Origin of the sequence: Pandoraea communis, assembly GCF_902459745.1 — a bacterium.
Taxonomy (GTDB): domain Bacteria; phylum Pseudomonadota; class Gammaproteobacteria; order Burkholderiales; family Burkholderiaceae; genus Pandoraea; species Pandoraea communis.
Map to the genome: position 1 here is coordinate 1,028,621 of NZ_CABPSJ010000001.1, position 57,671 is coordinate 1,086,291.

A 57,671-nucleotide genomic window follows, 5' to 3' on the forward strand; every position below is an offset into this window, starting at 1 on the left:
CATCGTGGCGCACATGCGCGACGGGGTCGCGGCCTTCGATGAGAACGGGCAACTCGAAGCCGTGAATCCTGCGATGTTCTCGCTGCTGGACGTGGATGCCGGGCGAGTCGAGACGCTGGGTGCGCGGCAATTCGAGTTGACGCGAAAGCTCGGACCGATGTTGCGGGAGTTGTCGGACGGCGGCGTGGCCATCGAGGAGCGTCTCGTGCATATCGACGCCCGCGCCTTCATCGTGAGTTGCGTGCCCATCTATGAGCACGGCATGCGCTCAGGCGCGGTCGTGACGGTGCAGGACGCCCAGATGGCACAGCGCATCGACCGCTCGTTGCGCACGACGCAACGGCCCAGGCACCTTGTCGCGAAGCATGAACTGACCGAGTTGGTCGGCGATTCGCGACAGATCGAGAAGGTGAGACGGTTGGCACGCGCAGGCGCCTCGCACGACGCGACGGTGCTGCTGACCGGCGAGAGCGGGACGGGCAAGGAGCTGGTCGCGCAGGGTATTCACAACGCGAGTGCGCGGCGCGGCAACCCGTTCGTCGCCTTCAACTGTGCGGCACTGCCGGAGGGGCTCATCGAGAGCGAGTTGTTCGGTCACGACGAGGGCGCCTTCACCGGCGCGCGGCGTGGCGGCAAGGCGGGCCTGTTCGAAATCGCGCACACGGGCACTATCTTCCTCGACGAGATCGGTGAGATGCCCGCAGCCTTGCAGAGCCGGTTGCTGCGCGTGTTGCAGGAGCGCGAGGTGATGCGCCTGGGATCGGGGCGTCCCGTGCCGATCGACGTTCGCGTGATTGCCGCGACGCATCGCGATCTCAACGCGCTGGTTGCGCAAGGGCGATTCCGTGCGGATCTGTATTTCCGCCTGAACCTGTTGCAGGTGACGCTTCCCGCGTTGCGCGAGCGCCGCGAGGATATTCGTCTGCTCGCACAGACGTTGTTGTCGAGAAACGCTGCACAGTACGGGCTGGATGCCCGCACCTCGAAGCCGATTCTCAAAGTGCTCTCGCCGTTGTTCGATCATTACGACTGGCCGGGCAACGTGCGCGAGCTGGAGAACCTGTTGACGCGCGCAGCGATTTATCTCGATAACGATGTGGCACGCCATGCGCAAACGTTGCACGAGGTATTTCCGGAATTGCTGCGGTTATCACCCAGTAAGCGGCATCTCCCGACCGGCCACGCCGACGAGATCGCGGCACCCGCGCCAGTCACTCGCGCGGCCGCGCTCGCCGCGCTGCAAGCTTCAGGCGGCAATCGCGCGGCGGCCAGCCGTGCGCTGGGCATCAGCCGCACGACGTTCTGGCGATTGATGAGGTCTGTCGACTGACGGTGCGCCATCGCGGTATCGCGATATCGTCGCGACGGCGCTCTATGTCGTGGACACCGAAGTTCCTCACATCGACACCACGAATCGGCAAATGCGTCGTGAACCGCCGATCCTCATAGGGAATGGATCAAACGTCCACGCCTCGGGACCCAATTCACCAGCCCTTCATCTCAGATCCACAAATCCTTCATATGGACGTGCTGCGGGCACGCACCGGCTACAGCGCGGCTGCAACCCGTCGGCATGACAACCCGATACCTGAAAGGAGCAATGTGTCCGAGAAGTTTCAAGGCCAGATTCTGCGTGAGTTTGGGGAGTTGATTGGTATTCCTTCGCTGACATTCGACGAGCATGGCGCCTGTTGCTTTGTGGTCGACGAAGATTTCGAGCTAGCCATCTTGCGCACTGACGACCAGTTGTCGCTGACGCTGCCGATAGACTTTCCCGAGGCCGCCATGCAAATACCGGCGCGGCATCTGCTCTCACTTTTCCCTCCCATGACGGTCGACACGTTGCGCGGCGAGAGCCCCGTGATCGCATGGCATCCGCAGGCTTCGCGTGCGGTGGCGATCGTCACGTTATCGCGGCATCTGGCGAGCGCCGAGCAACTGGCCGCCTACACGGTCGAATTCCTCGAATGGTGCACTCACTGGCGCAACGTGATCCGGCGTGACGTGCCGGCCTTCCTTCACGCGAACCCCGGCGTTCAGCGCAACGACCCTGTGCACTGGCTCGCACTGCGCTGAACCACCAGAGAAACCGGAGAATAACGACGCGCCGCGTCGACGGCGTCGCCTATCAGGGTGGACGACAGCAACCCGGGCACGATGGTCGACGTCCTGTCTGGAACATTCAACATAAGCGATCTACAGAGAATCTATGCCTTTTGGAAATAGCATTTCGCAACAGACTCCCCACGCAATGTCGCCGGATACCGCGATGAACGCGTCAGATCAGGCGGGCGCCGCGACAGGCACGCTCAGCCGCCGGGGAAATTCGCATGCGCTGAAGAAGGCGTCGGCCGAGAGGTTTCTCGATTTCAACAATCGGCCCACCACCGGCCCCGACATGAACGTGCTACGAAGCAAACTCGGCAACGCGCAAGTCATGTCCGCGCTGAGCGCGCGCTCATTCGTGGGACCGAGTTCCTACTTCCTGAACACCGCGCAGGTCAGTGCGATTCCTCGCTCGGAAATTCCCGCTCCGGAGCGGAAGCTTTACGTCGGATACAACCGGGTCTCGCAACAACTTTCCCATATCGCGACCACGCTCTATCACGTGATGACCCACGAGACATTCCTGGACAAGTGGAGCGAAGGCGAGCGCGGCGCGATCAACCCCATCGAAATTCAGTTGGCGGTGATCGGCGACAAGCTGCACGTCTCATCGAACTTCCACAGCGATAAACTCGCCAGGGCATTGCACATCGCCCTCAGCGCGGGAGCGCCCAACCATTCCAAGACACTTGAGCGCACGGCGAACGTGGACAAGCATGCCGTTCGCGCTGCCACCTGCCTGCGTCATTTCCGAAAATTCCACGCCCTCGCCGGAGCGAGCGCCAATCAGTTGAAAGACGCCCAGACGCGGCTCAAGACGGAGATCGATCGGGGCATGGGGGTACCGTCGCGGACCGAAGGCGTCTCGCCGGAAATCATCGGCAAGCAGGGCGTTAAAGCGCTCGAGACGATTTCTCGGGTGTTGACCGAAGAAGCGGGCAAGGGTTTCCCCAGCCTCGTCGTGCACGCGCCCCCGACGTTCGAGCGAGGTCCGGAAAACGCGCTGCCGCCGGGCGTGACGGAAACGCGTCACGCCGAGCAGAACATCGAAGATGACCTGGCGCGCAACGCCGAAGCACATTTCGCACAGGCAATCGCCGAGTTGGGATTGTCGAATTCCGACGCCGTCATCGTGCCGATGGCGGGCAAGTTCGTCGCTTGTGCGGTGTGCGCCGAGGCCGAAAAGGCCATGCAGGCAGAAGGCGAGGGCGGCGTGTTTGCGCAGGACAGCGAGGCCTATCGTTTCAACCTGCATCGCTCGGGGGATCGCATCGGCCATGCATACGCGAACGAAGTCCAACAGTTGGCGACCCACGCGCTGCACCCAGACCAGAAGCGTGGCATCGAAAAGGCAACGACGATTCGCGACAACTTCGTGTCGGCGCCGAACAAGACCATGGCGTGGAAGGCACCCGTCGCCGCTGCCATGATCCCCAACCGGACCGACAGCGAAAGCGAAGCGCTCACCGACCCTCAGTAAGTCCGATCGCGGTCACCGCCATCCGGTAGCCTGCGACGGCGTCGGCGGCAAGCTCCGCCGACGCGGAAATTCTTGCATTCTCCTAATCCGGCCCTCCCGATATCCAGATTGCGCCGATCCGGACATACGATGGCGGTCTTCGCCATCGCGGCCCGGCCGGCATTGCCGACTGCGGCATGCCAATCGCGGCAGGTTGATTCAGCCGGACGATGCCTGCCATCCCATTGTCGAGATCTCCCGAGGAATCCAACGTGTACCTAGCTGGCAAATCCGGTTCTGCCGATTCGTCGAACTTCCATTGGGCGAACAGCCCTCGACGTCCACAGCGCCCCCCCTCGGGGGACTTCTCAAAACCCGGCGTCAGTGCGATGGTGGCAATCGCGCACCTGGAAGTCTCGGCAGTCGCGCGAATCGGGGCCATCGGCTTTGCGTATGCGTGCGCGGGTCAAGAGGCGCTCAAGCAATGCGGGGACATCCGCCTGGTGTTCTTTCGGGACAACCGGCGACGTGACGTACTCGCGGCGCGCTTGTGGCAGGAACTCGAAGCGAGTTCGCAAATCAGGGCCGACATGATTCCGGCCTATGTGGAGCAATTGGTCACCTCTTTCGACAGCGCGTCCGCAGACGCCTGGCAGGCGTTGGGATTTTCGATGGACAACGTCAGCGAGTTCGCTCAGTTGCCGCGGTCATTGCAGCGCAACCTGCTGACATTCACCGACACGAGCGTTTCCGACCTCCGTGCTCTCGATCTGAGAGACATCGATCTCCGGCACATCGCCTTTCGTTCCGGAGACCTCAGCGGCGCGAACTGGTGCGAAGTCGACGCCAGCGAAGCGGATTTCGCCCGCGTCAATCTCTCACGCGCCTGCTTGCAAGGTGTCGCTTTCGTGAACACGTCGCTGAGGGGCGCTCAGTTCGAAGCCCTGCGCCGCCTGAATGCCGACTTCAGCGGTGCGGATCTCACCGATGTCATCCTGACACTGGATACCGATTGGCTGATCGGCACGCCACAGACTGCCGATCAGGCGATGGCGCGTGTCGACAGCCTGCTGAGCGAAGACAACGGTTGGGAATTCCTCGCCACCATCGCGTCGATCGACAATCGGCATGGCGATCTGAAGCGCGCACTGATGTGTCAGTTGATCGAGTCGCTGGAGACGCTTTCGGTTTCAGAGACGGTCGTATGGAATTTCATCTCGTCGTGGGTATCGGTACTCTCCGACCCGGTGTTTTGGGAGAGTCCGCTGATCTCTGCATTCATCCGGGCGTATCTGCCCGTGGGCATTCAGGCGACGTGGAACCGCGAACCGGTGCCGCAGGATCTTTCCGTCGACCGGTTACGTTTTCACATCGAGTACCTGCTTGAGATGTCGGCGCATCCGCAGTGGCCGATTCTTCATCAGGGCGCGATCCACCAGTTGGTGCTCCGAGCCCGCGCAACGTCGCAACTCGACACATTGGCCGATGATTTGCTCGATCACTTTCATCGTCACCCCATCATCGCGTCGGCGGCACGTGCCCTGGAGAACGTGCTGCCGGATACGTCGCGCGACACATGCATCTTCCTGTCCGAAGACTCGCTGAGCGCCGTTGCGTGCACGCCCGATCTGCTGGAAGCAGTCATCGACAATGAGGCCGATATCCCCTGGCATTCGTTTTATGTCCTCGGAAGGGCGACGCCTGAGGCCAGCTACGTCATCGAGCCAGCCGTTTCGCCTGAGATCGCACTCCGCCCGATTCCGCTCCTGCACGCGCGATACCAAACCGCATCGGGCGTCGAAAATCGCCGTTTCGCCAAGCTGCTGAATGCCTATTGGGAGACCGATGCGACGGGCATCGCTTCGGCGACACCTGGCGTGTCCGGTACTTCCACGGCAGGTGGCGCGAACGACACGTTGCAACTATCGGATCGCGAGGCCTACCGGCGGCTCGCGCTCGATATGACGACCCGAATCTCGTCCAGTCATCCGTCACATAAGCTGACGACGATCTCGTGGCAGATGCTTCTGCAGCGTGTATTTGCGCACACCATCGTTACCCCCGGTTCGCTTCACGAGCGGCCGGACGATGACCACGCAACGATGCGCTTGCAGCCCGAAGCGAAAGCCGCGCTCTGGCGTGCTTGCCTTTCCGAGGTGCCGGGCCTTGAAGACACCCCGAAGAATCGCGCGGCGTTCGAAGTGATCGAAGCGATCAAGCAGACGAGACTGGCGTCGAGTCTGCTGCTCGGCACGGAGACGGAATCTCCGGTCGTGCTTCGTTACCTTGCATGCGCCTTGCTCAACGAGGTGTCCGCCGACGATCCGGACAGGGTTCCGCGCGAAACGCTGGCGGATTGGTGCGCACGTCTTGTCGGGGACAGCAAGGAAATGGCGACGTGTACCGCGACGCTCTCCGACGAAATGATGGCCTTCGTGTCGGCGACGCCGTCAAACTCGCGGTTACGTGAGATTTACGACGCCGTTCTGCCTCACGCCTGGCGCCGATAGATGGTGGTTGCGATGAGGCAAGCGCCGTTGGTAGGACGTCAGGGTTTCACGGCATACGTTGCAAGAAACGTCGGCAGAAAGCGATCGATCACGAATCTTGGATTCGGTTGTTCTTCCTCATCGAAACCCTTGAGCACGAACCCTGCATCGAGTTGCCCGCCAATCTGTTCGCCAAGACTATGGCCGAAAACCAACGCCTCGCCGCTCGACTGCTTCCTGGCGAGTTCGACGGACGTCAGATCGCGCACGTCCGAGTAGGGCACCTTGAAGCGAGGACGGATGATGCCCTGTGTCGCGTACGCCGGGTCGCGATCTTCCACAAAGACCACCGGATTGTAGAAGCTGCTGAGCAGTCTTCCGCCGGCACGCAGTACCCGAAAGCACGCTTTCCATACGGGACGAACATCCGGCACATACAGATTGGAAATCGGGTGGAAGATGCAGTCGAACGAGGCGTCGGCGAATGTCGAGAGATCGCGCATATCGCCCTGGACCGTCGTTAGCGTCAGTCCGTCGCGACGCGCGACCATTTCATCCTGCGCCAATTGTGCGGCAGAGACATCCAGCACAGTGACGTGCGCGCCTGCGGCGCTCAGCACCGGTGCCTGCTGACCGCCTCCCGAGGCGAGACAAAGGATGCGTTGACCTCGAACGTCGGGCAACCACCCCTCGGGCAGCGCGGACGGCGTGAGATGTACCGCCCAGTCGCCACGACGTGCCGCCGCAATCACTTCCGCGCTGACAGGACGTGACCACTCGCACTTCGTTGCGGCTTGACGATCCCACGCGGCGCGGTTGTGTTCGAGAACGTCGGGGTGAGAAATTTGGGAATCTGACATGGTGTTTTCCGGGTGCGAATGGGGAAAACTGCCCGTAGAGACACGAAACGCATATCGAGGCAGACACGCGAAAGCCCGTGGTGCCGGGTCGTCGGGTTATCGGTTAAGGCTCGATCATCAAAACGAAAAGCAATGCGCTCGCGCAGCAGGCAGCGAGGGGACGAGATGCGGAAGCATCCGGCATTACTTGTTCATTCCGATGGGCTCCAGTGGAAGGGGGAGAGACGTGCGATATGGTACGCCACCTTCCGTTGAACGCAAAAGGCGCTGCCCCGAAGGACAGCGCCTTTTGCACGGTTTCGGCGCGTAATCTGTATCCAATCGCGGCAGGCGCCAGCCTTTAGATCACGCCCTGTGCGAGCATGGCGTCGGCGACCTTCACGAAACCACCGACGTTAGCACCGTTCACGTAGCTGACCGAGCCGTCGGCACGGCGGCCGTGTTGCAGACAAACCTCGTGGATACTGCGCATGATGTCGTGCAGACGCGCATCGACTTCCTCGCGCGGCCACGAGATGCGCATCGCGTTCTGACTCATTTCCAACCCTGAGGTTGCAACGCCGCCGGCGTTGCTCGCCTTGCCTGGCGCGTACAGAATGCCGTGGCTTTCGAAGCGCTTTGCGGCCTCGTTGGTCGATGGCATGTTGGCCCCTTCCGCGACGCAAATCACACCGTTCCCGATAAGCGTTGAGGCATCGTCGGCATTCAGTTCGTTCTGTGTAGCGCACGGCAGCGCGACGTCGACGGGGATATGCCAGGGGCGCTTGCCCGGCAGAAATTCGAGACCGGTGCGTTTCGCGTAATCGCTCACGCGGCCGTAGTGATGGTTCTTGACGTCCATCAACTCGGCGAGCTTTTCGGTAGTGAAGCCCGCCTCATCGACAACCGTACCGCTGGAGTCGGACACGGTGACGACCTTGGCACCGAGCGCCATCGCCTTTTCCACCGCGTATTGCGCGACGTTGCCCGAGCCCGACACGCTCACACGCAAGCCGTCGAAGCTGCGTCCCGTCTGCTTGAGCATTTCCTCGGCGAAGTACACCGTGCCATAGCCGGTGGCTTCCGGACGAATCAGCGATCCGCCAAACGACAGCCCCTTGCCGGTGAACACGCAGTCGGCACGGTTCGAGAGCTTCTTCATCATGCCGGCCATGAAGCCGACTTCGCGTCCGCCCACGCCGATGTCGCCGGCGGGCACATCCGTGTCGCTGCCGACATGGCGAAACAGTTCGCTCACGAACGCCTGACAGAACCGCATGACTTCCCCAGGGCTCTTGCCCTTCGGATCGAAGTCGGAGCCGCCTTTGCCACCGCCCATGGGCAACGTCGTCAGGGCGTTCTTGAACGTCTGCTCGAAGGCGAGGAACTTGAGGATCGAAAGATCGACCGACGGATGAAAACGCAGACCGCCCTTGTAGGGGCCGATGGCGGAACTATGTTGGATGCGATAGCCGCGATTGACCTGAACGTCGCCGTGATCGTTGACCCACGACACCCGGAACATCACGATGCGCTCGGGCTCGACCAGACGGTCGAGCAAACCATGCTCGGCATATTTCTGATGCTGCGATATGAATGGCCACAGGCTTTCCATCACCTCCGTGACAGCTTGCAGGAATTCCGGTTGGCCGGGGTTGCGCTCGGCGGTGGAGCGCAGGAAATCGTCAAGTGATTGATATTTCATCTCGAATGCCCATCAATGGTGCTTATTTTTGTGAAGAAAAGGCATTTTGCACCATTTAGGATCACGAGATAATCGAAAAAAGAAAAGCGAGCCGCAAGTCCGGCATTCCCTTGCCGATCAACATGTTGTGGAACGCCCCCCTCGTCAGGCCGCAAGCCCTCCAGTTTCGAATCCGGCGCAACGGTCGCCAGCAGACAGCGCACACCGCAGCGCATGGGTCCCGTGCCGTCGCCTTGACGCCTGATTTCAAAATAATTTCAATCAGAAAGAAAATTTCATCGAAATTCACGCAAAAATTTCACATAGGTGAAATCTCTAATATCGACACGCAATTCGGCTGCTCAGAATGCAGGCTCAGGTCAATGTGACGTCTCGCACTGGAAGGTCGTATATGGACACCACCAAAATCGGCAGTTTCCCGGCATCGAAGGCTCGTAAGGGCAGCCGGACCCGCGACGTGATCGCGGCAAACTTCGGCACGTTTTTCGAGTGGTTCGATCTTCTGGTGTACGCGATGTTCGCGATCACCATCTCCAAACTGTTCTTCCCACAAGGCGATCCTCAGTCGGCTTTGCTGTTCAGCCTGATGACTTTCGCGAGTTCGTTCCTGATCCGGCCGGTCGGGGCTGTGGTGCTGGGCATCATGGCCGACAAGGTGGGGCGTCGCGCCACGCTGAGCTTCGCGGCGATGCTGATGCTGGCCGGCACGGTTCTGATTGCCGTGTCGCCAACCTACGATTCGATCGGCGTCTGGGCGCCGGTGATCCTCGTCACGGGCCGTCTGCTGCAAGGTTTCTCGGTGGGCGGGGAGTTCGGCACGGCGAACTCGTACCTTACCGAGCAGAGCGCGTCGCGAAAGGCATTTTTCGCAAGCTTGCAGTTCTCGGCGTCGGGCCTCGCGGTGCTGGCGGCGTCGCTGTTCGCGTACTTTTGCAACCATTCGCTCACACAAGATCAGATCAACGCGTGGGGGTGGCGTCTGCCGTTCCTGTTCGGTTGCCTGATCGGGCCGGTCGGTCTGTATATCCGCTCGAAGATCGACGAGACGGCCGACTTCGAGAAGGTCAAGCATGCGGGGGCAACGGTGCAGAACCCGCTCGCCGAGACGTTCCGGTCGCACAAGCGCTTCGTGCTGATCGGCGCTGTGATAGCGGCCGCCGGTGTCGTGGCCAGCTTCCTGAACCTCTATATGCCGACGTTTGCGATCAATAATCTCGGCCTGACCAAGGACGACGCGTTCATCGCGTCGATCTGCAGCGGTGTGGTATGCACGCTGGTGCCGGTGCTCGGCGGCATCACAGCCGACCGTCTCGGCACCATCAAGGTCATGCGCACGGCATTGATCATCGGCGTGATTCTGGTCTTCCCGCTGTTCCAGATGCTCACGCGCTCGCCCTCGCTGCTGACGCTGGCGATCTTCCAGTGCACGTTGTCGTTCATGTTCTACAGCTTCTATTTCTCGCCGATCGGTTCGCTGCTCTCGCAACTGTTTCCGACGTCGTGCCGCACGACAGGCGTGTCGATCGCCTACGTGATCGCGCAAACGTTCTTTGGCGGCATCACGCCGCTGGTGGTCGGCTTCATGGTCAAGACCACGGGTAGCGTGATGGCGCCGGCTTACTACATCGTGATCATCGCCGTGTTCGCGTTGATCGGGCTGCACGCCAGCCGCAAACATGTGAAGTGACGGGCCTTGGCGGGCGTCCCCGAATTGACGCTATATCGAAATCACTCTAGACTTTTTGAAGTGATATTGAAATTCATCGAGCGTACGTTTCACGCGTCCCGCCCCCGTTGCGTCCCCGATTCCTTTTCGCCATGCCATCGAAGCCGAAAGCCGTCACCGTCCAGACCCCGCTCCCAGAACAGAAACCCGGTGCCGTAGATTTGGCCGACGATCCTGCCGCGCAGGCTAGCGACAAGGAGCTGGGCATGCGCCTGCGCGCCATGCGCACCGAGCGCAAGTTCACGCTGAAGGATTTGGCGGCGCGCACGAACATGTCGATCGGCATGTTGAGCCAGATCGAGCGCGGCGTAAGTTCGCCGTCGATGCGCTCGCTGCGTCAGTTGTGTCATGCGCTGGGGGTGGATGGCGCGGCATTGTTCACGTCGGCTCCGGTGCCGGCGGAAAACGTGCCAAGCACCACCGAACCCAGTGAATTCGTGGTGTGGGCAAACCAGCGAAAACCGCTGCGGCTCGCCGGTTCGGGAGTTACCAAGTCGCGCATCACGCCGTCGAACTGTGCCTCGCTCGAGGCGTTCATGATGGAGCTTGAGCCGGGCGCCGCGTCCGACTCGAATCTGCTGGTGCAGTCCGGCGACAAGGTGGGGTATGTGCTCACCGGTAAATTGCGCGTGTTCATCGACGACACCACGCTGGTGCTCGGTCCGGGCGACACCTATGGCTTCACGGGCAACCGGCCATACCGCTGGGAGAACGCGTGGGACGAGCCCACCGTGTTCATGGTCGTGAACAGCAACCACTTCTACGTGTGAATGCGGCCACGGCCGCACGCCTTCCCCCGCTTACGTTTTCCTATTGTCGATTGGTAATTTATGGCTAGCGTTCTCCCCAGGCAGGTCGATGTCGCGATCATCGGCGCAGGCATCATCGGAATGAGTACCGCATGGGCGTTGGCGAAAGCCGGTTTGCGCGTGGCGGTGTTCGAGAAGGGCGTGATCGGCGGTGAGCAATCGTCGCGCAACTGGGGCTGGATTCGCACGGTCGGGCGCGATCACAAGGAACTGCCGCTGGCCATGCAGGCGATCGACCTGTGGAAAGAGATTCAGGCGCAGCATGATGTCGGCTACCGCCAGACTGGCATAGCGTATCTGGCCGAATCCGAGGCCGACATGGCGGGCTATCGCAAGTGGCTCGACAAAGCCTTGCCGCTGGGGGTGCCGGCACAATTGCTGAGCCGCGAGCAACTACCGGACTTATTCAACACGCAGTCGGCGCGCCCCTGGATCGGCGCCCTTCATTGTCCGGTGGATGGTGTGGCCGAGCCCGAGCGAGCCACCCGAGCGATTGCGATGCTGGCCGTTGCAGCGGGTGCGCAAGTGTTCGAGCAGACCGCCGTGCGTTGTCTCGATCGGCAGGGTGGGCTGGCGAAGGGCATCGTGACCGAGCGGGGTCGAGTGGCGGCCGACGCCGTCGTGCTGGCCGGCGGCGCGTGGTCACGCCTGTTTTGTGGCAACACGGGCGTGAACTTCCCGCAGTTGAAGGTGCATGCTTCGGTGCTGCGAACCACGCCGATGGACGCCGGACTGGATCTCGCGGTCAACGGCAGAGATTTCACGTGCCGCAAACGAGCGGACGGCGGTTATTCGGTGTCGCAACTGGGCGCGTCGGTGGCCGATCTCACGCCCGACAGCATTCGTCTATGCCGCCAGTTCTTCCCTGCCTGGCTTTCGGAAAAGAAGTATCTGAAGCTGCGCGTCGGCAAGCGTTTTCTCGACGAACTGATGATGCCCACGCGCTTTGGTGCGGAAGGTCCGACACCGTTCGAAGCGCATCGCACGCTCGATCCAGCGCCGGAGATGAAATCGATTGGCGTCGCCCTCGATAAGCTCAAGCAAGCGTTCCCGGCGTTTGCGCCGGCGCAGATCGCACACGCGTGGGCCGGTTTCATCGACGTAACGCCCGATGCTATTCCGGTGATTTCAGGAGTCGACGATGTGCCCGGCTTTTTCCTTGCGTCCGGCTTCTCGGGCCATGGCTTCGGCATCGGCCCGGCTGCGGGTGCGCTGATGGCAGATCTCGTGCAGGGCAACACGCCGAAGGTGGACCCCCACGCTTTCCGGCTCTCGAAGTACGCCGGGCATTGAATCCGGCGCGCTACAGGGTGGGACCGGTCGGCTCGCATGTGCCACTGCCCGCTCGTATCGCGCCTTCTTTTTGCAATCCGTTCTAACCGATATAGAGGTAAGTTGTGGCCGACAGTCATTCGCGTCTGGTGCGCTTTAGCGCGGGACCTTTGCAGAACCCTGAGATCGGCAAGCCGCGCCGTCCGATGGAAGGGGATACGGTGTTTCGCAGCATGACGGGGTTCGAGGGCAACGGCGGCCGCGCGTCGTCGGGCATTTGGGAAAGCACGGCAGGCAAGTTCCGTGCAGACACCACCGGGTACATCGAGTTCGGATACATCCTGGAAGGGGATTGCCGCATAGTCGACCCGGACGGCACCGTGCACACCCTGCAAGCCGGCGATCCGTTTGTGATGCCCGAAGGTTACAAGGGGCACTGGGAGGTCGACGCCTTTGTGAAGAAGGTCTGGTTCGTCTCGCTGACGGGCAATCAATGATCTGACAGAAGAAAAAAAAAGGCCTTACCTCAAGGCCTTTTTGCACTTTCCGTCCCGCTTCGGTGTTGCGGATTCGATTCAACGGCAGGCCGGTCGCACTGGCACCGGTGCTTACCGAAAAGTGCCGCACGGTTTAGCCGCATCCTCAAAAAATCAACGACTTGCGTAAAGGCGCGCCATGGCGGTTCATCGCTTGCGGTCGAGTGAATGCTGCGCCCCGCGGCCCGAAAAGATCGCGTCTTCGCGTTCCGGCACAAACAGATCAACGAGTGCGGAGTTTCCCGGCTACCTGAATGCGCGCGAAACCGATAAGCTTTTGTCCTTCCCGGTCCACTCCGCGAAAGCCCTCCAGCAAGCAAAAAGGAAACCGATGGACAGCCCCCGTACGCCAAATGCCAGCCCCGCTGCGCCGGAGCCGGTCGTCTACATCGTTGACGACGACGAGGCGGTGCGGGTCTCCATGCGCTGGCTGCTTGAATCGGTCGGGCACAAAGTGCAGACGTTCGCCAATGGCCGTGAGTTCCTCGCGGGCGCCGATCCACGAGGCCCCGGCTGCGTGCTGCTGGATATCCGAATGCCTTACATGGGCGGCTTCGAGCTTCAGGACAGCCTGCATGCTGCGGGCTTCCGCCTGCCGGTTATCTTTCTCACGGCCCACGGCGACATTCCAATGACCGTCCGAGCGATGAAGGGCGGGGCCTACGATTTCCTGGAAAAGCCTTTCAACGACCAGGAACTGCTCGACAAGGTTGGCGGTGCGCTACAGGTTGGCCTGCGCGAACACGCCCAGGCACAGGCAAGCAGTCAGCGGCGCGACTTGCTGAAGCTGTTATCGGCACGCGAGCGCGAAGTCTTCGACCTGCTCATCGAAGGCAAGGCATCGAAGGTCATCGCGGCAGAGCTGAACATCAGCTACAAAACCGTGGAGGTGCACCGCGCTCACATCCGCGATAAGCTCGGCGCCACGTCCGTCGCAGAACTCGTGCGACTCGGCATGAGCGAAAACGGAAAACGCCCCGACTGACGTCCGTCCCCCCCAAAAAAAACGCCCCTGGGGCGGGGCGTAAGGAGATACTCGGGAATGCAGCGATGCCGGGCTAGCTACGCGCGGTCTTTATCTTTACGCGGCGCAGTGCACCGAGTCGCAGCACCGGATACAGCACGAAAGACACCACCAGCGACGTGAAGAATTCGATCGGTACCAGTCGATTGAGTACGTAGTGTGCGAGAACGAACCCCGTCACTACCGTTACCACGCCCGCCCAATTCACATCCTCTTCGCCACCGAGTGAACCACCGGCACTGCGCTTGACGACGAAGTAGTCCGCGATGATGATCCCCGCGAAGCAAGTGGTCAGAATGCCGAGTACGGTGATGAACGAATTGAACCATTCGAGAATCGAGCCGATCAGCATCAGACAGGCGATGACGTTAGCCAGCACCACGAACACGAAACGCCCCGGCCGCCATCCGAACACGGCATCCGCCAGGTTGGTCAGCGACAGCGACGCGCTGTAGGTGTTGAGCACCTGAGCCTTCGACTGGGCGAACACCATCAATAGCGTGCCCAGCACCCCGCCGAACACGATGAACGCCGCCGCCACGCTGTCCGGGCTTTGCAGCGCCAAAGCACGCGCCGCCGCTTCCGTCATGCCACCGACCTTCACATGATGAGCCACCAGTTGATCCATGCCGGCATACATCACGATGCCGCCCACGGCGACCATCACCACATCCATGAAGATGTTACCGATGACCGCCGCAATGGCGATGTCGCGCGACGATTTCGCGTATCGACCAAGGTCGGCGTCGATCAGCGCGAGCGCGCCCGCCGACCCGATGAGCACGTTCACACAGAAGCTGAACTTGCCCCAATCAGTGTTCGCCCCCATCGCCGTGAGTGCCTCGGGTGGCATCTGCGCGCCGAACTGCATGACCGACGACCAGCTCTGGCCCGAGGTCGCGATCACGTCGATCATCATGTAGAGCAGCACGGCAAGGAATGCCACCAGCGTCAGTGACGAAACGCGTGAAACGAGAGAGAAACCGAATGCCGTGAGCAAGATCCACGCGATCGTTAGCGTGCCGTAGACGGCGACCCGCATGCCCAACGTATCGGGCTGATTGAGGTAGAACAGGAATCCCTTGTAGAGCAGTACGTTCTCAAGCGCGATGAAACCGGTGATCATGAAGCCGAACACCAGCGCCAGCAGCGCAGAGCCGCGCTGCCCCAGCCCGTGCTCGCGCGAAAGTACCGTGCTCGACAATCCTGTGCGAAAGGCGATGTGCCCCGCCCCCCAGCCAAGCAGCGCACCGACGACTGCCACGAATACGCCGGCAAGCAGGCCAATTCGGATGCCGGCAACGAAGGTGACGAGCGCGCCGACGAACAACTGGATCAGCGTTGTCACGATGCCAGCCGTGCTCCACGACAACTGCAGCCAGTTCTGACGCTTTCCGTCAGGCACGGCTTCGAGCGCGTGGTCGTCGCTACGCGTTGAGATTTGCGATTCGCTATGCATGTTTGTCTCCAGTATGCGAGAGACCGGTTTGCGTGAGGCGGCAGCGCGGGCAGTCACGCTGGCGCTCCGCGTACCGGTCAGAAGAAGTGGCGCAGGCCCAGCCGGATGGCAGTCTGATTCGAACCGTTCGCAGGTCCAGGCAGCCCCGAGATCCAAGCCATGGCAGTGGCATTGCCAGTGGCGCGCTGGTAAATGAGGTTGGTGTAGACGTCCGTGCGCTTCGAGAACGCGTAGTCGAGCGTGAGACCGAACTGTTGGGCCTTGTTGTCGCCGAGCTGCGCGTTCCCTTTCATGAACTGGTAATCGCCACGCAGCGTGGTCGCCAAGCCGATCGAGTAGTTGACGCCGACCTGGTAGACATCGACGTGCCCGCCGCTGAACGTGTTGCGGGTGTTGGTGTAGATCGCGTCAAACTGCCATTTGTCGAGCCGATAGCGGCCGCCCACCCCCCAGTTGCGGATACCGTCGTTGCCGTTGTTGATCGCCGGATCCTTTGCGTACGTGTACGCGGCATTCAGGTTCAGTGGCCCGTACGCATAGTTGACGCCCGCACTGGTGGTGCTGCGCTGGCCGAAGGACCCCGGCACACCGCCAAGGCCGTACATCACGCCGGCGTTCAGGCCACGATAGTCGGGCGTCATGTACTTCACTGCGTTGGCGACACGGAACGCGCCGCCAACGCGATTGAAGTCGAGGCCGCCGAAGGGCGTGCCCAAGCCCTGGAAAGGCCCCTGCTGAAGGTTGTAGAGGCTCACGTAGGCAAGCGACGGGCCGAGGCGCTGAGCCGATAGCGACTCGAACATGAACTCGTATTGATTGCCCAGCGTTACCGTGCCCCATGGCCCTGCCAGGCCCAGATAGCTCTGCCGCGCGAACGTCCCGCCGCCGATGGACGCGCCGTTCTCCAGCGCAAACTGCCCTTCCAGCTTGAACACGGCCTTGAGTCCGCCGCCCAGATCCTCCGAGCCCTGCAGGCCGAACAGGTTCGGCGTTTGCATGCCGGTGGCCAACACGGTGTTGCGCCCGCCCTGCTGGTTTGCCACGTAAGTCACGCCGGCGTCGATCACGCCGTACAGGTTCACATTGCTTTGCGCCGAGGCCAGCGCAGGCATGCCCAACGCAGCCATACAAATCCATCCAGTTCGCTTCACAGCACGTCTCCTTGAGTTGTCGTGTCCCCGATTGATGGCGAACGGAACCTGCTTCGCGCCAGCCCGACCACCATGAAACGGAGCTTATGAAGACGAAAATCGCGCTGACATTGGGTCGTTCATATAAGCGAATAGATGAGATTACTTATGCGTGCGATGGCTAAGCGCATCCCGAAATAAAAAACGCCGCTCATGTGGCGGCGCATCAAACCCTTTTCCAGTCATCGGTTCCGCTATTGCGCGGCAGGCCCCATCGGCCGCCAATCGGCGTCGTGCCGGTGCATCAACTGAAGATCGAGCAACACGTGCGCGAAACGCCATTGCCCGTCCTCGAACACGACCTGACTCTCATACCAACCGCCGATCCAGTGCGCCGCAGGGGGCGCGTTCCCGGCATCGCCCTGCCGCACTTGCGCCAGCTCCCACAGGTACCAGCGGCAAGTGCCGGTGCATAGATCGTCATTGATCTCCACGAGAGGTGCGACCATGTAGTGCAAGGTCCAGACGATCTGCTCCGCCCCTATGCGGGCGAGTTCCTTCGCGATAACGTCCCTTCCCTGATAGCTTCCGAAGCCGCGCGCTTCCCATGTGGCGTCGCGGCTGAACAGCGGCGCCATGATCTCGGGATCGTTGCGGCGATCCGCACCGCGGGCGTAATGCCCAACGAGTTGCGTCACGGCGAGCGCCGCTTCGAGCCGGGCGACGCGCCGCGAAAGTGTCGATGACGATGCCATCCTGCCTCCCTTGCAACCCGTCCGGTGACGCCGCGCCCCCAGGCGACGCCGCCGGACTTGGTGCATGCGTCAGTTGACCAGATTGCCGTGCTCGGCCACGAAGCGCGACTCATCGAAGCTGTATGGCACTTTCGGATCCCCGCCATAGAGTTCGATGTGCGGTGCGACCTCGGCGAGCGACAACGCGAGCGAGAACAGTCGTCCAGCCTCTCCCGGCATTTCGCCCAGCGGATACCTGTCGAGGTGCGCGAGGATCGTCGGAAGATGCGGCAGCATGTTGTCGTAGAAGTTGCGCAGCTCGCCACGCGACGAGGTGATGCGGCGTTGCTGGCGCTCGTTTTGCGTCGCCAGCGCCCAACGCGCGACAAGCGGTTCGAGCATCTCGAAACCCTTGGGGAGTGTTTGTTCCATGACGTTCGTCTCCTTCATTGTTCCATGTACTTTTCAAGCACCTTGTACCCGTGGCGCAGGAGAATCTCTTCGTCCTGCAGGAACATGTGCTGCTTGGCGCCGGACTCAAGCGCAGCGTGGGTATCTTCCATCGTCGCGGTGTCCTCCAGCCAGGCGTTGCGCTGGAGCACTTGCGCGAACTCGATGGCCCAGCGCTCGCTGTTGGTCTTCGGCGGCTTCACGTAATACTTGCCTTCCCACATCGTCTTGTTGTGTGCGACCGGCCAGAACTGGTGCGTGAACCAGATGCCCTCCGAGATGTGGATCAGGATGTTCGGGAACACCACACTCAGTTCGAACGAGAAGTCATCGCGCCGGCCTGGGTTGACGCCGGTCGGCAGCATCGACGAACTGCGCTGTGACACGAGCGATGCCCCAGAGATACCGTTGGCGACGCCAGCCACCGGCGTAGGCGTAGCGTTGAGCGTGAGGCAGATGCCCGTTGTTCGATGATCGCCGAACAGCGCGACATCGGACAGCCCGGTGGAGAACACGTTCGGAAACGACCCCGCATGGATAGTCGAGACGTGATAAGCCTCCGAGAATGCATCGAGCGCAATCTTCCAGTTGCAGTCCAGCATCGTGTTGTAGCTGAAGCACTGCGACATTTCCTGGTACGGGTAACCGCTCAGGTGCTGGCCGATGCCGCCAAGGTAGTCTTGCAGCGTGCGCTCCGGCTGCGCCGCGAGGTTGATGAAGATGAAGCCTTCCCACACATCCGTGTGCACCGGCGTCAGGCCGCCGGAAGACTTTTCGAAGCAGGGCGGGAAGCGCTCCTCTTCGGGCACCTGCACCAGCTTGCCTTCCCCGTCGTACACCCAGCCGTGGAAGCGGCATGTCACGACGGCGGCCTTGTTCCGGCCATAGGTTTCCTCACCGTGTTCGACGATCACCTTGTTGCCGCGATGCGAGCACGTATTGTGAAAACCCCGAACCTTGCCATCCTTGCCGTGGATCAGGATCACCGACGTCTTTGCGAAGTGAATCTTCTTGACCTTGTAGTCACCAATGTTCGGAATCTCCTCGACGCGCCCCACCTTGAGCCATGTGTTCATGAACACACGCTCCTTCTCACGCTCGAAGAACGCCGGAGAAACGCAGGGCTCGACCGGAATCGGCTCGGTGCCGAGTTCGGGGTACTTCGCCGCCCAGCGCAGCGTGTTGTCTGTTGTATCCATTACCGCTCCTCCTGAAAAATGATTGACTCGTAGTCGTAGAAAGTTCGCGCGATCCGGCTCATGCGCCTGCCACGCCGTCCTCGTCGAGTCCGTACTGCGCGCGCGCGAGATGCGCGATGCCGAGACGTTCGAGAATCGACATCGGACAAAGGAACGTGACCCGTACCACGCCGGGCAGGCGGCTGATTTCGATGGAACCCGCGATCGTCGCGCGATTGAGGATTTCGTCGTAGGGCAGGCCCGTGACGCGCGCCGCCCGCTCGAGGCCAACCTTGGTCGCTTCGTTGAGTGTGGGCGCCGAGCCGATGAAGGTAATCGGCGCGTTCGCCTCGATCGTCGCCTGGCCGTAACGCGCGCCGAGCGCACGCACGTGGGCACGTTGTGCAGCGGTCATCGGGCGGGCCATCGGCGGCAAGTCGTCCGGGCGCTGAAAAAGAATCGGCCCGTCGATCGCCAGCCCCTTGATGACTTCCACCTGCAACTCGACCTCGCCGGCAACATCGGTCGCATGTCCCGCGACCTCGCCATTGCCCTGCTGAGCGTGCATATCGCCCATGTACACGCCCGCACCCGGCACCTTCACCGGGCAGATGACAATGGCCCCTTCGCGCACGCTGTTGGTGTCCATGTGGCCATCCGTCTTGTGGGCCTCCAGCGCCTCGCGCGACAAGCCGAAAGCGTGCGGTGCATCGACAAGGAACGCGCCGAAGTCACCGGCGTTGTGCGAATCCGGAATGTCCTGCGACGGCATCGTGCCGATGTTGCCCAGGAACGGTTGCATATGGGCCGCCACGCCGCTCATATCCGCGCGGGCGAGCGACAGGATCGAGTGCTGCTCGGACAGTTCAGGCAATCGCGCGAGCTGGCTTGGCGCGCGAGCGATCCTCTGTGCCGCCTGCGCGTCGACGGTGAGCGAGACGCGGTTCTCGCGGTCGAGAACGATCACGTAACCGTGGCTGAAGCGAAACGCGTTGACCTCGGCGCCGCAAACGTCGCAACGGATCGCCTCGTCCCCGGTGCCCGTCACATGGCTCGAAGGGCTTGGCGTTCCACATGCGGAGCAGAGCTTCGCCACGAACGGGTCGCCGATGTAGCGGCCCTCGACAAACTCCATGACGCCAGACGACGTGGCCAGCGACGTGACCTCGCAGCGCAGAATCTTCAGCGCGACGGCATCGCCGATCTCCGCCCCTTCGACGGCGACCGGCTGCGTGACCTCGTGCCCCCCCTGGAAGATCGGCGTGATCATCGGCCCCCAGCAGCCGGGCGGCGTGCCGGTGACGATGCGCCCGCCGTCCCGGACCGGGCCAAGCATGGCTTCGCGCGGACCGATCACGCCGCGGGTGTAGGAATTGACAGATACGACTTCCTGGGGCGCTGCCGGCTGTTCGTGACTCATGGGGGTGTCCTCTATCCTCGTTTGTGACGCCAACCGGAAACCGAATTCCAGTAGCGAAGTGCGCATTGATGTTGGATTCAAGCGTACGGAAATCGCCCTGATGCGGTTATCCGGTCGGATATTTACCGAGTTAGGGGATAACACTTATCGATGCGCGTCACGCGGTTGGAAGGCGGGGGTGGGTGCTATGCTCAATCCGACATCGCGAGGCCACGACCATGAAATTCGTCAACTACTTGAGCCGGACCAACTACCAGGAGGTCTTCCTCTACGCGAACGACATCATGGTGATCCACGACAAGAACACCGGCGAAATCCTCGAGGCGAACCTCAGCGCATGCCAGATGTACGGCCATACGGTCGAGGAACTGCGTGGCATGTCGATTGGCGAACTCACACGCAATCACTTTCCCTATGACACCGAGGCGGGTCTGCGCCGTGTGTGGGAAGCACGCGACTCGAAAGGCAGCGTGATCTTCGAATGGGTCATCCGCAATGCCCAGGGACATGAGACGCCGGTCGAAGTCAGCCTCAAGCTCATTACGCTCAATGGCGTGGAGCGCGTGATCGCGATGGCGCGGGACATTACCGAGCGCCGGCAGGCTGAGGTTGCACTCAGGGAGAAGGAACGCTATTACCGCAAGCTGATCGAGAGTTCGTCCGACGGTGTCGCTATCCTGTCGGAGAGCGGCATCATCCGCTTCCTGGGGCCGTCCATTCGCACGCTGCTTGGCGTGTCCGAGCGTCAGCTCACCGGGCGCTCGGTGTATTCGTTCATCGCGCAAGACGAGGCGGCGTCCATTCGGGAAGCGCTATCCTCGCTTGCCGCAGGCGCCAGCACCAACCTCAGCTATCGTCTCCAGCACCGCAATGGCGCGTGGCGCATTTATGAAGCGCGCTGCCGCAACCTGTTGGCGGATCCGTCGGTGCAGGGCATCCTCGTGAACTTCCGCGACATCACCGAGCGCGTGAAGGTGGAAGAGATGGCCAGAGCGCGGGAATATCAATTAAGCCGTATCGCGCGCATCTCGACGACGGGCGAGATGGCCACGGCGCTCGCACATGAGTTGAATCAGCCGTTTTTCGCGATCGTCAATTTCGTCGCGGGATGCCGCCGGCGCATCCAGGCCGGGCAATATTCCAGCGCCGACTTGCTGCAAATTCTCGAACTGACCCAGCACGAAGCCGAGCGCGCGGGAAAAATCATCAACAAGGTGCGCGAATTCACGTGCAACCGAACCTATCAGCGCCAGGTCATCGACCTGCGCGACCTCGTGCATGACCTTGCGGACCTGATCGCGCTCAAAGCGCAGCAGAATGACGTCACGGTGCACTACCGCATGGACGATGCACCGTGCCTGGTCGAGTGCGACGACGTGCTGATCCAACAAGTCGTGATCAACCTCGCGGTCAATGGCATCGACGCCATGGCAAGCGCACCGCCGGACTCGCGAGAGCTGTGCATTTCCGTGAGCCAGCGTCCGAACCAGTGCATGCAGATCACGGTGGCCGACAGCGGCCCGGGCCTGCCTCGCATCAGTCCCGATCAGATCTTCGCGTCGTTCTTCTCAACCAAGAACGACGGCCTTGGCATCGGCTTATCGCTGTGCAGGTCGATCGTCGACACGCACGGCGGGCATCTGTGGGTCACGAGTTCGGTCGTGCCGAAGCAAACGCGCGTTCATGTCATGCTGCCGCGCACACGCCCCAACGGCGATATCGACTCGCCGCCTCACGGTTCGGCAAGCGCGCCTGCGAGTGCTTCCCCGGAATAAGCGAAAACACTTATTCGCTAAGCAGTCGATCCAATTTGCGGCGCCTCTGCGCAACGCTACCCTGATTCCACGATTCAAATGGTCGCGCGCAAGCGCAGGCGCCCCGTGCATCACCGATGCGCGTATGCCTGCGTCATGCGCGTGCGCGGGCATCAGGAGACGCCATCATGACGGTAGCCGACCAAGTCATTCAATTTCTCTGCAAGACCTCCGACGTACCGGAAGGGGGCGCCAAACGCATCGAACTGGCCGGTCGAAGGCCGCTCGCCGTCTTCAATCTCGAAGGAAGCTTCCATGTGACGGACGACACCTGTACGCATGGCGAAGCATCGCTTTGCGACGGTGAGATCGATGGCGATGTGGTCGAGTGCCCATTCCATCAGGGCGCGTTCGACATCCGCACGGGCAAGCCCGCCGGCGCGCCATGCACGATTCCGCTCAGGACGTATGCGGTTGTCGTCGAGCGCGACGACGTGAGTATTCGTATCGACGACTGACAGGGGAACGGAAATGCGCGAGATCACTGTCGAGGGGACGTCGTATCAATTTTCGTGCGACAGCGGCGATACGGTGCTCGGCGGCGGCTTGCGCGCCGGGCTTGGCATGCCTTACGAATGCGCGGTGGGTGCGTGCGGAACGTGCAAGTTCGAACTGCTCGAAGGCGAGATCGAAGAGGGATGGAGCGCGGCACCTGGATTGTCGGAGCGCGATCGCGCCAAGGGACGCAAGCTCGCTTGCCAGTGCAGGCCGAAGGGCGACTGCCGTATCAAGATCCGGCTCGACGATGCATGCCGGCCGATCATCGGGCCACGCAAGTTCGATGCCGTTCTCGTGGCGAGCGAGGACGTGACGCACGACATCCGCGAGTTCCGCTTTCGAGGCACATCGCCGGCGGCGTTCCTGCCGGGGCAGTTTGCCTTGCTTCACCTCCCTGGCGTGCCCGGCGTTCGGGCGTACTCCATGGCGAATCTGGCCAACGACGAAGGGGATTGGCACTTTCAGGTGCGCCGCGTCGAAGGCGGCGCCGGTTCGGCGGCATTGTTTGACCGGCTCTCGCATGGCGCGCGAATTCAGATCGACGGTCCCTATGGCGCGGCTCATCTTCGCACCGACGCGGCACGCGATGTCGTGTGCGTGGCGGGGGGGTCCGGACTCGCGCCGATGCTTTCGATCGCTCGGGGCATGTCGCAATCCGGCATGCTCGACACGCAGCACCTGCACTTCTTTTACGGAGGGCGGGAGGCGCGCGACGTTTGCGGTGAAGCGCAATTGCGCAGCCTGCAAGGCTACGGAGACCGTATCCGTTTCTATCCGGTCGTGTCGGCACCCAACGAGGGGAATGGCACGACATGGGAGGGGCGCACGGGCTTCGTCCATCAGCATGTCGAGGAAGTGATCGGCGCGCACATGCAGGCGTGCGAGTTCTATATGGCCGGGCCACCGCGAATGATCCACGCGATGCAGGACATGCTGCACGTGCGCCACGCGGTGCCGCCGGCGCAAGTTCACTTCGACCGCTTCTTCTGAGCCGCGCCCCTGTGGCGCACGGAATCACTCTTATGGAAACGACCGACGCCGTTGGCCTGCTGGCGGGACTCCTCACCACCGTTTCGTTCATACCGCAGGTCGTCAAGATCTGGCGCTCGCGTTCCGCGCGCGATATCTCGTATGGCATGTACGCGTGCTTCATCGCGGGCGTGAGCCTGTGGCTGTACTACGGCATCGCTATCGGCGCCCGCCCGATCGCCCTCAACAACGCGGTGGTCCTACTGCTGGCCATCGTCATCGTCGTGCTGAAGCTGCGCTTCGAACGGGCACGGTGACAACGGGCACGCGCGAAACGCGGGGGCGTGGCATCCATACGTCGAGACAGGACGGAAAGTCCGGGAGACATGAGATGTTCAAAGTGGAGATCGACGACATTGGCCTGCGCTATCTATGCGACGCGCAGCAAAGCCTGCTGCGCGGCATGGAGCAGCTTGGCAAGCGCGGCATTCCGGTCGGCTGCCGCAGTGGAGGCTGCGGCGTGTGCAAGGTGAGGGTGATCGCGGGCACCTGCCGGCTCGGCAAGATGAGTCGGGCATGTGTCAGCGAGCAGGAGGCGCAAGAAGGTGTGGTGCTCGCTTGCCGCGCCTATCCCGAAAGCCATGTGCGCGTGGCACTGGCCGAGAAGATGCAACGCTGCCTGAACCGGGGTGCCGACGGCGGGCGCAACGACGATGGCGAAGAACAACAGTGAATTACTCAAGGAGACAAATGATGGCATTGACTGGCGTATTGCGCCCCGGACACGTGGCGCTTCGAGTACTCGACATGGATGCGGCGCTCAAGCACTACACCGAGGTGATCGGCTTGATCGAGACCGGCCGCGACGAGCAGGGCCGCGTATTCCTCAAGGGGTGGGACGAGCACGATCACCACAGCGTGATCCTGCGCGAGACGGATCGCGCCGGCATGGATTTCATGGGCTTTCGCGTCGACTCCGACGCCACGCTCGAGCGTCTGGCCGGCGAGCTGGCGCAGTGCGGTCTGGCAACGGACCTGACGTGGCTGCCCGAGGGCGATCTGCGCCACACGGGACGCCGCTTGCGCTTCACCGTACCGACCGGGCATTCGATCGAGATCTACGCGCACAAGGATCAGGTCGGCTGCGCCACCGGCGACGTCAATCCCGATCCGTGGCCGGACGGGCTTCGCGGCATGGCGCCGGGCCGCTTCGATCACTGCCTGCTCTACGGCGACGACCTCGACGGCACCGTCAAGCTGTTCCGCGAGGTGCTGGGCTTTACGCTGGCCGAGCAGATCATCGCCGGCCCCGAAAACATGCTGATCGGCGCCTTCTTAACCTGCTCGAACAAAGCGCACGACGTCGCCTTCATCCGTCACCCGGAGAAAAACAAGTTCCACCACGCGTCGTTCAGTCTGGACAACTGGGGCGAGGTGCTGCGTGCGGCCGATATCATCTCCAAGCGCGAGGTGTCGCTCGATATCGGCCCGACGCGCCACGGCATCACACGCGGCGAGACGATCTATTTCTTCGACCCGTCCGGCAACCGGAATGAAGTGTTCTCGGGCGGCTACACGCACTACCCGGATAAGCCCACCATCACCTGGACCGAAGCGGAAATCGGCAAGGCGATCTTCTATCACGACCGCAAGCTCAACGAGGCGTTCCTGTCAGTGCTGACCTGAGACCGTAGACGCAAGAAAAACGCCCCGATCAGCATGATTCCGATCGGGGCGTTTCTTTTTTGGGCGCCGGTTCGCGCCGGCACGCGGGGGATTACACGGCCGAGGGCAGTAGCTCGGCAATAGGCGAGAGGGTCTGCTCCGGCCCCATGGCGGCATAACCACCGTCGACGGCCAGGTTCGCCCCGGTAACAAACGACGCCTTGTCCGACACAAGGAACAGTACGGCGTTGGCGACTTCCTCCGGCTCTCCGATGCGGCCGAGCATATGGAACTTCGACGCGACAGCATTGGTTTTGGCTTTGTCGCCGCCCGAGATGGCGTCGAGTACGCCCGACCACGTCCAGCCCGGCGAGACGGCATTCACGCGGATGCCGTCCTTGGCCAGATCCAGCGCCTGGCTGCGCGTCAGTTGCAGGATGGCGGCCTTGCTGGCCGGATACAGCCATCGGCCGGCTTGCGCTGCGGATGCGCTGGTAGAACCGAAATTCACCACCGCGCCGCCACCCGCTTCGAGCAGGAACGGATACGCCTCTTGCAACAGCATGCATCCGCCCACCACATTGACGTCCAGCGCCGCATGCCACTGCGCGCGGGTGGAGGCTTGGCCGTTATCAACATAAGCGCAAGCGACGTTGACCAGAATGTCGATGCGTCCATAGTGCGCATGAGCCGTCTGCACGCAATGACGAATCGCTTCGTCGCTCGCAAGGTCAGTCTCGACGAACAACGCTTGCGGCCCGATTTCGTCGGCCAACGCGCTGGCTCGCGGCACATCGATATCGGCGATGACGACATTGGCCTGCGCCGCGCACAATGCCCGTACCACGGCAGCGCCGATCAGCGTGGCGCCGCCGGTCACGATGGCAGTCTTGCCTTCGATGCCCCAGATCGTTGCGGAATTCCGGCTCATGCTTCCTGCTCCTGAAGTACGGTGTCAAAGGGGCGCAGCACGCCCTTGCAGAACACCAGTGGTGCGGCGTCGTGCCAGCGGAAGCGTTGAACGCGTCCGACGAGAATGAGGTGATCGCCGCCCGGATGGATGGCTTCGACATCGCATTCGAGATGCGCGGCGGCACCGGTAATGAGGGGCACGTCGTGCGCGCCGGCGGTAATGTCCACCGTTGCGAACTTGTCCGCAGCGGGCTGTGCGAAGCGCGTGCAGATGGCGTCCTGATCTCCCGCGAGAATGTTGATCGCGAAGTGCCGGCAGTCGGCAAACGCCCGCGCGTTCGGCGAACTGCGAGCCAGGCTCCACAGGATCAATGGCGGATCCATCGACACCGACGAGAACGAGTTGGCCGTGATACCGATACGCCGGCCATCGTGGTCGACCATCGTCACGACGGTCACGCCCGTGGCGAAGCAACCGAGCGCGCGCCGAAAATCGACGCGGGCGGCGGGCAGTTCATGGGCGTGTCGCCAGTCCGACGACGTGCGGGAAGCGTCAGGCAGCATCGCTCCCCCCTCGCGCCTCGACGAAGCGCCGCGCGGCGGGCAGGTCGGCGATCCACGGCCAGAAATTGCGCGGCGTCTCGAAGCAGGCAACAAAGTCGTCGGCGATGTTGCGATGATTCGCGGCTGCACCCAACACGTGCATGATCGCTTCGCCGGGCGGCTCGAGCAGGGCATTCGTGAATGCGGTGGTATAGCTTGCGGAGGCGTCCCAGAAAGCGTCGAACGTCTCCTGCATCCATTGGGCGCTGTGCGGTGAGGTGCCGTGCGTCACGATCGCATCGATAAGATGCTCGGCCATGCGCGACGCGTTGTTCGCGCCTTGCCCGGCGATGGGGTCGTTCAGGCACACGGCGTCGCCGACGCCCATGACGACCCGGCCCGACGGGAGGCGTCCGACGGGGTGGCGCACCGTCGGTGTGAAGGCGCCCTTGAGCCAGGCGTTCGGATCGGTCAGTTGCGCGTCGTCGAGGAGGCTGGCGTCTTCGGGTGCGAAGTCGCGTATCACGTCTTTGGCGATCTTGAGCATTTCGTTGCCGTCGGTGGCCCCCTGGAAGCGGTCCATCGCGCTGCCGGGACGGGCCTCGAACAGGAAACTGCGGCACTCGCCGGCGGAATGGGTGAAGAAGGGCAGCGAGAAAAACTCGCCGACGCCGAAGATGAAATTGAAGCGCAACGGCCGGAAGTCGGCCTTCGACCAAGGACGGTCACCAACGATTTGCGGGCCCTTGAGCAGCAGGGCGGCGAGATTGCGCGGCGGCGTGTCGTGAACGCTGCGAGAGGCGTCACGGGCGAAAAGGGCGTTGATGGCGCCTTTGCCGGACGCGACGAGCGTGAGGTCGCATTCTGCGGCGATGCTGTCGAGTTCTTCCAGGGAAACCGATTGCAAGATGAGACGCCCGCCTCGCCGCTCGAACTCCTGCGTCCAGCGGGCGAATTTTGTGCGCTGATCGATGGCTTGGCCCGACTTGTCAAACAGGCGGCCTTTCAGGGTGAGCAGCGACTTGCCCGACGGCTCACGGAAATCGACGAGCATGCCTTCGCCCAGAGGGGCGACGTCTTCCCAGAAATTCAGGCCAAGGCGCCGCTCCATGTCGAGCGTCTGATTGAACAGGAACGCCGTGCTCGGAATCCTGCCGCCCAACAACTGGTCGGGCGTACGGTCAGTGTACAACGTGACATCGCATCCGCGATCGAGCAAGCCGAAGGCCAGGTGAAAGCCACCTTGGCCTCCGCCGATGATTGCAATCTTCTTCATGTCAGCCATCCTCTCGTTGAGATTTTCCAACGTAGGGTAGGAGGATGGGCGTTCGCAGTAAATGGGATCGGACACCTATGAGGGTAAAGGGAAATACCTAGGGCTTAACCAGTGAACAACACCCTTGATGTCGCCCCCCTGAACGGACGTTCACGATCCCGCCCATCGCTGGCTCCGCGAAACGATCTTGACGGTTTGCACGGCTCACTCGGCCTGAGCCTTGAGGCGACATTCGATACGCTTTTAGCCGAATTGGCGACTGCACCCTATCGCGCTCAGATCGCCCGGCATCACAGCGACGCAGGGTTGGCGGTCACCGTCTCCAGCTTGTCGATCACCTCGCCGGGCAATCTCAGTTCGGCCGCCGCCAGATTCTGCCGCAGGTGCTCGACCGAGGAGGTGCCGGGAATGAGCAGCATGTTGGGGGAGCGCTGCAACAACCAGGCCAGCGCCACCTGCATGGGCGTTGCCCCCAGTTCTGCTGCCACCGCCGACAGAGCATCCGCCTGCAACGGAGAGAAGCCTCCGAGTGGGAAGAAAGGCACGTAGGCGATGCCATCGATCGCCAGTTGCTGAACCAGCGCGTCGTCACCACGGTGCACCAGGTTGTAGTGGTTCTGCACGCAGGCAATATCGCAGATCCTTCGCGCATCCTCGACCTGCCGAGCCGTCACGTTGCTCAGCCCGATATGGCGAATCAAACCCTGTTGCTGCAGTTCGGCCAGGGTTGACAGCGGCGCTTCGAGCGAGCCTTCCGCGGGGCCATGAACGTCCAGCATGCTGCGCAGGTTCACCACCTCCAGTACGTCGAGGCCCAGATGGCGCAGGTTGTCGTGAACGGCCTGGCGCAGCTCCTCAGGCGACATTGCAGGTATCCACGAGGCATCCGAGCCGCGCCGGGCACCAACCTTAGTGACGATCAGCAGATCGTCGGGGTAGGGGTGCAACGCCTGGCGAATAATCTGGTTGGTGATGTGCGGGCCGTAGAAGTCACTGGTGTCGATGTGATTGACGCCGCTTTCCACCGCTGCGCGAAGCACGGCCACTGAAGCCTCCCTGTCTCTGGGCGGACCAAAGACGCCGGGCCCGGCCAGTTGCATGGCACCGTAGCCCATCCGTCCGACATCACGACTGCCGACGCGGAATTTGCCTGCCTGATGGATAGTTTTCATCGAGATCTCCTTTCAAGAAGTCCTCAATATATTCAACTTGACCTTGTGCGATAAGTATGTGTAATTGGTACAGTCTGTGCATATTGGCGAACAATGGAGTGAATCTCAATGGCAGAACAGCTCAGCGACCTGACGGCGTTCATGGCCGTCGCCCGGGCCGGTGGCTTTCGCGAAGCGGCCCGGGCCGGCGGTGTCAGTGCGTCGAGCCTGAGCGAGGCCCTGCGACGGCTGGAGACGCGGCTGGGTGTACGCCTGCTCCACCGCAGTACGCGCAGCGTGTCGCCGACCGAGGCCGGTGCGCGATTGCTGGAACGGCTCGGTCCGGCGCTCGGTGAGATCGAGGCCGCGCTCGACGTCGTTAACGGCTTTCGGGATCGTCCGGTCGGAACATTGCGGCTCAATGTACCGGCCAGTGCGGCGCGGCTGGTATTGCCTAGTCTGGTGCCGCCCTTCTTGGCCGCCTACCCGGACATCCTCTTGGACGTGGTGGTCGAGGAGGGGTTTGTCGACATCCTCTCGGCGGGATGTGACGCCGGCATCCGTTACGAGGAGCGCCTGGCCCAAGACATGATCGCCATCCCCATCGGTCCGCGCCGGCAGCGCATGGCGACGGCGGCCGCTCCCACCTATCTCGCCGCTCGCGGATGCCCGAACCATCCGCGCGACCTGCTGAACCACGCCTGCCTGCGTGGTCGTTTTGCCAGCGGCGCCATGCCAGCTTGGGAATTCCAACGCAAGGCCGAGGTGGTGACCGTGGAGCCCGGTGGGCCCTTGATTTATCGGATAAGCGGCGGGGTGGATCTGGCGATCGACGCAGCCGTCTCGGGCTGTGGCGTCATCCACCTGTTCGAAGACTGGTTGAGACCTCACCTCGATAGTGGCGCCCTGGTGCCGGTGCTGGAGACGTGGTGGCAGCCCTTCACCGGGCCCTTCCTGTATTACCCGGGCCGGCGCCATCTCCCGGCACCGCTTCGGGCCTTCGTGGATTTCGTTCAGGCGCAGCGGATCGGTGCGTGAGGTCCAATGCAGGAATCGTAAGCACTTACGGCCTGTGGTCAAGCGATTGCGTTCATCAGCGACACCAATCATCCGCAGCACGCTGGAGCACCTGGTGTCATTATTGAAAGCGTCCCATCGTGGACGCTGGATTAGGCCCCGACCACCATCGGTCTGAAGCCACGGTCCATGATGCGGTCCACGCCGGGCTTTTCGCCTACTGAATTCAGTGAAAGGTAGCGTAGGCAGCAGACGCGCAAGAACGATGCGAAATTGACCGGTGGCTCGCCCCGCAAGACCGTCAGCTCGTCATAGAGTTTGGCCGCAAACTGGCTGGTCGTCGAATGTTCGCGTACGGCGATTTCTTGCAGAACATCCCAGAAGAGATTTTCCAGGCGAACCGTCGTGACGACACCGTGAATGCGAAGAGAACGAGTGCGGGATTCATAGACGATTGGGTCGGCAGTGATGTAGACGTTACACATGAATCATCCCCCTTCATCGCAAAAAACAAAGATGCGACTGGATGTATCGCTAGCCATCCAGCCGCGCTTTAAGCGTCGCTATCCGTCTCCAATGCTACAAGGTTTCAGATGTGACGTTTGCCCATCTGATCCGCGATGTAATCGGCTTGCCGAATTGCCAGGGTAACGATCGTGAGCGTGGGATTCTCGCCGGCACCCGTGGTGAATTGACTGCCGTCGGAAATGAACAGGTTCGGAATGTCATGCGTCTGCCCAAATCCGTTGCAGACGCCATCCTGGGCACGCGCACTCATACGCGCCGTACCCAGATTGTGCGTCGACGGGAAGGGCGGAGAACGGAACGTCGACTTCGCACCAACCGCCTCGTACACTGCCTGGCCCTGCTTGTATGCATGATTGCGCATGGCGGTGTCGTTGTCGTGATCGTCAAAATGGACGTTCGCCACCGGCAGACCGTACTGATCCTTGACGTCTTTGTTCAGCGTCACGCGGTTTGTCGCGCGGGGCATATCCTCGCCGACGATCCACATCGATGCGGTGTGAGCGTATTCATCCATGGCTTGCGTGAACTTCGCGCCCCAGGTGCCGGGATCGTAGAACGCAGCGAAGAAGGGCAGCCCGACCGAAAGTGTCTCCAAATGATAGCCGCCTGCGAAACCTCGCTTCGGGTCGTGGTGTGCCTCATCTTCGATGATTCCGGCCATGGTAGTGCCTTTGAACATCTCCACGGGCTTGTCAAAGACCCCATACACGGTTCCAGTCGTGTGACGCATGTAATTGCGCCCCACCTGGTCGGAAGAATTGGCCAGGCCGTTAGAGAATTTGCCCGACGCCGAATTCAGGAGCAAGCGCGGCGTTTCGATGGAATTGCCCGCAACTGCGACGATGCGAGCCTTCTGGCGCTGAAGCTTGCCTTTGACGTCGTGGTACAGCACCGCGGTGACCTTGCCTTCGGCATTGTGCTCGATGCTCACCACGTGCGATTGCGGGCGAAGCTCCATATGGCCTGTGGCTTGCGCCTTGGGAATCTCCGTGTAAAGCGTGGACCATTTGGCGCCGAAGCGGCAGCCCTGGAAGCAAAAGCCGCGCTGATAACAGTGGCTACGGCCATCGCGATTGACGCTGTTGATGGCCATGTGACCGGTATTACACTCCTTGTATCCGACCTTCTTGGCGCCGGCCGACATCACCTTGAAGTTGTTGTTCCCAGGCAAACCGGGCAGACCATTCGTGCGAGTCACTCCCATCTTCTTCTCTGCCAGATCATAGTACGGCGCTAGATCCTGGAGAGTGACTGGCCAGTCAAGCAGGCTGGTGCCGTCGATCGCACCGTATGTCGTGCGTGCTTTGAATTCGTGCTCCTGGAAGCGCAAGCTGGCCCCCGCCCAGTGAGTCGTCGTGCCGCCGACGGTCTTGCAAATCCACGCGGGCAAGTTCGGAAAGTCCTTTGCCACGCGCCACGTACCCGACGTCGTCCGCTTGTCGAGCCAGGACAATAGCTGAAAGGAATCCCACTCCTCCGTCTTGAAGTCCGCTTGCGTATGCAGCGCACCCGCCTCGAGCACAACCACGTCGATCCCTTTTTGAGCGAGTTCGTTCGCCAGGGTGCCACCGCCCGCGCCGGAGCCGATAATCACAACGACGCTGTCGTCGTTCAGGGAAAAGACCTTGCCCTTATCTTTCGTAGCCAATTTGGTTCTCCTCATCACTGTGCAGGGATCGGACCACTGTCTTGTTCAGGGGGATTCGGCAGCCAAGCCAGGTCGTTGAATCCGTTGAACAGATAGCCGCCGTCACCTTCGCTGGCGCGATAACCAAAATGCTTGTAGGCGAGTGTATTGCTGTAGAGAGCCACGATGCCGGTACCACGAACGGTCTCAAAGAATGGAGACTTCGAGATTGCGTCTACGTCTTGAATCTGGGCTTGCGCCGGTTGCTTGGTCCAATCCGTGCCGGGAGCGCGCCGATCCAGTTCTCGAATACCGTCCACCAGTTGCTTGCGCACGGTGGCATCTTTCTGGGCCTTGCCGTCCAGCGCCTTGACGAGGAGCGCGTAGACAGCATCGTCGAGGTTGCTGTGGGGGAAGATCTGCTTGCTTAGGGCGAGAAGGACTGCCCCTTGATGTGTGCTCAGGCGCTGTAGTTCCGCAGCCCAGACTCGGCTGGGTGTCACCATCGCCAGCGTGGATGACAGCGCAAGCGTACCGATCAGGATGCCCGTTCCTCTTAGCATCTCACGGCGTGTTAGCTCGACCCGCATGCCGCTTTCGATGGCGCCGCTTTCCTGGCGTGCAATCGTGATTGTCTTGCCTACCATTTTTGTCTCCTTTGTGGGTTCCGGGCTCTTTGGCCCGATATATCCGCTACTGGTAGTGCCCGTGCTTCTCGAGCACCTCAATCTTGTAGCCATCCGGGTCTTCAATGAAGAAGTAGCGCGCCAGCAAGTCGCCGGATGCGTTGTTAAATTCCCGGATGTCCTTCGGTTGAAGTCCCAGGGCTATCAGACGTTCACGCTCGGCGTGAACGTCACCGACAACCACGGCAACGTGACCGTACCCATCTCCATGCGAGTACGGCGTTTCTCGCCCTTTGTTCCACGTAAGTTCAATCTCCACCTCGGTTTCGGCGTTGCGGAGATACACAAGAGAGAATTCGTCGAAGTCCAGACGGTGGCTGGGCGTGAGTCCCAACGCGGCCTCATAGAAGCGCAGCGACCGATCCAGGTCGACGACACGAATCATGGTGTGAATGAGTTTTGCCACAACGTTGTCTTTTTAGTGCGTGATTCGGGTGCCAAGGAGCGTCAGAAACTGAGCCAGCCAGTTGGCATGCGACGTCCATGCGGGTGCGGTCACGAAATTGCCGTCGGTGATGGCATCGGGCCAGTCGAGAGATTGATAGGAGCCGCCCGCCAGGGTGACCTCCGGAGCGCATGCCGGGTACGCGGAGATGCGCTTGCCTTCAATGACGCCAGCGGCGGCCAGCAATTGGGCGCCGTGACATACCGCAGCGATTGGTTTCTTTGCCTCCGCGAAATGACGCACAGCGCTGATGACTCGCTCGTTCAGACGCAGATACTCGGGCGCTCGGCCGCCGGGAATCAGAAGCGCGTCATAGGCGCTCGGCTCTATGGTGGCGAAATCGGCATTCAACGTGAAATTGTGGCCACGCTTTTCGGTGTAAGTCTGATCACCTTCGAAATCGTGAATGGCCGTACGGATCGCGTCACCTGCGCGTTTGTCGGGCGCTACCACATGGACTGTATGCCCCACTGCGGACAACGCCTGGAACGGCACCATCAACTCATAGTCTTCGACGAAATCGCCGGCGATGATCAGAATTCGCTTTCCCATTGTTGCGACCTCCTACATTAGGTGAAGAAGCGATACGGGGATGAATCTTGGGTACTACCTAGGATTTGAGATTGAAATGAAAACCCTCGAGTGCTTTAGTCGCGACGACAGGTAGCCACGGCCACCAATCAGCCACGAATGCAGTCAACTTTTGATCGAGTATAGGAAGCCCACGATCACGCGGGTAATAGATGGCTAAATGGGGAACAATCTGGGGTACCTAACCCTCGCAGAATTTCGTCGGGTTAGCGAACGTAGTTCAACCACTGGGGCCGTGAATCTCTAGAAACCAGTGGTACGAAAATATCCGTCAGGTCAATTCCAGGACAGGGGGGGCCCGGATGAATGTTGCTGCCAGAGAGAGCACCTACGGAAGCCATCAAGCGCGAACCCGATGGTGCACCGAGACGCTGGAGCGGTGGCGTAGCGCGCGCTAGGACTACCGCTATATACGACTTCATTATCAATCAGTCGACATTAATTTTATGTCGCCGACAATATGCATAAAACTCCTGCTCGTCACACAATCCAAGCAAATTAATTACAGTAGAAATTGAAGAAACCAAATCAGGAAACGTTTCCCATATGTGCCACGGCCCCTCCGGTGAAAAGTAATACCAATATCCAGATAACACATCACTGGGCGCCTGAAGTTCTCCTGATTTTATGTCATGAAAAATCGACTTCAACTGGCTTCTATATAAACCTAGAATTTTCTCATTTCTGCCAGCAATTTTAACGAGTAAGTCTTCAGTGCGACTAGCTTGATCTACAAGATACGTTGGCAATGTGATCATGACTACTTCCTAGCGAATGATCCCCCCGGGCGCGCGTAAAGTTGTATCGATGATTCGCGCGCCGCTTGTCGGGTCTACGCACCCACTTCAACTCGGGCATCCTGTGGATTCACATAGTGCGCCAACGAGGGGGCAATCATACGATATCGGTCCTCTTCACATGCCTTGGCAAAACGGCGATGCAAAAATACAAACAAATTGCAGAGGTCACGGCGAATAGACCAAGAAGGATGGACTCATCCTTTACGTGAAGAATCCGACGTGTAGCCACAACAACGATTGCGCCCCAAAAGGGGCTGGAGCATAAAAATGCGCCCCCAACTATTAGCACAAGGCGGACGGACCGAATGACGTGCGTAACATTCATTTTCTTGAATCAAGGATGTCATTGGTAACCGTGACGCTCTTCGAGCCAACCCCGTACGTCAGCACCCCTTGACCGAAATACGGAGGCAACTGCTGTTTGGTAAACGGATTTAGCATTTTCTTATCCCATTTCGACGCCGTGACGCCGAAGATTCGCACGTGGATTGGTCCATTGTGCGCCGTTACATTCTCATGTTTTCACGACGCTCATTGCAACGGAGCACATTGACTACGCAGCCAAGAGCCTCTGGGTAATTTCGAACAATATCGGTAAGTCTACGGTTTCAATCGGCTCTATTGAAAGACCCTGTGGCCATTCTTCGTGGACTATCCTGAATCGTTTTCCATTGAAGGTGAAATTCCACCATTTTGCATCAACGGATATCCCGTCATCATTCGCAATCCTCGTCACCTCAACGGCACCAATAAGGCTAAGGATCTTCTCAACAATACTTGGAGCACTTTCCCAATCAACAGGCCCCAGGATCGCGATATATCGGAATCCCGTCGGTGATGTTTCCAATGAATTTTCCATTATTCTCCGAATCCCAAATCTTGTCCGCCAGGGCGAGGTAGACGCCAGCGCCAGCTGATACCCCGTACCCCAGCACAAGGGGCCGCTCGGTCCAACAGTAAATGTCACCCCCCGGCAGTGATGTTCGGCCGCCTGCCAATAATCCGGCAGCGCAATCTCCAGTTACGCAGCCGTTAGGCGCGGGGGTGGTCTACTGCTTGAGGAATTTCGGCGATAGCTTTTGCATCGCTTATATGGCCGTTTCCGACTACACCGACATTCCAACTTAGATCGACTCAGATTCTTAATCAAGGTCAGTCGATGGGTGAGAAATTAGACAACCGGATTTCTCAATCGATTCCGCCACAACCCTCTGAAACTCACCACGCTCCAAAACTACCTGACCGACACTATTCGGATCGTTTTCAAAACCAAAAATTAGCTTTGCCTGGGTACCAAATTCCACAAGAAACACGTACCAACCATCGTCAGAAAGACTCTCAGCTGAAACTAAATACCTAAAATCGCTATTCTCAGCATCAGAGTCTAGAGGCGGAAAAGATCGCGAACAGAGATTTTTGTATGCAACCTGATCCGGGAGTTTGAAAAGCTCCTCATCTTCGACCGAATTCCCCATCGAATACATCGATTTCAATCTATAAAAATCGACTCCAAGTGTGGATTTCATAGAAAAAACAAACTCCCCCCCCAAGAAGTACCCAAAACACCCGTTTTTAAATCTCTCATTTGACCATGAATCAACTTGATCAAACCATATAGCAAATGAATCAGGGTTTCCGAATAGCATTTACCCCCCTTAAAACCAAGTGACCGCTTTATTTCAATTGGAATTTTTGAGACATTCAATGACGCCGAAGCGTCACCGGTGGATCCAGACCAATGATAAACACCGTTTCCGTTGGACGAAAATCTATTTATGTTCCCACTCTCGTCGATTGCATAGCGAACCCCATCTCCCCCTGACACAGATGAATTAAATAGGTCGGGAGAGTTCTTTGGTTCAACGCCCGCATTCGGCCTGTTACCCCCCATGCCCGGTGTATATTTTGGATTAGACTCGACTTGGAGTCCGTTCTCACCCTTAGCTACGTCAGGAATCGGGAGGCGATTTTTATCGCCTCCCGACGCCATCACATTGTCCGGCAACTTCGCTGGCGTCCCCACGCCTCCCGCAAGCTCGGCTCCCGTCGCACCTTGCATCAGCACCGCCCCAGGACTCACAGTCGGCGGCCTAGCACCGCCCATGCCAAGCAATGCGTTCAGCCCGTTAGCTACGCTCCGAGCAATTAAGTCTTCGGGTCGCTCCGATGCTTTCGCAAGCGCATCATCTCGCATCTGTCCCACGACTTGCCCGAAAGCTCGTCGGGGATCTTGCGCAAGCGCTACGGCGTCTTGCCCCACACGCCGAGCACCTCGGCTGGCCTGATCAAACTGGCTGCTGAGCGAGTCGCTAAAACGCTCCGATATCGAGTAATCGAACCTCCCACCCGCCACCTTCTGGCTATCCACCCACTTCAGTTCAGGTCCTAAATCTCTTGCATCCACTGGGCTAACGTAGTTCGCCAGCCATTCTGGGCTGTTAGGCGAATACTGTGCCCAGCACTCCACCCGATAGCACGCGGCAGCGGTGAGGCGCTTTTCTGCCGCTGCATCGCCATTCGCTTTATTGTGAATCAGAGCCTTTTCTTCCGGATGCAACTGCCGGTTAAACCGATCAACATTAAATCCCGTGAACGCCCCAGACGCCCCTCCAGCCGCCGCGCCAACCGCGACTGGTCGTTGAGTAGATTCGGCAGATCACTGCATGAACGCCAAGGCTCCCATATCCCTGAAGCAAATAGCGCGCACGCTCATCTCCGACTGAACGCCCTCCACAAGCAGCGAACCCGGCCAAGGCCGGGTTCGTCACGTCTACTTCGACTGATTCTCTTCGTCGCCCTTCGACTTGTAGCTGTCGCGTGCTTTCTTTTGGCTGTTGTCGAATGGCTTGATTCTTAGCAATGCTGCACGACTTGTCATCCCTCCCACCGCGGCTATACTCAAGCCGACCAGTAGCAAGGCCCCACTCCATATTGATGGCTCAATAAACTTGAACGTGCAGTACATAATGCCAAATCCCGCAGCGATCAAGCATAGCCTGAACCATCTTGTGAAGTTCCCTTCCTCGATAATCTTGAGCTTTTCCCTCATTTCTCCCTGGATCCATTCACGCTGTTAATTATCTTGTTCAAGTACTTATTGATGAAATCCTGCGCGGACTGTGACGTACTACCATTGTTTATAGCGTTCGCAGTCTCGTTGATCGCAGGCCCCAAGCCTGGAAACTTTTCCGTGGCTGCGCTAACCGCATACCCGACTCCGCTAGAAACCAAATATTGACCAATGTCCGGCTTTGCGATTTGGACCACAGCATCCGCCGCCATGCCTGTCGCGGTCGCAACGTAAGATGCTGTGACCAATCCCGGCGCAAAAGGCGAAGGTAGGGAAGCCCCGGCCGCAGTGATTGCCCCAAACCGCCCGGCCGCAGTCGAAACGCCACCCGCCACATCGGCCACCGTCCCCCGCACATCCGTCTTAGCCGGCGTCGGCGCGTACGTGAAGGTACTCGGCACTTGCCCCGGAGATGCTGAGTTGTAATTCGCCATGATAAACGCCTGCAACTCCTGATTCGGCTCCTGTAACGATTGGAAAATCAACGGGTTTCCGTTCTCATTCGTTAGACCCGTATTAATCCATCGAGCACCCGTGTCGGTCGGCGTGCGCCCATTTAGCTCCTCAGCAACACCCTCCGGAACCGCTCCGCCCCCTGTCTGCGAGACGCCCATAATTCGCATCTGATCTTCCACTTGTTCCTGTGTGTAGCGTCCGTTGCTCATCTTTGCGATGTTCTTCGCCAACGTATGCTCATCGGAATACAACTGCCTATTGAACCGATCAGTATTAAACCCGGTGAAAGCCCCAGAAGTCCCACCAGCCGCTGCACCAATGGCCGTTCCGAGCCCAGTCGTCACGATTTGCGCCAATGCCTGATCGATATCCGCATTGCCTGTCGGATGTGCGTTCTGAATATTGTTGCTCAGATCATTCAACACGCCGCCGAGCTTTGACGTTAGCCCCGCGCCCATCGCACCACCCAAGGCATTACCTCCGCCCAACCCCGCAACAATCGCGCCTCCGGCCGCGTGCATCGCCGCGCGGTAATCCCCGCCCTCCGACCAGTCCTTTGCCTCTTGCAAGTACTGCGCCTTCAACGTGGGGTCTTCAGTGTTTTTCGCCTTCTCCTTAGCTTCCTCTTCCTTCCTATTCGCATACGACCCGATATCCCGCGCCACCGCCTCCCCGGCCGCCGTCGCCGCTGCCATCAATCGCGACTGGTCGTTGAGCAAATTCTGCAGATCCGGCGTGCGACTGACTGTGTCATTCAGGTTTGTCGTGTCGCGGTTCAGGCTTGCGAGGTCTTGCGTCTGGCTTGCGCCGTTCGTCACCGTGATGGTGCCCCCGCTTACGCCACTACGCGTCGTGCCCCGCTCGCCGCCGCTCTCCGACTGCGGCAGCATTGGCGAGATGCCACCGGTGTTCTTGCCCGACGTCGGCCCCGTCGTGCGCTCGTTCGCTCCACCGTTGCCCATCGTGAACCCGCCGCCAACGCCAAAGCTGTGTGCACTGTAGTCCGAGTGGTTCTCGATATCGGAGAATGTCAGCGTACCCGTCGTCAGTTGATTCTTCGACGCGTCTGCCGTGCTGGCGATGTACGCACCCTTCAGATCGGTATTGCCCGTTACGTTGACGTCAAAGCCACCGCTCCCCGCCTGAATCCCCGACTGCTCGACGACACCCGCGTAGTTCCCGCTGGCGTTACCGCGCGAGTAACTGAAGCTCCCCGATGCGCCTCCCATGCTGAGGCTCAGCCCGCCACCCATGCTCTCCTGATGCGCTGAACTCTCGCTCGTGTCCTGCACGCTGGCAATGTTCAGATTACCTCCCACGCGTGCTATCACCTTATCGGCGTTCACATTCCCGCCAACGATGTTCGTGTCGCCACCGCTCACAATCACGGCGGTGTTACTCGCATTAATGTGGGAGTTGTTTTGGAATGTCGAATCCGAGTTCGCGTCGCCGCTGGACTTCGAGAGCGATGCCGATACGCCCCAGCCGCTCGTGCCGTACGACACGCCGAAGCTGCCGCTCTTCGATTCGTTCTCGCTGCGTGTCGACTCCGTGTCCTGGCTGCTGAGCACGTTGACTTGATTGTTCGCTTGCAGCAGAACGTCCTTTGCATCGATGTTCGAGCCGATGATGTTGACGTTGCCTTTCCCCGACGCCGCATCTCCAGTCGCTATGAACGCCGCAGTACCGCCCGCCTTGATGTTGCTCGACACGTTCTTCGTGCTGTCGACGGATGACGTCGAACGACTGCTCGACGAGCCAAAACTCACCTCGAACCGGACTTTATTCTCGGCACGTGCCTGCGCTCCTAATAGTCGTGCGGCGCAATCACTTACCACACGATTTCTCGACGTCGCACGGGCGAGCTCACATTTTTTCCTCGAACGCCCTTCAAGACCCGGATGTCGATCGCCTAGTCGGCGACCAAGCGCTCGAGCCGCTGGTTCTCTTCCTCCAACTGGCACAATCAGCGCGCCCCCGAGACATCCATGCCGCCGTAGCGGCTACACCAGTTATCAACCGCGGCCTCCGAAATGCCGTGTTTCCGGCAGCAGTCCAACCTGACCCTACACCCGTATTAGTACCGGCGGATTCGACCGGTCACTGCTCAAAACCTTTCTTCCGACTCAACCGCCATTTAAGCCGTCGGACGGACTAAGGATTCTCCGATGCGTTTCCGTCAACGCTATCCCTCAATGAATGCCCACACACTCTGCATCTGCTAGGTGCTAGGTCGATATAAGGAATCGGATATCCGCGTGGTAGCGAGTTGCAGAACGGGCAACGGTACAGACAACCAATTATTAGCAGCAGCAAGATCACAAAAACAGCAACGTAAAAAACTACCAAGTACTCATACGATTTAGGCAACAATTTGAATAGCGGAAAACCTAGAAATCCTATAAAAATAACGGCAATTATGGACAGTCTAATCACATTAAATCGCGAAATTTTCTTATCTTCCGATGCCATTTTCTATCATTTTCTCTTATAACTAAATTCAATAATATTCACTTTCGCTTCTACGCCTAACCCGACCGTTGGCGAGAGCGCTACTCCGCCCTTGGCCTGCCAGTACTGCCCAGTTATGGGCTTTCCTTGGACATTGGAGAAGAACCCGGCTCCTGCGCCAACCTGCCCAGCAACGGGACCAAATACCGCACTCCCGGATAACGATGAGCCTATCCGATAGTCACCGGCGTTCGCGCTGGTCCCATAGCTGATAAAATCAGCATTCGCCCCTTGGCCTGCCCCGCTCAACCAGCCATGTGCGCCGAGGCCGACGCCGAAACCGAGCTTCACCTCAGTCGGGGAAAGGCCTGTGAAGCCGATTTCGAACTCACCGCCGATCCCATAGTAAACGCCGACACTTGCAGCCCAAGATGGCGATTGAACGTTGGGCACATGGCTAGTATTCAGTGCGCGCTGTTCCGGCGTAAGTGTACCGTTGGCGTTGCCGTTGAGATTCGTATCTCTGCGCTCAAGGTCCGTCGCCGTAAATAGGCGCCCACTGTTTATCGAGATGAATTCTGCGGCAACGCGGTCAGCCCCGGGCGCCTTAGCGGCTGCAGCATCAACCATCCGGTACCCTCCTGCAAGCAAGAGATTCTCCGCGTCCACCGTGGAAATCGCATCGCCAGTTTTCTTCTTGTAGAAGTCCGCGAACGCCTTAGCGCTGTCTTTCGCCCACTTCCGCTCATCCGGAGACAGTTGCCGGTTATACCGATCAACATTAAACCCAGTGAAAGCCCCTGACGCTCCACCTGCAGCCGCGCCTACCGCCGTACCGACCCCCGTCGCCACAATCTGCGCCAATGCCTGATCGATATCTGCGTTGCCCGTCGGATGGGCATCCTGAATCTTGTTGCTCAGATCATTCAACACGCCGCCGAGCTTTGACGTTAGCCCCGCACCCATCGCACCACCCAAGGCATTACCTCCGCCCAACCCCGCAACAATCGCGCCTCCGGCCGCGTGCATCGCCGCGCGGTAATCCCCGCCCTCCGACCAGTCCTTTGCCTCTTGCAAGTACTGCGCCTTCAACGTGGGGTCTTCGGTGTTTTTCGCCTTCTCCTTAGCTTCCTCTTCCTTCCTATTCGCATACGACCCGATATCCCGAGCCACCGCCTCCCCAGCAGCGGTCGCCGCCGCCATCAACCTTGACTGGTCGTTGAGCAGATTCTGCAGATCCGGCGTGCGACTGACTGTGTCATTCAGGTTTGTCGTGTCGCGGTTCAGGCTTGCCAGATCTTGCGTCTGGCTCGCGCCGTTCGTCAGCGTGATGGTTCCCTCACTCACGCCACTACGCGTCGTGCCCCGCTCGCTGCCGCTCTCCGACTGCGGCAGCATTGGCGAGATGCCACCGGTGTTCTTGCCCGACGTCGGCCCCGTCGTGCGCTCGTTCGCTCCACCGTTGCCCATCGTGAACCCACCGCCAACGCCAAAGCTGTTCGCGCTGTAGTCCGAGTGGTTCTCGATATCGGAGAACGTCAGCGTACCCGTCGTCAGTTGATTCTTCGACGCGTCTGCCGTGCTGGCTATATACGCACCCTTCAGATCGGTATTGCCAGTTACGTTGACGTCAAAGCCGCCGCTCCCCGCCTGAATCCCCGACTGCTCGACGACACCCGCGTAGTTCCCGCTGGCGTTGCCGCGCGAGTAACTGAAGCTCCCTGATGCCCCGCCCATGCTGAGGCTCAGCCCGCCACCCATGCTCTCCTGATGCGCTGAACTCTCGCTCGTGTCCTGCACGCTGGCAATGTTCAGATTACCTCCCACGCGTGCTATCACCTTATCGGCGTTCACATTCCCGCCAACGATGTTCGTGTCGCCACCGCTCACAATTACGGCGGTGTTGCTCGCATTAATGTGGGAGTTGTTCTGGAATGTCGAATCCGAGTTCGCGTCGCCGCTGGACTTCGAGAGCGATGCCGATACTCCCCAGCCGCTCGTGCCGTACGACACGCCGAAGCTGCCGCTCTTCGATTCGTTCTCGCTGCGTGTCGACTCCGTGTCCTGGCTGCTGAGCACGTTGACCTGATTGTTCGCTTGCAGCAGAACGTCCTTTGCATCGATGTTCGAGCCGATGATGTTGACGTTGCCTTTCCCCGACGCCGCATCTCCAGTCGCTATGAACGCCGCAGCACCGCCCGCCTTGATGTTGCTCGACACGTTCTTCGTGCTGTCGACGGATGACGTCGAGCGGCTACTCGACGAGCCCCAGCTCAGCTCGATTTTCGCTTCAGGCGTTTTGCCGGCTGCGAGCGCACCGAGCGCACCATTGGCCTCTCCCAGTGCCCCCACAGCGCCGCTCGCGGCAGCATATCCGCGCAAAGCGGACACCCGTGCGTCGCCGCCGGAATTTGCCGCTGCACTTACCTGATTGGTGACGTTTTGAATCGCATCGATGACAGGCGATTTCACCGCCAGCGTGAAGCCCGAGCTCTTGAACTCATGCGTCTCGTCGTGATGCTCGCGCTCCACTGCCGATTCGATCGTGACGTTTTGGCCAATGCCGGTGATGTCCTTGCCCGCCATGATGTCGCTTCCGCGAACCAGCAGGTCGTTGCCCGCCACCATGCTGACGTTGCCATTCAAGCTGCCGACCAGGCTCCCTGTCTGCGTCACACTGCTGTCGTTGGTCCAATCGCGTTGCTCGTTCTTTCCGTACGAAATCCCCACGCCGCCCGAAGACCCAAGGCCCGAACTCTTCTTCTCATAGAAGGAACTGCTCTCGCTCACGTTCTCCGCCGTCTCGATACGAAGGTCGCGCCCTGCTTGCAAAGCGACGTCGTTGGTTCCGACCACCGTCGATCCGCTAACGATGAGATCCCTGCCAGCCGCGATACCCACCGAATCACCCGACACCGTCGAGCCCACCGCATTCGTCTGATGCGAGCGCGCCTCCGACGTCTCCTCCGTCTTGGAGAGAAACCCGGAACTACTGTCGTGTTGCCATTTGCTGCTGTTGTGTGTCTCCGACACCGAGCCGATCTTGACATCCCCCGTGGCAGCCAGCGCCACAGTGCCGGTCCCTTGTGACGACACCGACGAGCCAAGCACCGTCAGATTCCCTGACCCGGACGATGCTGCAACCGGACTGATCTGATAGGCGCCTAGTACGCCGTTGACGGCCCCCGTCTGGCCCGCACCGATCAATACGTTGTTGCCCGCACTCACGGAGGCACCATTCACCGCCTCATCGAACGACGACTTCGTGAACTGCAATGACCCGCCAAACGACCGCTCGTCGTGCGAATGCGAGTCCTTCACCGCCGTGATCGTCACATCATTGCCCGCGAGGACGGACGCGCTCCCTCCCGCAGCAATCGTCGCTCCGCTCAATGTCGTGTCGCGGCCGGAAACCGTCGCCAGGTTTCCACCGGCGGAGATCGCGCTGCCAACATGCTGGGTAACGACATCGCTCCCACCGTTCTGGCCATCGCTTGTGCCCACGGTTTGCGATTGTCCGACTTTCACCGTATTCAGATTGATGTCGCGCCCAGCGGCAACGATCACCGACCCGTCGCTGGCGATAGCCCCCGCGTTGAGCGTAACGTCGCGCCCAGCGACCACCGCTGCACTGTTCGTTCCCGAAATAATCCCGACCGCCCCCACGCCAGTGGCCGACGCCGACGATGAGAAGCCACCGTTGTTGGTGCCCGCCACCTGCGTCAACGTCGTCGACTCATTGATGACGTCTCGTCCGGCCTGCACCACAACGTCCTTCCCGCCAATGCGCCCGCCCATGTTGCGGATATCGCCAATCGCGGAAAGTGCCGTCGCGCCGCCACTTCCAATGACGCCGAGGTTCACGATGGCGTCGCCCAGAATCGTGGTCGCCGTATCGCTGACGATCTGGCCGCTGTTGGTCACACCGTCCGTCGCGGCGAGCTTCACGCTGCCGCCGGACACAATGGCCCCCGAGTTCGTCAGGTCGATGGTATTGGCCTGCGCGAGATAGACCTGCGGGACGAGCACGGACTGAACGGAGCCATCCGGCAATGTCACGTCTTGCGAGACCAGCCAGACCATGTCCGACGTCAGTTGCTTCATCTGGGCTTCAGACAACCCCACACCCACCGTCATCCCGAACTGCTTTGCGTAGGTCACGCCGTTGTTCAGCAGCGCTGTGTACTCGTCGAGATAGTTGGTGTAACTCCCAAGCAGCGTCTTGCCCGTAAGCGCCGTGATCTGGTCGCGAACCAGTTGCGTTTCGTAGAATGCGTCGCCGATACGCTTTTGCGTCGTCTGCGGATCGAGCCCCAACTGACCGAGCATGTAGTCGCTTGAGATGAATTTTCCGTAATTGGTAAAACGCGGATCGGTCGCGACCAGATATGTTTGTCCCGGCGCCGTTTTCAACTGAAACAGTCCATTGCGAGGCAACGTCAGGCCGGGAATCGCCTGCGCAGAGGAGCCGAGTGTCTGACGGTTCGCAACCGCCCCGGACATATTGCCGAGCTGCGTCCCCGACGCGTTACCGCCGGTCACACCCGCGCTGCCGACGGTATTGCCGGAAGGATCGACGCTCGACACCGTGATATTGCGCCCACTCGATTGAACCGATTGGTTGCCGGAAGCAATCGCCGGCAGCGACGCCAGCGTCACAGGCGGCAGCGGTGTGACCGGATAAGCCACGACCAGTTGTTCGCTGTCGCCGCCCGACTTCTGGTGCCAGTAGAAGGTCGATGTCTGCGTCTGTGTGACCGTCTCCTGCAAGAGGATGCCCACGTCGTTGATCGTGCCGCCCTGGGCCCGGCGAATGAGATCCCGGCCAGCCGTCATCGTCGACGACTGGTTGTTGACGGCGCCGCCGTCGGCATTGATCCGGATCGAACCTTGCGCCTGCAACTTGGCTTCTGGGGATGCACTCACAAGCTCGTCCCGCGTGCGGGTGGTAGTCACGTAGCGCGCGATCTCGTTGTAGTCGCGCTGATCGATGCCAAGATCGCCACGCGAGATCGCTTGATCGGGGCGGATCATCGTATTCGGATCCCAGTCCGGCCAGAACGTGATGCGATACGTCGAACCGTTGTCGACGATATTGTTGTAGTACTGCGTGGGATTCTTGCCCACCTCCCGCGTCTTCGTGGTCGACTGACACTGACCGTGGTCGTCGCACGGCCCCTGACCGTAGGTCGTGGGATCCTGGTATGACTCTTCGAGTGGCTTCGTCAGGCTGAACGTCTGAGCCGACATGTTCAGGTTCGTCACCTCAGACTTCGGCACATCGACCGTGATTGGCACCGCAAGGCGTTCCAGCAGCATCGACGAAATGGGCGCTGCACCCGCCCCCCAGTTCCACTCCTTGAAAGTCAGGCTGGTGTGTGCCTGTGTTTCCGTTCCGCCGACCAGCCCTGCTGTGTACAGGCCGTAGCCCTTCGCACTGGATTCCGGCGTGCCCGGCCGCGTCACAATGCTCGTGCGCGAGTTGTTCACCGCTCGTGCCGCGATGTCGAGATTACCGTCCGCGATGATGCTAGCCGAGCGGTTGTTCAGTACGGCAATCTGATTGGCGAGCAGACCTGCGCCATCACGGGTTCCGTCCCGCGCGATCTCGATATCGCCAATGCTGTACATCAACGCGCCATCGTAGTTCGACACGGCGTTCGTCGCGTACAGCGCAAGCCGCCGCGCACCGCCCATGACGGCCACCTCACCGTTGTTCTCGATATCGGTGGCGTTGACCTGTACGTCGTTGCCCAGCACGGCGTTCGTGTTGACGAAACTGCCGGCCTGAATCCGAACCGTGTCGCCGCCAACGCTACCGGCGTTGGAGAACAACCCGTCGGCGCTCAGGCGCGTTGTCGCGGCGTTGAAGCCTCCGCCCGCCGCATTGACGATCTCTGCGGCGTGAATATCCAGCGTTCCAGGGGCGTTGAATGCGCCGGTATTCGTCAAACGGCCCGTGGAAGTCAGCTTGAGCACGCCGTCGGCCCGCAGACGGTTGACGGACGAGTTGACGTAGTCGCCAATCGCCGCCAGCGTCAGATTGCGTCCCGCCGTCATCTGGCCTGCGCCATTCATGACACCGCCCACGCCGACATCCCGATTCGAACGGATCACGCCGCCCGCATTGTCCAATGACGCGACCTGAAGGGCGACATCGCCCGCACTCTCCAGGGTGCCGCCCGCATTGACGACGCTTGCGCTTGTCTTCGTCGCTGCCAGCGACGTGCCGCCAAACACACGTCCACCCGTGTTGTCGATTGTGCCGCTGACGCCGAGTGTGACCTCGCCGCCGCCGATGATTTTCCCGCCGGACACGTTGCTCAGCGACGCCGCCGCTACCGCGAGTTTTCCGTTGCCACCGAGCGTCCCGCCCGCGTTGCCGATGTCGTGCGCTGCGGTGAGTGCCGTATCACCATCGCCAGCGTTCGTGATCTGGCCCGACGCGTTGGCGATGCTGCCAGCCGTGACCGTCAGCGTATCGTGCGCGCCATTGGCACTGATGCGCCCGCCAATGTTCGTGAGCGCACCCTTGGCGTCTACACTCACATTGCCTGCCGCTTGCAGAGAGCCTGCGGCGTTGTCGACATCGCCCTCTGCCGAGACCATGAGGCCCTTGGTGCCATAGATCTTTCCGCCATCGCGATTGCGGAGGTATGACGCCGACGAGAGCGTCACTGTGCCGCCCGCGCTCAACTCGCCGGCCGTGTTGTCGATACGCGCTGCCGTCATGGTCAGCGCGCCGAGACTGCCAAGAATGCCCGATGCGTTCGTGAACCCGCCCCGTGCAAGGACGTTCAGCACGCCGCTGCCGAGATGGCTCACCTTGCCGCTATCGTTCACCAAATCGCCGACATCGAGCGTCAGACTGCTGGCGTTCGATGCCACGTTCCCGCCGGCATTGTCGAAGATGCCACCAACCTTGATGGTCTGCACCGCCTGGCCGTACTGCTTGATCTGCCCGGCACCGTTCGAAACGTTACCCGTGACCGTAAGCGACAACGTATCGGCATCGATCAAGCCGTTCCGATTGTCCAGACTGCCGGATTGGAGCCTGGACGTCGTCGCGGAAACTACGCCCTGCCAGTTAATCAGCGCTCCGCTCAGAGTCGCGTCGATATGCTCGCCGGAGACGGTCCCGCCAGTGTTATCCAACTGGCGGCCGGTAACGTTCAACGCCTTGCCCGCTACGATCTGCGCCGCGTTGACCAGCGAATCGGCGTGAACCTTGAGATCGCCGTTGCCGCCGATCACACCGCCAGTCTTGCCGTTTGCGGTCGTCCCGCCGGCGTTTCGAAGTTCGCCGTCGACGTCGATGGTCGCATCGTCACCTGAAAGCGAAACGACCCGCCCTGCCGAGTTGTCCAGCGAAGCGCCCTTGATCTTCAGCACCGCGCCGGATTGCAGCAACCCGCGCCGGTTGTCGATGTCCGTGCCGCTGACATCGAGACGGGTCGTAGCGACCGATTGCGCGTCGCGGTTGTCGATCCGTCCCAACGCCGCCAGCGTGATGGTGTCGGCACCCAGATTGCCGCTCGCATTCAGCAGATGCTGCGCGGAGCTGATCCTCAGCGCATTAGCCGCCGAGACGATGGCGCGTTGAACGTCGATATCCCCCGCTTGCGACGTGAGTGTGAGGCCGCCGCTGGCGTCGGTCCGGCTACCCGACAGATCCAGCGCGCTGCCTGTGATGCTCAGATCGCCTCGCGCGACATTGCGTCCCGTCGCCGTCACCTTGCCGGAAGCCGCGACGCTTAGATTGCCGGTGAGCGTCGCCTGGCCGTTGGCATCGATACCCGCACCTAACGTCCCATCCGACACCACGCTCACGGCCTGCACCCCAACGTTGCCCGCAGCACTCAACAAACCACGGTTTTCGAGCGCTCCGCCGGTGCGCACGTCAGCGCTTCCGCCCGCATACACGTTGCCCGGGTTGTCGATCCCGTCGCGCGCGTTGATCGCGAGATTCCCGCTGGCCTCGGTCTTCCCGGAATTGACGAGCTTGCCCTGTGTCGTCAGCGTCAAATCGCCGGCCTGCGCGGCAACCACCCCCTTGTTGGAAACGCCAACGCCGTTTTCCGTACCGACCAGGAAGATGCGCTGCGCGTACATGCCGCCGAGTTGGCCGACATCGATGGAAACATCCGGAGTTGCGCCGTCGCCCGCGATCTTCTGGACGGTCAGACTGTCGTGATCGACGCGATTCGCGCCCGTCACCACATTGAGCTGTTTCGCGTGCAATGCGGCGTTGACCTGCACCGCACGCGCGATGAGATCGACCTGATCGACATTGGCGGCGTTCAGCCCGTCGCCTTGAATCGTCAGACGGCCACCATTGACCTGATACCCCATCAGACTGCCGTCCGCCCCCATGATGGGAATGCCGGTCGTCAACACCGCGCGCGTCGTGTTGATGAATCCGCCGCCGTCAACCATGATGCCCGCGCTATTCGCAACCACGACCTGCGCCGCCTTACCTGCGACTTCGAGATACCCCCGCAGTTGGCTGGGCGAATTGCTATTGACCTGATTGAGAATGACTCGCGCCGCCTGATCGCGTGCGAGGTTCGGATTCCCGTTGACGTAACCGGCCTGTTGCGTATTCACGACGGTCGGTGAATTGTTCAGGATCACACCCTGACGCGGCACGTCGAATTGCGAATAGACGTTCTTGGACACACCTGCGGCCGTGGGCGCCGTGATATTGACCTGCTGCAATCCGTTGGCGGTTTGCACGACATTGGGGCCCTGACCTCCCGGCGCCGCCACCACCTGCGCGCGCACCGAAACAGGCGCAATGATCTGCGCGAGCACCAATGCACGAACGATGCCCCGCTGCAGCCCCACTTCCAAAGCACTTCCCCGAAGCGCGCCCCGAGCGCGCAGATTGACGTGTTTTTTCATCTGATCTTTGTATGACTATTTTTATGAGGGTCTTCGCCCAATCTTTTACTTCTATCGATACAAACTTCGCATACCGAATAGTACTAAGAATTTCAGTATTCGTTCGCATTGCGAATCTATCTTCCTAAGATTGTTCAATACCGGTAATATCCGGAAAAAAGTAAACAATCCGAATCAACATCGCCGGGGATCATGATGGATTTCGACGCCTGATTTAAGGTCGTCCAGCACAGGACGCGCACATCCCGCCATTGACATCGCGCATCGGCCCGAGCTTTCGCGCCGGGAGAGCGTTCGTCTTGTCTCCGCGAGCCCCTTTCAATCGTTGCCTAATGAATCCCGTATCGAGTTGCGCTGCCACGAACATTCGCCATCTGCTTACTGTCATGGTTCTGGCATTGCCCTCGTTGCCATTTCAGGCGACGGCGCAGACACCTCCTCCTGCGCCTGCGGTCGACGCCGCAGTGTCGAGTGCACGGCAACAGCAACTCCTTGAGCAACAGCGCCAGGCTCAGGAACGTGCATCAGCAATCAGTGCGCCAGCAGTTCGCTCAGCGTTGCCCTCATCCGACGGATTTCCCACGCTTCCCGCGGAAACGCCTTGCTTTCGGATTGAGAAATTCTCACTGGATGTACCGGCAACACTTCCGAAACGCGCGCAGTCTGCTGGGGCGTCGGCCCTTCCGATGGACCCGTTTGCCTTTGCGGCATCCTGGCTTGCCCACTATCACGGCCAATGCCTCGGACGCCAGGGCATTGCCGCGATCACAGCCGGTCTGACCCGGGAGATTTTGGCGCGGGGTTACGTGACAACCCGTGTGCTCGTGCCCGAACAGGACCTCACCACGGGCGAACTGAAGCTCACCCTGATCCCCGGCATCGTTCGGGATATTCGTTTCGCCGATGCATCGCAATTCGGCACATGGCGCACTGCATTTCCGACAGCAGCGGGCGAGATTCTGGAATTGCGCGATCTGGAACAGGGATTGGAGCAAATGAAGCGGGTGGCGAGTCAGGACGTCACCATGCAGATCGTGCCGGCGGAAGCACCGGGAGAGAGTGACGTCGTCATTGAAGTCAATCGGGCGAAGCGATGGAGCGTGGTGACATCCATCGACAACTCAGGCTCTCGCGACACGGGGAAGTTGCAGGGTAGCCTCGCGCTCGGGATTGACAATCCATTAGGGCTAAACGACATCCTGAGCGTTGGCGCAACGCATGATTTGGCGTTTGCCGACAAACGGTTCGGCTCGAACGGATGGAATGCCTTCTATTCGATTCCGTGGGGATACTGGACCGCCACACTGTCGGCTTATGCCAACCGGTACAACCAGCAGATCGCCGGGGTAAACGACACCTTCGTGACTCACGGGCAATCCCAGAACGTCGATCTCAAACTTTCCCGCGTTCTCCAGCGTAGTCAAAGCAATGTGCTGAGCGCTCAGGTCCGGCTGAGCAAACGTTTCGGGCGGAGCTTCCTCGAGGATGCCGAGATCGATCAGCAGTACCGCAACAACACGTTCATCGAGTTCGGATTCGTGGATCGGCACTATATCGGCGCCGGACAGTTCGACGGTAGCCTCATGTATCGGCAAAGCGTCGCCGGATTGGGCGCCGCGCCGGACAATGCCGTGCCCGGCACGCCCACGTACCGCTTCAAGATGGCCGTTTTCGATGCCAACCTCTCGCTGCCGCTTGGCCAGTTGCCGCTGCGCTATGTCACGACGTTCCACGGGCAATTCACCAACGACGTTCTGCACTACATCGACGACTTGAGTATCGGTAGCCGCTACACAGTGCGAGGTTTTGATGGCGAGTCGTCCCTAGCGGCCGAGAAGGGCTTCTATTGGCGCAACGAACTTCAGTGGATATTGGGTGCCTCCGGCATCTCACTGTTCGCTGGCGTCGATTATGGGCGCGTGAGTGGTCCGAATGCCGCCTATCTCGCCGGCACGCAACTCGCCGGGGCTGTCATTGGGGTGCGGGGTAATGCCAAGCTGCCGTTTGGTTTCGTTGCTGGAGAAGTCTTTGCCGGGACTCCGGTCTACAAACCGACAAGTTTTCAAACCGCACATACAACGGTGGGATTCTCGCTCACGGCGCAGTTCTGACCTCGCGTTGCCCGTCGAATCCACGAACATCGGCGGCGTCCACGCGTCGCACTGCGCGAGCGCAATTCAGGCTCGGTGGAGATGGCCGACAGCGCTGCGGCGCTCGAAAATGTGGCATCCCAAATGAAACCGGGCACTCCAAATGGAGTGCCCGGCGTCGAATCTAGATGATGGGTTGTGAGTGGCTCGAACACTCGCCCTATGGGTACCGTAGGGTGCCTTAGTTGATGAGACGCCGCATACCAAAAATTCAAAGACTTACGCGCAGCCGCGCCACAAGTGTTGTGTCAGAAGCAGCAAAGTTGCTGCGACTGGCCTACTTTGGCGCCAAAGTAGTAGCGTTTGCGTGCGATTCCAATCATTCACGAGTTCTCTTTCCGGCTGGTGCCGCTGTCAGTGCCAGACTTAGAAAAATCTCAGAGCGGCTCCAAGAGCCGGAAAATCGGCAGAAATCAAGGCCATGAAATCGCGACTCAGCACAGTCAGTAGTCTTCAAAAGGTCTCTCATCTCGTTTGAATGGGAATGGGTCTAAGAGAACGGGGAGCTGCGTGTCCACTCTCGGCTCGCGGAGGTAGCTCCGCCAAGTCTCGTTGACATGCCGAAGATCGATCTCCGAACTGACATCGGATTGGCGACAAGCATCCATCCGCTCCTCGACACCGTGCTTGAGCGTGATGAACGAAGCGAGCTGTTCCTCGTCAAACGAGCGCCCAAGATAAGGATAATGAATGGTCAACTCGGCCCTTCCGTCGCGCTCCAGGTGTGCATTTACCTTACCGAAAAGCCGGTCGACACGGCCCACGCGCTGCTCGTTGTCGCCGGGAGTCCACGCAATTCCATAGTGATGGACCTTTCTGCACTGCAGATGTAGGTTAACTCCCTCCTGGAGCACGGACGTAGTAGCTAGTACGTTAGGATAGAAGGGACTGTTAAAACCCAGAATCAGTCGCTGCCGGTCTTTGACAGCACCACTTGCATAAAACGCGGGACTGTTCAACCCGGTTAGTACGTGCCAGTCGCGCCTCCAATCGGCGATGTCTTCACAGAGCGCTTCGAAGGTTTCCAATGCGGCGCGGAAGTAGGCAAGCACGAGCGACCCGGTCAACCTCGGTTCGATGAAACCAACGAACGACAGATAGCGCTGCTGCACATCACCGGTCAGTTTCAATCTTCGGAATTCCGCATACCAACAGTACAATTCGATGATAACTGGACTGGCAAACAGGAACCCGTTCTTCAGGTAATTGCCGAAGTTCTCGGCAATATCAGAGTCATGCGCGAGCCACGAATCGATCCTTTCGCGATCCATCTGCGCGAGAAGGTCATACATCGCCCCCCACAAGGTGGGCAAGGGCTTTGCGAAGTAGAACTTTTCGCCCGATACGCGAGTTATTCTTTCCCTTGCAATCTCATGACGGGCGTCACGTGCCGCGGCCCCATACTCGTCCCTGCCCCGCTCTCCAGGTAACTTTCGATGATAGTAGTACATTCCCTTTCGATAATCACTGGCGGGTTCAAGCAGAAGCGAAAACAGACTCTCAGGCTTGCGCAGGCGCAGGCTGAAATTTGAGCAGTCGGTACTACGATGAGCGCCAGCTTTCTTCACCACGAATAGGTCAGCGATCCTCGAATGGACGTCGGCATCCGAATCGTTGTGCCTCTGAGGCATCTCGTCGTCGAGGCCAAGCAGCGATTCCTCGTCCGCCCCCGCTTCCTTTGGGACACTCCTAAAGAATCGAATGAAGGATTCGCGTGACCAATGGTCGGCCTCCCATCGCTTTGCCACCACCGGATCATTCGGGGCCAGCGCATTGGCGATCATCATTCCGTACTGAAAATCGTAGGCCGAATTAATCCGCTTGGCGATTTCGCGAACCGATGGGATTCGACGAACGAATACTAAGTGCTTATGCTCATGAACATCGAGTCTCGCGTCGAAAACGTCACGAGGCACACACTGACTCACGAGAGCGTCATACTTTGGATGAGCCGGCAGTTTCTCCAAGCTCCTGTGCATCTGCGCAAGTTGTTTGAGAATGTCAGTATCACGTGCTCCCCTAAAGTCTCGACCACTTTGGTCAACGTCTAGGCCTGGTTCATCGTGTTGGGAATTCACCTCGAAGGACTCGAAACCTTCTAGGTAGCCGTACAGATAGCGCTTGCCCTCGGTGACTTGCTGCTTAACCAGTAACTTCTGATACAGCGCGAAGAACACTTCGGCCGAGGGATCCTGATCAAAATCGGCTTCGATGGCCACTTCGTTGCGGTAACTGTACTTGTCGTAGGTGCCGTTCCTGCCATTCATGCGACGCAATCGGCGTAGCGCGTACTTCTTCAGCAGCTCCTCGGGCGTATTGATTCCCACGTCTGTCACGTAGCTGAGTATCGAAGTGATGTTGTCCATCGACGAGTGACTTGGCGTAGCCGTCATCAGCAGTGCCCTGCGGCTCAGCCTGTCTCCGTGAGTGCCGAAGAACTCACGTGCCGCCTTGGCTCGCTGGGACTGTCCCTCCTTGTTGCGAAAATAGTGAGCTTCATCCACGACCAACAGATCGAAACCCCGTTCTCCAAGCGCCCGCATCAACCTGCGATGAATATTCTTTGCGGCGTCCGCAGCGCCTGTAAGCTTGTCGAAGGACTCGTCATCTTCGCCGCGAACCAGCGTGCTGAGTGAGTAGATCGTGGTGATGAACAGCCTGCCGGATCCTGATTCCACGACCTCGGTCAGTTCGTCAAGTCGCCAGCACAACTGAGGCTCCTGGACGGGCCCTCCATCTACCATTCGGCCCACTACGTCGTCGGACTCGCGGTAGTGGCTCTTGACGAACTTCCTGAACTCCCGCTCCCAATGCTTGCAGATGTCCCGGTTGGGCGCCATTACCAGCACCTTGGCATCGGGCCTCTTCTTCCACAGTAGTGACATAACGCCGAGCGCCTGAAGTGTCTTCCCCGTACCCACTTCGTCGGCCAGCAAGGCCGCGTCGCGCAGTCCAAGCTTGTTCCAGAGTCCAGCAACGCCCTCAGCTTGGCGTGCAGACATCGACTCATCGCTTTCGCTGTAGACCCAATCGGTCCGATCGCGATCGAACGTGATCCAACGAGAGACTTGCTCCGGCGTCAGGGCGCCCCAGTCGTCAGCGCTCATAGTCGCAAACCTCCCTAAGCTGCTTCATGTATTGGGCGTTGCCACTGATTTCCGGCGGCAAGGATACCCGTTGCTTATTCAGTCTCAGGCTGTTCCACTTGCCTTTGTTTGGTGGCGTAGTGGGCGCGTATCGGGCCCGATTCTGCTCATAGACGTCCAACGCTACCGCGTGAAGAGAATTTACTTCCTGCAATAGGAACCAGTTGAATACCGTATTTCCACTGGTGACAATTTGCTCATTCACTTTAACGACCAGCTCTTGCAGGCTTCCCGCGTAAACGAACAGAAGTTTTTCGAGTTCGCTCATGGATCCCGCCGCCTGCAGTCGTTTCCGGAATTGCTCGAAGGCATGGAACAGTCGAAAGTAACTGAGGTTTCCGCCATTCGCGCTGATGATCGGGCTTCCAAGCTCTTCCTCCGGCACGCCGTTATGTCTGAGCACCTTGCGCAGTTGCGCTGTCCCAATACCCTTCGGGTCGACGTCGTTCACCAGATCGTTCAGCAGATCCTTCAACGAGTCATAGCCTTGGGCTCTGCGATAGTCCTGCCCGGTCTCCACAATTAGGCCACGGAATTCGACACTCCCGCTCCTGACGACTTCATAGCAATGGTTCGCGAGCAACGCTTCGTCGTCGGTGACGTCCAGTTCGATTGGCTGTAACAAATACGCGCCATCGCTCCGACGCGCCCTCCAGCGAAGCGTGACGGGCTTGACGACGCCTGGGAGGCGCAGGACGTAAGGTCTGCCGCTAATCGGCTCGAATAGTTTGCCATCTACGCAATAGCGGCTTTGTTCCCAGTCGAATCGAACCTGCAGATCGAAGGGTAGGGGATAAGGGGGGGCTATGAGCTCCTCCTCCAGTGACTCCTCCCTGCAAAAATCTTTCGTGGTCAAGGCCAACTGCCTGCCGCTAATAGTTGTCGCAGGCGATACATTCAGCAGAATTCCGGCTTCGACGTTTCTCCGTTCGAAACTCGAAATTCCCGGCTCTGTGCAATTCCATGAACCTACAGCGAGACGGCCCCTGTCTCCAGACACCAGCCAGAGTTTTGCATGCGTCATTTCAATCTCGGCCGCACGCGGTAGCGGATAGTCATGAAAGGACAGAACACCCGCCCGTTGCAACTTTTCGAGTTCTGCGGTCCAAATGGTTCGGAGTTGCCGATTGGCGATTCGATCGGGTACGATGGAAACCCTCAGTTCACGCCCCATCGTCTCTTGAATCCGGTTGATCAAACTGGCGAGATCGCGCGAGAAATACGGCGACCATACCGTCAGCCTATTGGCGCCGGTCTCTGCCATCAATTGCTGAAGGAAAGTCTTTTTCTGAAAGCTGTGAGCGAATCTCCAGTCGTCGTCTTCGCCATTAAATTTCCGGCGCACGCCCAATCGCTGAGCTTCAGTCAGACCGAGTAACTCCGTGAGCGGATCGAAGAAGCGTTTGATTTGTTGGTATTGCTCGTTATTACTGACGGCACGAAACGCAAACACCTCCTGGTTCCGTCCCCAGCCACTGACTGTCAAGTTGGCGCTGCCTGCGCCCAGCACCATCGAGCCGGACTTACCCTCTAGGAAAATTACCTTCGGGTGAAACAGGGAGTCCTTGTCAAATCCGTTTTCCGCAAGGTGGCCGGGCAGGACACCATGGACAGGGATCGCTGTGCGCTTAAGTTGGTCCGCTTCCATCATTCGCAAGTCGCAGAACAGGCGCAGGTCAATTTCGCGCTCGGCCACCTCCTGTTGCATGGTCTCGTAATCCATCCGGTTTGCAGGCTGGTCGAAACCAAGTAGTACAGGCAGCACATGAGTCTCAAAGAAGGGGATACCGAGATTGAATGTCGTAAACCAAGCACGCTTCAACTCGCCCAGCCCTTCTACCTGCTTGCGAAACGCATCCAGAAGTTTCATGCATTTCCCCGAAAACCAGACAAAAAATGACGAAATTGAGGGACATAGTAGTGGTTGACCCAAGTCTCGACCCTCCGGTCTTCCTTCTCAGGCAATTCACGGGTACGGACGTCGATTTTCAACTGCTCGTCGTTAAGCAAGCGCAGCCAAGGCGACTGGCCTCGGTCCTCCATGATCTTGGAGTGGTACCTCAACAGTCGCTCGCTCTGTTGCCGAATTTCGGTTTCGTTGGAGAGATCAAGCAGGTCTTTTAGACGCTCGGCAGCAGTGCCGACAACTTGTTCACGCATATTCGAATGGGTCACGATACGCCCCGCGAGCTTGGGGAGCGTGTCCCTGTCGCGGCCGAGAGCCTTCCACTTGGCCACGACCTCATTCAACGACTGAGACTTGGCGGAGAGCATGACGTTAAGCAACAAATCAAGTTCTCCCAGAAGCGGCTCCAGCAAGCACACATGCTCAAGCTTCTCTTTGTCCGAGGCCACTCGGAAGTTCCGTTCGACCGATCGCGCAAAAACCTCGGCAGCAGACCACGGAGCCGCGCCGCGCCGCTGCGATTCTTCGTTCAGCACTTGGTACAACGCGCCAGGGGCTCCCTGATCAAGCTCCGTGACCGACAGCCAAAAGTCGCGAGCATATGCACCTACTGCCCAGGGTGAACTGAATGCGTTGACGAACGCCTTCCTGAGTTCAGAAGGTATCTGAGCGAACCAACGCTCGGGTTCGCGACTGGGTTCTGCAAGGATGTCCGCTAGATGGGCACGCA

General features: G+C 59.9%; 43 protein-coding genes and 1 pseudogene (2 of these 44 running past the window's edge). 17 read left to right on the forward strand and 27 right to left on the reverse strand.

The genetic code is table 11. The annotated features are described in order from the left end of the window. The 4 genes from prpR to PCO31110_RS04745 form a co-directional block, all read left to right on the forward strand. A protein-coding gene (gene prpR, locus PCO31110_RS04730; protein WP_150689739.1) for a propionate catabolism operon regulatory protein PrpR crosses the window boundary here: on the forward strand, window positions 1-1,330 show its 3' portion. Its footprint begins 671 nt before the window's first position; only the last 1,330 of its 2,001 coding nucleotides appear in the window; its start codon lies off the left edge, out of view; it ends in the stop codon at window positions 1,328-1,330. A gap of 272 nt (window positions 1,331-1,602) precedes the next feature. Then, on the forward strand, window positions 1,603-2,076 hold the full coding sequence (locus PCO31110_RS04735) for a type III secretion system chaperone (protein WP_168162941.1): 474 nt from the start codon (window positions 1,603-1,605) through the stop codon (window positions 2,074-2,076). A 193-nt stretch (window positions 2,077-2,269) separates the two neighbouring features. Next, window positions 2,270-3,586, forward strand: coding sequence for a hypothetical protein (locus tag PCO31110_RS04740; RefSeq protein WP_150689741.1), 1,317 nt, complete (start codon window positions 2,270-2,272; stop codon window positions 3,584-3,586). Window positions 3,587-3,954: 368 nt separating this feature from the next. Further along, on the forward strand, window positions 3,955-6,075 hold the full coding sequence (locus tag PCO31110_RS04745) for a pentapeptide repeat-containing protein (protein ID WP_174979316.1): 2,121 nt from the start codon (window positions 3,955-3,957) through the stop codon (window positions 6,073-6,075). Window positions 6,076-6,113: 38 nt separating this feature from the next. Here PCO31110_RS04745 and PCO31110_RS04750 read toward each other — a convergent pair whose 3' ends face one another. From PCO31110_RS04750 to PCO31110_RS04760, 3 genes are all read right to left on the reverse strand, one after another. Next, window positions 6,114-6,914: a class I SAM-dependent methyltransferase gene (locus PCO31110_RS04750; RefSeq protein ID WP_150689743.1), complete on the reverse strand. Its 801-nt coding sequence runs from the start codon at window positions 6,912-6,914 to the stop codon at window positions 6,114-6,116. Between the two features lie 340 nt (window positions 6,915-7,254). Continuing rightward, window positions 7,255-8,598, reverse strand: coding sequence for an NADP-specific glutamate dehydrogenase (gdhA, locus tag PCO31110_RS04755; RefSeq protein WP_010806805.1), 1,344 nt, complete (start codon window positions 8,596-8,598; stop codon window positions 7,255-7,257). A gap of 61 nt (window positions 8,599-8,659) precedes the next feature. Beyond that, on the reverse strand, window positions 8,660-8,887 hold the full coding sequence (locus PCO31110_RS04760; RefSeq protein WP_150689744.1) for a hypothetical protein: 228 nt from the start codon (window positions 8,885-8,887) through the stop codon (window positions 8,660-8,662). A gap of 102 nt (window positions 8,888-8,989) precedes the next feature. Between PCO31110_RS04760 and PCO31110_RS04765 the strand changes: the two genes are divergently transcribed. The 5 genes from PCO31110_RS04765 (at window position 8,990) to PCO31110_RS04785 (ending at window position 13,926) form a co-directional block, all read left to right on the forward strand. Next, window positions 8,990-10,285 carry an MFS transporter gene (locus PCO31110_RS04765; RefSeq protein ID WP_010806807.1) on the forward strand — a complete coding sequence of 432 codons (1,296 nt, stop codon included), beginning with the start codon at window positions 8,990-8,992 and terminating at the stop codon, window positions 10,283-10,285. A gap of 131 nt (window positions 10,286-10,416) precedes the next feature. Beyond that, complete coding sequence (locus PCO31110_RS04770) at window positions 10,417-11,094, forward strand: helix-turn-helix domain-containing protein (protein WP_010806808.1); 678 nt, start codon at window positions 10,417-10,419, stop codon at window positions 11,092-11,094. Window positions 11,095-11,154: 60 nt separating this feature from the next. Continuing rightward, window positions 11,155-12,426 carry an NAD(P)/FAD-dependent oxidoreductase gene (locus PCO31110_RS04775; RefSeq protein WP_010806809.1) on the forward strand — a complete coding sequence of 424 codons (1,272 nt, stop codon included), beginning with the start codon at window positions 11,155-11,157 and terminating at the stop codon, window positions 12,424-12,426. 104 nt (window positions 12,427-12,530) lie between these two features. Then, window positions 12,531-12,902: a cupin domain-containing protein gene (locus tag PCO31110_RS04780; protein WP_010806810.1), complete on the forward strand. Its 372-nt coding sequence runs from the start codon at window positions 12,531-12,533 to the stop codon at window positions 12,900-12,902. A 370-nt stretch (window positions 12,903-13,272) separates the two neighbouring features. After that, complete coding sequence (locus PCO31110_RS04785; RefSeq protein WP_150583705.1) at window positions 13,273-13,926, forward strand: response regulator transcription factor; 654 nt, start codon at window positions 13,273-13,275, stop codon at window positions 13,924-13,926. 73 nt (window positions 13,927-13,999) lie between these two features. Here the strand turns inward: PCO31110_RS04785 and PCO31110_RS04790 are convergent, their stop codons facing one another. The 6 genes from PCO31110_RS04790 to PCO31110_RS04815 form a co-directional block, all read right to left on the reverse strand. Beyond that, window positions 14,000-15,424, reverse strand: coding sequence for a purine-cytosine permease family protein (locus tag PCO31110_RS04790; protein WP_150689745.1), 1,425 nt, complete (start codon window positions 15,422-15,424; stop codon window positions 14,000-14,002). Window positions 15,425-15,501: 77 nt separating this feature from the next. After that, entirely contained in the window at window positions 15,502-16,575 is a 1,074-nt protein-coding gene (locus PCO31110_RS04795) for a porin (protein WP_246189723.1), read from the reverse strand. Window positions 16,576-16,808: 233 nt separating this feature from the next. After that, window positions 16,809-17,309 (reverse strand): nuclear transport factor 2 family protein, encoded by a 501-nt coding sequence (locus tag PCO31110_RS04800; protein ID WP_174979318.1) that lies wholly within the window; start codon window positions 17,307-17,309, stop codon window positions 16,809-16,811. Between the two features lie 69 nt (window positions 17,310-17,378). Next, window positions 17,379-17,720 carry a hypothetical protein gene (locus PCO31110_RS04805; RefSeq protein ID WP_150689747.1) on the reverse strand — a complete coding sequence of 114 codons (342 nt, stop codon included), beginning with the start codon at window positions 17,718-17,720 and terminating at the stop codon, window positions 17,379-17,381. Window positions 17,721-17,734: 14 nt separating this feature from the next. Further along, the gene (locus PCO31110_RS04810) at window positions 17,735-18,937 is read right to left on the reverse strand and encodes an aromatic ring-hydroxylating oxygenase subunit alpha (RefSeq protein ID WP_150689748.1); all 1,203 of its coding nucleotides are present in this window, start codon (window positions 18,935-18,937) and stop codon (window positions 17,735-17,737) included. Between the two features lie 58 nt (window positions 18,938-18,995). Further along, a complete protein-coding gene (locus PCO31110_RS04815) occupies window positions 18,996-20,336 on the reverse strand; it encodes an acetamidase/formamidase family protein (RefSeq protein ID WP_010806817.1) in 1,341 nt (446 codons plus the stop codon). Window positions 20,337-20,554: 218 nt separating this feature from the next. Between PCO31110_RS04815 and PCO31110_RS04820 the strand changes: the two genes are divergently transcribed. The 6 genes from PCO31110_RS04820 (at window position 20,555) to PCO31110_RS04845 (ending at window position 25,303) form a co-directional block, all read left to right on the forward strand. Beyond that, window positions 20,555-22,111, forward strand: coding sequence for a PAS domain S-box protein (locus tag PCO31110_RS04820; RefSeq protein ID WP_010806818.1), 1,557 nt, complete (start codon window positions 20,555-20,557; stop codon window positions 22,109-22,111). 167 nt (window positions 22,112-22,278) lie between these two features. After that, on the forward strand, window positions 22,279-22,608 hold the full coding sequence (locus PCO31110_RS04825) for a non-heme iron oxygenase ferredoxin subunit (protein WP_150689749.1): 330 nt from the start codon (window positions 22,279-22,281) through the stop codon (window positions 22,606-22,608). Window positions 22,609-22,621: 13 nt separating this feature from the next. Further along, complete coding sequence (locus tag PCO31110_RS04830; RefSeq protein WP_150689750.1) at window positions 22,622-23,638, forward strand: 2Fe-2S iron-sulfur cluster-binding protein; 1,017 nt, start codon at window positions 22,622-22,624, stop codon at window positions 23,636-23,638. A gap of 32 nt (window positions 23,639-23,670) precedes the next feature. Continuing rightward, window positions 23,671-23,934, forward strand: coding sequence for a SemiSWEET transporter (locus tag PCO31110_RS04835; protein WP_010806821.1), 264 nt, complete (start codon window positions 23,671-23,673; stop codon window positions 23,932-23,934). A gap of 74 nt (window positions 23,935-24,008) precedes the next feature. Next, entirely contained in the window at window positions 24,009-24,350 is a 342-nt protein-coding gene (locus PCO31110_RS04840) for a 2Fe-2S iron-sulfur cluster-binding protein (protein WP_150689751.1), read from the forward strand. Between the two features lie 20 nt (window positions 24,351-24,370). Next, window positions 24,371-25,303, forward strand: a complete 933-nt coding sequence (locus tag PCO31110_RS04845; protein ID WP_010806823.1) for a catechol 2,3-dioxygenase — start codon at window positions 24,371-24,373, stop codon at window positions 25,301-25,303. Window positions 25,304-25,394: 91 nt separating this feature from the next. On the opposite strand, the gene PCO31110_RS04850 is transcribed toward PCO31110_RS04845, so the two are convergent. From PCO31110_RS04850 to PCO31110_RS04865, 4 genes are all read right to left on the reverse strand, one after another. Beyond that, window positions 25,395-26,213 (reverse strand): SDR family oxidoreductase, encoded by an 819-nt coding sequence (locus PCO31110_RS04850; protein ID WP_010806824.1) that lies wholly within the window; start codon window positions 26,211-26,213, stop codon window positions 25,395-25,397. Beyond that, on the reverse strand, window positions 26,210-26,758 hold the full coding sequence (locus tag PCO31110_RS04855) for a flavin reductase family protein (RefSeq protein ID WP_010806825.1): 549 nt from the start codon (window positions 26,756-26,758) through the stop codon (window positions 26,210-26,212). Before PCO31110_RS04855 ends, PCO31110_RS04850 begins: the two co-directional genes overlap by 4 nt. Next, on the reverse strand, window positions 26,748-28,013 hold the full coding sequence (locus PCO31110_RS04860) for a styrene monooxygenase/indole monooxygenase family protein (RefSeq protein WP_150689752.1): 1,266 nt from the start codon (window positions 28,011-28,013) through the stop codon (window positions 26,748-26,750). The genes PCO31110_RS04855 and PCO31110_RS04860 overlap by 11 nt, the downstream gene beginning before the upstream one ends. Before the next feature lie 290 nt (window positions 28,014-28,303). Further along, window positions 28,304-29,185: an aldo/keto reductase family oxidoreductase gene (locus PCO31110_RS04865; protein WP_010806827.1), complete on the reverse strand. Its 882-nt coding sequence runs from the start codon at window positions 29,183-29,185 to the stop codon at window positions 28,304-28,306. A 108-nt stretch (window positions 29,186-29,293) separates the two neighbouring features. Here PCO31110_RS04865 and PCO31110_RS04870 point away from each other — a divergent pair, with 108 nt between their 5' ends. Next, the gene (locus PCO31110_RS04870) at window positions 29,294-30,202 is read left to right on the forward strand and encodes a LysR family transcriptional regulator (RefSeq protein WP_010806828.1); all 909 of its coding nucleotides are present in this window, start codon (window positions 29,294-29,296) and stop codon (window positions 30,200-30,202) included. Between the two features lie 131 nt (window positions 30,203-30,333). Here the strand turns inward: PCO31110_RS04870 and PCO31110_RS04875 are convergent, their stop codons facing one another. The 11 genes and pseudogenes from PCO31110_RS04875 to PCO31110_RS04920 form a co-directional block, all read right to left on the reverse strand. Then, window positions 30,334-30,666, reverse strand: coding sequence for a ribbon-helix-helix domain-containing protein (locus PCO31110_RS04875; protein ID WP_010806829.1), 333 nt, complete (start codon window positions 30,664-30,666; stop codon window positions 30,334-30,336). Between the two features lie 104 nt (window positions 30,667-30,770). Further along, entirely contained in the window at window positions 30,771-32,357 is a 1,587-nt protein-coding gene (locus PCO31110_RS04880; protein ID WP_246189724.1) for a GMC family oxidoreductase, read from the reverse strand. Between the two features lie 14 nt (window positions 32,358-32,371). Beyond that, window positions 32,372-32,983: a tat (twin-arginine translocation) pathway signal sequence gene (locus PCO31110_RS04885; RefSeq protein WP_150689754.1), complete on the reverse strand. Its 612-nt coding sequence runs from the start codon at window positions 32,981-32,983 to the stop codon at window positions 32,372-32,374. Between the two features lie 46 nt (window positions 32,984-33,029). Continuing rightward, window positions 33,030-33,428 (reverse strand): VOC family protein, encoded by a 399-nt coding sequence (locus PCO31110_RS04890; RefSeq protein WP_150689755.1) that lies wholly within the window; start codon window positions 33,426-33,428, stop codon window positions 33,030-33,032. 12 nt (window positions 33,429-33,440) lie between these two features. After that, window positions 33,441-34,019, reverse strand: coding sequence for a DJ-1/PfpI family protein (locus tag PCO31110_RS04895; protein ID WP_010806833.1), 579 nt, complete (start codon window positions 34,017-34,019; stop codon window positions 33,441-33,443). A 467-nt stretch (window positions 34,020-34,486) separates the two neighbouring features. Next, window positions 34,487-34,816: a hypothetical protein gene (locus PCO31110_RS04900; RefSeq protein WP_150689756.1), complete on the reverse strand. Its 330-nt coding sequence runs from the start codon at window positions 34,814-34,816 to the stop codon at window positions 34,487-34,489. Between the two features lie 595 nt (window positions 34,817-35,411). Beyond that, window positions 35,412-35,717, reverse strand: coding sequence for a hypothetical protein (locus PCO31110_RS04905; protein ID WP_150689757.1), 306 nt, complete (start codon window positions 35,715-35,717; stop codon window positions 35,412-35,414). A 283-nt stretch (window positions 35,718-36,000) separates the two neighbouring features. Then, on the reverse strand, window positions 36,001-36,474 hold the full coding sequence (locus tag PCO31110_RS04910) for an Imm42 family immunity protein (RefSeq protein ID WP_246189755.1): 474 nt from the start codon (window positions 36,472-36,474) through the stop codon (window positions 36,001-36,003). Continuing rightward, complete coding sequence (locus PCO31110_RS25955) at window positions 36,381-37,415, reverse strand: hypothetical protein (RefSeq protein ID WP_246189761.1); 1,035 nt, start codon at window positions 37,413-37,415, stop codon at window positions 36,381-36,383. Before PCO31110_RS25955 ends, PCO31110_RS04910 begins: the two co-directional genes overlap by 94 nt. 1,997 nt (window positions 37,416-39,412) lie before the next feature. Then, window positions 39,413-40,156: pseudogene (locus tag PCO31110_RS26330) on the reverse strand (hemagglutinin repeat-containing protein); the annotation flags it as partial. 706 nt (window positions 40,157-40,862) lie between these two features. After that, the gene (locus tag PCO31110_RS04920) at window positions 40,863-49,739 is read right to left on the reverse strand and encodes a hemagglutinin repeat-containing protein (protein WP_150689760.1); all 8,877 of its coding nucleotides are present in this window, start codon (window positions 49,737-49,739) and stop codon (window positions 40,863-40,865) included. Window positions 49,740-50,125: 386 nt separating this feature from the next. On the opposite strand from PCO31110_RS04920, the gene PCO31110_RS04925 reads away from it, so the two are divergent. Next, window positions 50,126-51,850: a ShlB/FhaC/HecB family hemolysin secretion/activation protein gene (locus tag PCO31110_RS04925; RefSeq protein ID WP_370855806.1), complete on the forward strand. Its 1,725-nt coding sequence runs from the start codon at window positions 50,126-50,128 to the stop codon at window positions 51,848-51,850. A gap of 482 nt (window positions 51,851-52,332) precedes the next feature. Here PCO31110_RS04925 and PCO31110_RS04930 read toward each other — a convergent pair whose 3' ends face one another. The 3 genes in view from PCO31110_RS04930 to PCO31110_RS04940 are tightly spaced (each overlapping or abutting the next) and all read right to left on the reverse strand, a layout consistent with a single transcriptional unit that may run on beyond the window. Further along, window positions 52,333-54,996, reverse strand: a complete 2,664-nt coding sequence (locus PCO31110_RS04930) for a DEAD/DEAH box helicase family protein (protein ID WP_150689762.1) — start codon at window positions 54,994-54,996, stop codon at window positions 52,333-52,335. Beyond that, on the reverse strand, window positions 54,986-56,905 hold the full coding sequence (locus PCO31110_RS04935) for a phospholipase D-like domain-containing protein (RefSeq protein WP_150689763.1): 1,920 nt from the start codon (window positions 56,903-56,905) through the stop codon (window positions 54,986-54,988). Before PCO31110_RS04935 ends, PCO31110_RS04930 begins: the two co-directional genes overlap by 11 nt. Beyond that, on the reverse strand, window positions 56,902-57,671 hold the 3' portion of the coding sequence (locus PCO31110_RS04940) for a hypothetical protein (RefSeq protein WP_150689764.1). The gene runs 640 nt beyond the window's last position; the window shows 770 of its 1,410 coding nt (coding positions 641-1,410); its start codon lies beyond the right edge, outside the window — the gene reads right to left on this strand; the stop codon is at window positions 56,902-56,904. Before PCO31110_RS04940 ends, PCO31110_RS04935 begins: the two co-directional genes overlap by 4 nt.

What these genes read in the sequence shown, in the direction of transcription:
- PCO31110_RS04830 (WP_150689750.1), top strand. Translation starts at nt 22,622, where the DNA reads ATGCGCGAGATCACTGTCGAGGGGACGTCGTATCAATTTTCGTGCGAC.
- PCO31110_RS04740 (WP_150689741.1), top strand. Translation starts at nt 2,270, where the DNA reads ATGAACGCGTCAGATCAGGCGGGCGCCGCGACAGGCACGCTCAGCCGC.
- PCO31110_RS04850 (WP_010806824.1), bottom strand. Translation starts at nt 26,213, where the DNA reads ATGAGCCGGAATTCCGCAACGATCTGGGGCATCGAAGGCAAGACTGCC.
- PCO31110_RS04775 (WP_010806809.1), top strand. Translation starts at nt 11,155, where the DNA reads ATGGCTAGCGTTCTCCCCAGGCAGGTCGATGTCGCGATCATCGGCGCA.
- PCO31110_RS04870 (WP_010806828.1), top strand. Translation starts at nt 29,294, where the DNA reads ATGGCAGAACAGCTCAGCGACCTGACGGCGTTCATGGCCGTCGCCCGG.
- PCO31110_RS04745 (WP_174979316.1), top strand. Translation starts at nt 3,955, where the DNA reads ATGGTGGCAATCGCGCACCTGGAAGTCTCGGCAGTCGCGCGAATCGGG.
- PCO31110_RS04785 (WP_150583705.1), top strand. Translation starts at nt 13,273, where the DNA reads ATGGACAGCCCCCGTACGCCAAATGCCAGCCCCGCTGCGCCGGAGCCG.
- PCO31110_RS04770 (WP_010806808.1), top strand. Translation starts at nt 10,417, where the DNA reads ATGCCATCGAAGCCGAAAGCCGTCACCGTCCAGACCCCGCTCCCAGAA.
- PCO31110_RS04905 (WP_150689757.1), bottom strand. Translation starts at nt 35,717, where the DNA reads ATGGAAAATTCATTGGAAACATCACCGACGGGATTCCGATATATCGCG.
- PCO31110_RS04845 (WP_010806823.1), top strand. Translation starts at nt 24,371, where the DNA reads ATGGCATTGACTGGCGTATTGCGCCCCGGACACGTGGCGCTTCGAGTA.
- PCO31110_RS04935 (WP_150689763.1), bottom strand. Translation starts at nt 56,905, where the DNA reads ATGAAACTTCTGGATGCGTTTCGCAAGCAGGTAGAAGGGCTGGGCGAG.
- PCO31110_RS04900 (WP_150689756.1), bottom strand. Translation starts at nt 34,816, where the DNA reads ATGATCACATTGCCAACGTATCTTGTAGATCAAGCTAGTCGCACTGAA.
- PCO31110_RS04920 (WP_150689760.1), bottom strand. Translation starts at nt 49,739, where the DNA reads ATGAAAAAACACGTCAATCTGCGCGCTCGGGGCGCGCTTCGGGGAAGT.
- PCO31110_RS04925 (WP_370855806.1), top strand. Translation starts at nt 50,126, where the DNA reads ATGGTTCTGGCATTGCCCTCGTTGCCATTTCAGGCGACGGCGCAGACA.
- PCO31110_RS04895 (WP_010806833.1), bottom strand. Translation starts at nt 34,019, where the DNA reads ATGGGAAAGCGAATTCTGATCATCGCCGGCGATTTCGTCGAAGACTAT.
- PCO31110_RS04800 (WP_174979318.1), bottom strand. Translation starts at nt 17,309, where the DNA reads ATGGCATCGTCATCGACACTTTCGCGGCGCGTCGCCCGGCTCGAAGCG.
- PCO31110_RS04815 (WP_010806817.1), bottom strand. Translation starts at nt 20,336, where the DNA reads ATGAGTCACGAACAGCCGGCAGCGCCCCAGGAAGTCGTATCTGTCAAT.
- PCO31110_RS04860 (WP_150689752.1), bottom strand. Translation starts at nt 28,013, where the DNA reads ATGAAGAAGATTGCAATCATCGGCGGAGGCCAAGGTGGCTTTCACCTG.
- PCO31110_RS04855 (WP_010806825.1), bottom strand. Translation starts at nt 26,758, where the DNA reads ATGCTGCCTGACGCTTCCCGCACGTCGTCGGACTGGCGACACGCCCAT.
- PCO31110_RS04810 (WP_150689748.1), bottom strand. Translation starts at nt 18,937, where the DNA reads ATGGATACAACAGACAACACGCTGCGCTGGGCGGCGAAGTACCCCGAA.
- gdhA (WP_010806805.1), bottom strand. Translation starts at nt 8,598, where the DNA reads ATGAAATATCAATCACTTGACGATTTCCTGCGCTCCACCGCCGAGCGC.
- PCO31110_RS04805 (WP_150689747.1), bottom strand. Translation starts at nt 17,720, where the DNA reads ATGGAACAAACACTCCCCAAGGGTTTCGAGATGCTCGAACCGCTTGTC.
- PCO31110_RS04875 (WP_010806829.1), bottom strand. Translation starts at nt 30,666, where the DNA reads ATGTGTAACGTCTACATCACTGCCGACCCAATCGTCTATGAATCCCGC.
- PCO31110_RS04825 (WP_150689749.1), top strand. Translation starts at nt 22,279, where the DNA reads ATGACGGTAGCCGACCAAGTCATTCAATTTCTCTGCAAGACCTCCGAC.
- PCO31110_RS04930 (WP_150689762.1), bottom strand. Translation starts at nt 54,996, where the DNA reads ATGAGCGCTGACGACTGGGGCGCCCTGACGCCGGAGCAAGTCTCTCGT.
- PCO31110_RS04865 (WP_010806827.1), bottom strand. Translation starts at nt 29,185, where the DNA reads ATGAAAACTATCCATCAGGCAGGCAAATTCCGCGTCGGCAGTCGTGAT.
- PCO31110_RS04750 (WP_150689743.1), bottom strand. Translation starts at nt 6,914, where the DNA reads ATGTCAGATTCCCAAATTTCTCACCCCGACGTTCTCGAACACAACCGC.
- PCO31110_RS04835 (WP_010806821.1), top strand. Translation starts at nt 23,671, where the DNA reads ATGGAAACGACCGACGCCGTTGGCCTGCTGGCGGGACTCCTCACCACC.
- PCO31110_RS04840 (WP_150689751.1), top strand. Translation starts at nt 24,009, where the DNA reads ATGTTCAAAGTGGAGATCGACGACATTGGCCTGCGCTATCTATGCGAC.
- PCO31110_RS04790 (WP_150689745.1), bottom strand. Translation starts at nt 15,424, where the DNA reads ATGCATAGCGAATCGCAAATCTCAACGCGTAGCGACGACCACGCGCTC.
- PCO31110_RS04820 (WP_010806818.1), top strand. Translation starts at nt 20,555, where the DNA reads ATGAAATTCGTCAACTACTTGAGCCGGACCAACTACCAGGAGGTCTTC.
- PCO31110_RS04765 (WP_010806807.1), top strand. Translation starts at nt 8,990, where the DNA reads ATGGACACCACCAAAATCGGCAGTTTCCCGGCATCGAAGGCTCGTAAG.
- PCO31110_RS04885 (WP_150689754.1), bottom strand. Translation starts at nt 32,983, where the DNA reads ATGGTAGGCAAGACAATCACGATTGCACGCCAGGAAAGCGGCGCCATC.